The 52,957-nt window shown below is 65.7% G+C and carries 45 protein-coding genes; 22 read left to right on the top strand and 23 right to left on the bottom strand.

The window, feature by feature from the left end:
• A partial coding sequence (locus tag ACN0T5_RS12655) for an N-formylglutamate amidohydrolase (RefSeq protein WP_417768962.1) occupies positions 1-224 on the top strand: 224 nt, incomplete at its 5' end.
• 120 nt (positions 225-344) lie between these two features.
• Positions 345-1,589, top strand: coding sequence for a phosphoglycerate dehydrogenase (gene serA, locus ACN0T5_RS12650; RefSeq protein ID WP_417768961.1), 1,245 nt, complete (start codon positions 345-347; stop codon positions 1,587-1,589).
• Between the two features lie 17 nt (positions 1,590-1,606).
• On the opposite strand, the gene ACN0T5_RS12645 is transcribed toward serA, so the two are convergent.
• From ACN0T5_RS12645 to ACN0T5_RS12625, 5 genes are all read right to left on the bottom strand, one after another.
• A complete protein-coding gene (locus ACN0T5_RS12645) occupies positions 1,607-2,194 on the bottom strand; it encodes a YceI family protein (RefSeq protein ID WP_417768960.1) in 588 nt (195 codons plus the stop codon).
• An 84-nt stretch (positions 2,195-2,278) separates the two neighbouring features.
• The gene (locus ACN0T5_RS12640) at positions 2,279-3,187 is read right to left on the bottom strand and encodes an ROK family protein (protein WP_417768963.1); all 909 of its coding nucleotides are present in this window, start codon (positions 3,185-3,187) and stop codon (positions 2,279-2,281) included.
• Positions 3,188-3,211: 24 nt separating this feature from the next.
• Complete coding sequence (locus ACN0T5_RS12635) at positions 3,212-4,864, bottom strand: ABC transporter ATP-binding protein (protein WP_417768959.1); 1,653 nt, start codon at positions 4,862-4,864, stop codon at positions 3,212-3,214.
• On the bottom strand, positions 4,861-5,721 hold the full coding sequence (locus ACN0T5_RS12630; protein WP_417768958.1) for an ABC transporter permease: 861 nt from the start codon (positions 5,719-5,721) through the stop codon (positions 4,861-4,863). The genes ACN0T5_RS12635 and ACN0T5_RS12630 overlap by 4 nt, the downstream gene beginning before the upstream one ends.
• A 4-nt stretch (positions 5,722-5,725) precedes the next feature.
• A complete protein-coding gene (locus ACN0T5_RS12625) occupies positions 5,726-6,670 on the bottom strand; it encodes an ABC transporter permease (RefSeq protein ID WP_417768957.1) in 945 nt (314 codons plus the stop codon).
• 398 nt (positions 6,671-7,068) lie between these two features.
• Between ACN0T5_RS12625 and ACN0T5_RS12620 the strand changes: the two genes are divergently transcribed.
• The 4 genes from ACN0T5_RS12620 (at position 7,069) to ACN0T5_RS12605 (ending at position 10,764) form a co-directional block, all read left to right on the top strand.
• Complete coding sequence (locus ACN0T5_RS12620; protein WP_417768956.1) at positions 7,069-8,022, top strand: TAXI family TRAP transporter solute-binding subunit; 954 nt, start codon at positions 7,069-7,071, stop codon at positions 8,020-8,022.
• A gap of 157 nt (positions 8,023-8,179) precedes the next feature.
• Positions 8,180-9,937: a TRAP transporter permease gene (locus tag ACN0T5_RS12615; RefSeq protein WP_417768955.1), complete on the top strand. Its 1,758-nt coding sequence runs from the start codon at positions 8,180-8,182 to the stop codon at positions 9,935-9,937.
• Between the two features lie 313 nt (positions 9,938-10,250).
• The gene (locus ACN0T5_RS12610) at positions 10,251-10,526 is read left to right on the top strand and encodes a BrnT family toxin (protein ID WP_417768954.1); all 276 of its coding nucleotides are present in this window, start codon (positions 10,251-10,253) and stop codon (positions 10,524-10,526) included.
• The gene (locus ACN0T5_RS12605; protein WP_417768953.1) at positions 10,489-10,764 is read left to right on the top strand and encodes a BrnA antitoxin family protein; all 276 of its coding nucleotides are present in this window, start codon (positions 10,489-10,491) and stop codon (positions 10,762-10,764) included. The genes ACN0T5_RS12610 and ACN0T5_RS12605 overlap by 38 nt, the downstream gene beginning before the upstream one ends.
• Positions 10,765-10,851: 87 nt before the next feature.
• Here ACN0T5_RS12605 and ACN0T5_RS12600 read toward each other — a convergent pair whose 3' ends face one another.
• Positions 10,852-12,363, bottom strand: coding sequence for an ABC transporter substrate-binding protein (locus ACN0T5_RS12600; RefSeq protein ID WP_417768952.1), 1,512 nt, complete (start codon positions 12,361-12,363; stop codon positions 10,852-10,854).
• A gap of 36 nt (positions 12,364-12,399) precedes the next feature.
• Positions 12,400-13,671, bottom strand: a complete 1,272-nt coding sequence (locus ACN0T5_RS12595) for an acetylornithine deacetylase/succinyl-diaminopimelate desuccinylase family protein (protein WP_417768951.1) — start codon at positions 13,669-13,671, stop codon at positions 12,400-12,402.
• 134 nt (positions 13,672-13,805) lie between these two features.
• On the opposite strand from ACN0T5_RS12595, the gene ACN0T5_RS12590 reads away from it, so the two are divergent.
• Positions 13,806-14,801 carry a DUF6030 family protein gene (locus ACN0T5_RS12590; protein ID WP_417768950.1) on the top strand — a complete coding sequence of 332 codons (996 nt, stop codon included), beginning with the start codon at positions 13,806-13,808 and terminating at the stop codon, positions 14,799-14,801.
• Here the strand turns inward: ACN0T5_RS12590 and ACN0T5_RS12585 are convergent.
• Positions 14,779-15,705, bottom strand: coding sequence for a pirin family protein (locus ACN0T5_RS12585; protein WP_417768949.1), 927 nt, complete (start codon positions 15,703-15,705; stop codon positions 14,779-14,781). The genes ACN0T5_RS12590 and ACN0T5_RS12585 overlap by 23 nt on opposite strands.
• A 237-nt stretch (positions 15,706-15,942) precedes the next feature.
• On the opposite strand from ACN0T5_RS12585, the gene ACN0T5_RS12580 reads away from it, so the two are divergent.
• A complete protein-coding gene (locus tag ACN0T5_RS12580; RefSeq protein WP_417768948.1) occupies positions 15,943-17,493 on the top strand; it encodes an alkaline phosphatase family protein in 1,551 nt (516 codons plus the stop codon).
• Between the two features lie 125 nt (positions 17,494-17,618).
• Here the strand turns inward: ACN0T5_RS12580 and ACN0T5_RS12575 are convergent, their stop codons facing one another.
• The 3 genes from ACN0T5_RS12575 to ACN0T5_RS12565 all read right to left on the bottom strand — a co-directional run bounded on the left by ACN0T5_RS12575 (position 17,619) and on the right by ACN0T5_RS12565 (position 20,739).
• Positions 17,619-18,854 carry a type II toxin-antitoxin system HipA family toxin gene (locus ACN0T5_RS12575; RefSeq protein WP_417768947.1) on the bottom strand — a complete coding sequence of 412 codons (1,236 nt, stop codon included), beginning with the start codon at positions 18,852-18,854 and terminating at the stop codon, positions 17,619-17,621.
• Positions 18,847-19,485 (bottom strand): helix-turn-helix domain-containing protein, encoded by a 639-nt coding sequence (locus ACN0T5_RS12570; RefSeq protein ID WP_417768946.1) that lies wholly within the window; start codon positions 19,483-19,485, stop codon positions 18,847-18,849. Before ACN0T5_RS12570 ends, ACN0T5_RS12575 begins: the two co-directional genes overlap by 8 nt.
• 213 nt (positions 19,486-19,698) lie before the next feature.
• Positions 19,699-20,739: a LysR family transcriptional regulator gene (locus ACN0T5_RS12565; protein WP_417768945.1), complete on the bottom strand. Its 1,041-nt coding sequence runs from the start codon at positions 20,737-20,739 to the stop codon at positions 19,699-19,701.
• 173 nt (positions 20,740-20,912) lie between these two features.
• Here ACN0T5_RS12565 and ACN0T5_RS12560 point away from each other — a divergent pair, with 173 nt between their 5' ends.
• Together ACN0T5_RS12560 and ACN0T5_RS12555 are read left to right on the top strand one after the other, a co-directional pair.
• Positions 20,913-21,371 (top strand): (2Fe-2S)-binding protein, encoded by a 459-nt coding sequence (locus ACN0T5_RS12560; protein ID WP_417768944.1) that lies wholly within the window; start codon positions 20,913-20,915, stop codon positions 21,369-21,371.
• Between the two features lie 13 nt (positions 21,372-21,384).
• On the top strand, positions 21,385-23,595 hold the full coding sequence (locus ACN0T5_RS12555; RefSeq protein ID WP_417768943.1) for a molybdopterin cofactor-binding domain-containing protein: 2,211 nt from the start codon (positions 21,385-21,387) through the stop codon (positions 23,593-23,595).
• 51 nt (positions 23,596-23,646) lie between these two features.
• Here the strand turns inward: ACN0T5_RS12555 and ACN0T5_RS12550 are convergent, their stop codons facing one another.
• Positions 23,647-24,054, bottom strand: coding sequence for a hypothetical protein (locus tag ACN0T5_RS12550; protein ID WP_417768942.1), 408 nt, complete (start codon positions 24,052-24,054; stop codon positions 23,647-23,649).
• Between the two features lie 297 nt (positions 24,055-24,351).
• Here ACN0T5_RS12550 and ACN0T5_RS12545 point away from each other — a divergent pair, with 297 nt between their 5' ends.
• The 6 genes from ACN0T5_RS12545 (at position 24,352) to ACN0T5_RS12520 (ending at position 31,923) form a co-directional block, all read left to right on the top strand.
• A complete protein-coding gene (locus ACN0T5_RS12545) occupies positions 24,352-25,500 on the top strand; it encodes an iron-containing alcohol dehydrogenase (protein ID WP_417768941.1) in 1,149 nt (382 codons plus the stop codon).
• 102 nt (positions 25,501-25,602) lie between these two features.
• A complete protein-coding gene (locus ACN0T5_RS12540) occupies positions 25,603-26,550 on the top strand; it encodes a LysR substrate-binding domain-containing protein (protein ID WP_417768940.1) in 948 nt (315 codons plus the stop codon).
• Between the two features lie 123 nt (positions 26,551-26,673).
• Positions 26,674-27,933 carry a sarcosine oxidase subunit beta family protein gene (locus ACN0T5_RS12535; protein ID WP_417768939.1) on the top strand — a complete coding sequence of 420 codons (1,260 nt, stop codon included), beginning with the start codon at positions 26,674-26,676 and terminating at the stop codon, positions 27,931-27,933.
• A gap of 15 nt (positions 27,934-27,948) precedes the next feature.
• On the top strand, positions 27,949-28,242 hold the full coding sequence (locus ACN0T5_RS12530; protein ID WP_417768938.1) for a sarcosine oxidase subunit delta: 294 nt from the start codon (positions 27,949-27,951) through the stop codon (positions 28,240-28,242).
• Positions 28,239-31,223: a sarcosine oxidase subunit alpha family protein gene (locus tag ACN0T5_RS12525; RefSeq protein WP_417768937.1), complete on the top strand. Its 2,985-nt coding sequence runs from the start codon at positions 28,239-28,241 to the stop codon at positions 31,221-31,223. Before ACN0T5_RS12530 ends, ACN0T5_RS12525 begins: the two co-directional genes overlap by 4 nt.
• A complete protein-coding gene (locus ACN0T5_RS12520; protein WP_417768936.1) occupies positions 31,216-31,923 on the top strand; it encodes a sarcosine oxidase subunit gamma in 708 nt (235 codons plus the stop codon). Before ACN0T5_RS12525 ends, ACN0T5_RS12520 begins: the two co-directional genes overlap by 8 nt.
• A gap of 59 nt (positions 31,924-31,982) precedes the next feature.
• Here ACN0T5_RS12520 and ACN0T5_RS12515 read toward each other — a convergent pair whose 3' ends face one another.
• From ACN0T5_RS12515 to ACN0T5_RS12485, 7 genes are all read right to left on the bottom strand, one after another.
• The gene (locus ACN0T5_RS12515; RefSeq protein ID WP_417768935.1) at positions 31,983-33,203 is read right to left on the bottom strand and encodes a M24 family metallopeptidase; all 1,221 of its coding nucleotides are present in this window, start codon (positions 33,201-33,203) and stop codon (positions 31,983-31,985) included.
• A 357-nt stretch (positions 33,204-33,560) separates the two neighbouring features.
• Positions 33,561-34,415, bottom strand: coding sequence for an ABC transporter permease (locus ACN0T5_RS12510; protein ID WP_417768934.1), 855 nt, complete (start codon positions 34,413-34,415; stop codon positions 33,561-33,563).
• Between the two features lie 16 nt (positions 34,416-34,431).
• A complete protein-coding gene (locus ACN0T5_RS12505; RefSeq protein WP_417768933.1) occupies positions 34,432-35,727 on the bottom strand; it encodes an ABC transporter permease in 1,296 nt (431 codons plus the stop codon).
• Positions 35,728-35,947: 220 nt separating this feature from the next.
• Positions 35,948-37,048 carry an extracellular solute-binding protein gene (locus tag ACN0T5_RS12500; protein WP_417768932.1) on the bottom strand — a complete coding sequence of 367 codons (1,101 nt, stop codon included), beginning with the start codon at positions 37,046-37,048 and terminating at the stop codon, positions 35,948-35,950.
• Positions 37,049-37,146: 98 nt separating this feature from the next.
• Positions 37,147-38,241 (bottom strand): ABC transporter ATP-binding protein, encoded by a 1,095-nt coding sequence (locus tag ACN0T5_RS12495; protein WP_417768931.1) that lies wholly within the window; start codon positions 38,239-38,241, stop codon positions 37,147-37,149.
• A gap of 321 nt (positions 38,242-38,562) precedes the next feature.
• Complete coding sequence (locus ACN0T5_RS12490) at positions 38,563-40,104, bottom strand: trimethylamine methyltransferase family protein (RefSeq protein WP_417768930.1); 1,542 nt, start codon at positions 40,102-40,104, stop codon at positions 38,563-38,565.
• Positions 40,105-40,255: 151 nt separating this feature from the next.
• Positions 40,256-40,846, bottom strand: coding sequence for a hypothetical protein (locus tag ACN0T5_RS12485; protein WP_417768929.1), 591 nt, complete (start codon positions 40,844-40,846; stop codon positions 40,256-40,258).
• Positions 40,847-41,092: 246 nt separating this feature from the next.
• On the opposite strand from ACN0T5_RS12485, the gene ACN0T5_RS12480 reads away from it, so the two are divergent.
• Together ACN0T5_RS12480 and bmt are read left to right on the top strand one after the other, a co-directional pair.
• The gene (locus ACN0T5_RS12480; RefSeq protein WP_417768928.1) at positions 41,093-43,654 is read left to right on the top strand and encodes a GcvT family protein; all 2,562 of its coding nucleotides are present in this window, start codon (positions 41,093-41,095) and stop codon (positions 43,652-43,654) included.
• A gap of 18 nt (positions 43,655-43,672) precedes the next feature.
• On the top strand, positions 43,673-44,686 hold the full coding sequence (gene bmt / locus ACN0T5_RS12475; protein WP_417768927.1) for a betaine--homocysteine S-methyltransferase: 1,014 nt from the start codon (positions 43,673-43,675) through the stop codon (positions 44,684-44,686).
• Between the two features lie 132 nt (positions 44,687-44,818).
• Here the strand turns inward: bmt and ACN0T5_RS12470 are convergent, their stop codons facing one another.
• From ACN0T5_RS12470 to ACN0T5_RS12460, 3 genes are all read right to left on the bottom strand, one after another.
• Positions 44,819-46,855 carry a TRAP transporter permease gene (locus ACN0T5_RS12470; RefSeq protein WP_417768926.1) on the bottom strand — a complete coding sequence of 679 codons (2,037 nt, stop codon included), beginning with the start codon at positions 46,853-46,855 and terminating at the stop codon, positions 44,819-44,821.
• Positions 46,856-46,925: 70 nt separating this feature from the next.
• A complete protein-coding gene (locus ACN0T5_RS12465; RefSeq protein WP_417768925.1) occupies positions 46,926-47,930 on the bottom strand; it encodes a TAXI family TRAP transporter solute-binding subunit in 1,005 nt (334 codons plus the stop codon).
• Between the two features lie 37 nt (positions 47,931-47,967).
• The gene (locus tag ACN0T5_RS12460) at positions 47,968-48,696 is read right to left on the bottom strand and encodes a GntR family transcriptional regulator (protein ID WP_417768924.1); all 729 of its coding nucleotides are present in this window, start codon (positions 48,694-48,696) and stop codon (positions 47,968-47,970) included.
• A gap of 126 nt (positions 48,697-48,822) precedes the next feature.
• Between ACN0T5_RS12460 and ACN0T5_RS12455 the strand changes: the two genes are divergently transcribed.
• Complete coding sequence (locus tag ACN0T5_RS12455; protein ID WP_417768923.1) at positions 48,823-49,566, top strand: SDR family NAD(P)-dependent oxidoreductase; 744 nt, start codon at positions 48,823-48,825, stop codon at positions 49,564-49,566.
• An 84-nt stretch (positions 49,567-49,650) separates the two neighbouring features.
• Here ACN0T5_RS12455 and ACN0T5_RS12450 read toward each other — a convergent pair whose 3' ends face one another.
• Complete coding sequence (locus ACN0T5_RS12450; protein ID WP_417768922.1) at positions 49,651-50,553, bottom strand: helix-turn-helix domain-containing protein; 903 nt, start codon at positions 50,551-50,553, stop codon at positions 49,651-49,653.
• Between the two features lie 244 nt (positions 50,554-50,797).
• On the opposite strand from ACN0T5_RS12450, the gene ACN0T5_RS12445 reads away from it, so the two are divergent.
• The 3 genes from ACN0T5_RS12445 to ACN0T5_RS12435 all read left to right on the top strand — a co-directional run.
• Positions 50,798-51,835: a TRAP transporter substrate-binding protein gene (locus ACN0T5_RS12445; protein WP_417768921.1), complete on the top strand. Its 1,038-nt coding sequence runs from the start codon at positions 50,798-50,800 to the stop codon at positions 51,833-51,835.
• A gap of 114 nt (positions 51,836-51,949) precedes the next feature.
• Entirely contained in the window at positions 51,950-52,453 is a 504-nt protein-coding gene (locus ACN0T5_RS12440) for a TRAP transporter small permease (RefSeq protein WP_417768920.1), read from the top strand.
• Positions 52,450-52,957 (top strand): TRAP transporter large permease subunit (locus ACN0T5_RS12435; RefSeq protein ID WP_417768919.1); only part of this gene is annotated, 508 nt, incomplete at its 3' end. The genes ACN0T5_RS12440 and ACN0T5_RS12435, both read left to right, overlap by 4 nt.

Raw genomic sequence — 52,957 nt, 5'->3', positions numbered from 1 at the left:
CCGGGCTGGGTTTTTCGGTTGCCGTCAACGACCCCTTCAAGGGCGCGGAAATCCTGCGTCGCCCCGGCGACCCGGAAAACGGCGTCCACTCCCTCCAGGTGGAGGTCAACCGCGCGCTCTACATGGACGTCGAAGCCTATGGAAAGACGGCGCAATTCACCGACACGCGACAGCGCCTGGCGCGTTTTGTCACGTCCTTGCGCGACTGGTGCGCGACGGCCTGAGCGGACAGCGCCAGGGTGCATTGCAAAAAGCGGCGGTTGAAATTTTCCCGCAGACAGGGCACCAGAGCGACAACGCGGGCGAGACTCGCAGCTCCCTTCCTCTGTTTCCGGGATGACCGCATGAAGACCGGCCTGTCGCGCCCCAAGCATCAGATCCGCTGGCTGCTTCTGGAGGGTATCAGCCCGAGCGCGCCGGATGTGCTCGCCCAGGCGGGCTACACCAACGTCACCCAGCTGAAGACGGCGCTTGACCGCGCCGCGCTGATCGAGGCCCTGCAGGGCGTTCATATTCTGGGCATCCGCTCGCGCACCCAGGTCGACGAGGAAATCCTCAAGGCGGCCGGCACGCTGGTCGCCGTCGGCTGCTTCTCGGTCGGCACCAACCAGGTCGATCTTGTCGGCGCCAACCGGCGCGGCGTTCCGGTCTTCAATGCGCCGTTCTCCAACACCCGCAGCGTTGCCGAACTCACCATCGCCGAGATCGTCATGCTGATGCGCGGCACGTTCAGCAAGTCGATGGCCGCACATTCCGGGCGCTGGCTGAAGACGGCGGCGGGCAGCAACGAGGTGCGCGGCAAGACGCTCGGCATCATTGGCTACGGCAATATCGGCTCGCAGCTCGCCATGCTTGCCGAGGCGATGGGCATGCGGGTGATCTTCCACGACCACACCGACAAGCTGCGCCACGGCAATGTCGAGCCGGCCGGCTCCCTGACCGAGCTTCTCGCCGTTTCCGACGTCGTTTCGCTGCACCTGCCGCAGACGCCGGAAACGCGCGGCATGATCGGCCGCGACGAGATCGCCGCGATGAAGAAGGGCGCTTATCTCATCAACAACGCCCGCGGCACCGTGCTTGACATCGATGCGCTTGCCGATGCGCTGAAATCGGGCCATCTGGCGGGCGCGGCTGTCGACGTCTTCCCGAGCGAGCCGAAATCCAACGACGAGGAATTCGTCTCGCCGCTGCGCGGGCTCGACAACGTCATCCTCACCCCGCATGTCGGCGGCTCCACGGAGGAAGCGCAGGAGCGCATCGGCGAGGAAGTCGCCCGCCGCCTTGTGGAATATTCCGATGTCGGCTCCACCGTCGGCGCGGTCAATTTCCCGCAGGTGCAGCTTCCCAAGGGCACCAGCAACACCCGCTTCATCCAGGTGCAGCGCAATTCGCCGGGCGAGCTTGGCAAGCTCAACGATCTCTTTGCCGCCAAGAAGATCAACATTGCGGCCCAGCACTACCAGACCGACGGCGAGATCGGTTATGTCGTGCTCGACGCCGACGGCCCGGTGGAGAATTCCGTCGAGGTGCTGGAGGGGATTCGCGACCTGTCGGGCACGATCCGCGCCCGCCTGCTCAACCGCGTGTGAGCGAGCACTGAGGCCCGCTACTGCCGGATCGCCTCAAGGTCGATGCGGATCTCCACCTCGTCGCCGACAAGCCCGCCCTCAAGCGCGTAGGTCGAGCCGAAATCGGAGCGTTTCAGCACCGTCCTGGCGCTGACGCCGACAACATGGGTGTTGCCGAAAGGGTAGGGGCCGACCTTGTTGAGCGTGACGTCGAGCGTCACGGGCCTCGTCACGCCGCGCAGGGTCAGCTCGCCGGTCACCGTGCCGGTCGTCTTTGTTTCCGGCCGTGCCTCCGTCATGTCGAACGTGATCAGCGGGTGCGCGTCGGCCGCGAGAAAATCGTTGGAGCGCAGGTGCCCGCCGCGCCGCTCGTCGTTGGAGAAGACGCTGGCCGCCTCGATCTCGACGCTGAGCTCGGTGAGCGCACGCGTTTCCTCGTCGAAGGTGAAACCGCCCTTGCCCTTCAGGAACATGCCCCAGGTCGGCGCGTAGCCGATATGGACGGCATTGAAGACGATGGAGAAATGCGCCGGGTCGATGGCGTATTGGCGCGGTTCGGCGCGTGACGGGCCAGCGGTCGCGGCAAGCATCGCGAGCGCGGCGGCGGGGAGGGAAGTCAGGCGCATGCCGGTCGTCCTTTGAAGCGGTGCCGAACCTGCATATAGGCCGATAGTCCGCCGCAGCGAGGGCCTGTGTCCGCCGTTCGCGGGCTACATCGGCCCCGCGTCGTTCCACAGCCAGGCGGCGCCGCGCACGCCGGAACTGTCGCCATGCATCGCCTTGCGCACCGGCACGTCATACTGGTCGGAAAAGACATGCTTGCGCATCTCGTCCGGCAGCCGGTCGTACAGTTCGTCGATGTTGGACATGCCCCCGCCCAGCACGAAGACATCCGGGTCGAGGATATTGGCGACCATCGCCATCGCCCGCCCGAGCCGCGAGACGTAGCGCTCGAAAACCGCCGCCGCCGCCCTGTCGCCCGACCGCACCCGCTCCATGATCTCGGCGCCCGTCAGCGACAGCCCCGTTGCCTGACGGTAGTCCCACTGGAATCCGGTGCCGGAGCACAGCCGGTCGATGGTGCCGCGCTTGCCGGTCCAGCATTCGGGACCGGGAAACTCCTCCGCACGCATCCACGGCACCGGGATGTTGCCCCATTCGCCGCAGATGCCGTTGGCGCCGCGATGCGCCTGCCCGTTGATGGCGATGCCCGAACCGCAGCCGGTGCCGATGATGATCGCGTGGACCATGGCAGCGCCGGCGCCCGCCCCGTCGGTCGCCTCCGAGACGGCGAGGCAGTTGGCATCGTTCTGGATGCGCACGGCACGCGACAGCGCGGCTTCCAGGTCGCGGTCGAGCGGCTTGCCGTTCATCCAGGTGGAATTGGCGTTCTTGACGAGGCCGGCCGCCGGCGACAGCGAGCCGGGAATGCCGAGGCCGACCGTGCCGCGCGTGCCGGTCGCCTCTTCCGCCGCCGCGACAAGCCCGGCCACCGCCCTGATGCAGCCGTCATAGTCGTCGCGCGGCGTGGCGATGCGCTTGCGGAAGCGCTCGCAGCCGCCGGGCTCGAGAGCGATGATCTCCATCTTCGTGCCGCCCCAGTCGATGCCGAGGCGCAAGGGGCTTTCAGCGCTCATTGCCGTTCATGGTCCTGTCGTTCCGTTCTCGATGGCCGCCCGGACGGCGAGCGCATCGGAAAGCCGCGGGGCCGCGGCCACCAGCATCCGTGTGTAGGGATGGCGCGGATGGTCGAAGACGCGGGCCGTCTTGCCGCGTTCGACGATCTTGCCGCCATTCATCACCATCACGTCGTCGGTGATCGCCCGCACGACGCTGAGGTCGTGCGAGATGAACAGGTAGGCGAGCCCGTGCCGTGCCCTGAGGTCGGCGAAGAGATCGAGGATCTGCGCCCGGATCGACACGTCGAGCGCGGAAACCGGCTCGTCCGCGACGATCAGCTTCGGCCGCGTCACCAGTGCCCTTGCGATGGCCACACGCTGCCGCTGGCCGCCGGAGAACTCGTGCGGGTATTTCGTCATGTCCGCTTCAGAAAGACCCACCTCGACAAGCGCTGCGGTCACCCGTTCACGCATCTCGCGCGCAGTGATCTTGCCGCGCAGAAGATGCAGCGGTTCGGCCACCACCCGGCCGATCCGGTGACGCGGATTGAAGCTGCCATAGGGGTCCTGGAACACCACCTGCACCGCCCGGTGCACGGTCTCGCGCATTGCGCCGCGCGCCGCGTTCGGGTTCTGCCCCAGCACCTCTATCGATCCGCCGTCGGGTGCCTCGAGGCCAAGCAGCGCGCGCGCCAGGGTCGATTTCCCGCATCCCGATTCCCCGACAAGCCCGACGCTTTGTCCGGCGCGGATCTCGAAACTCACCTTGTCGACGGCCACGAATGGCTCGGCGGCGCGAAACAGGCTCGGACGCGGCTGCGGATAGCTGCGCACCAGCTCGCGGACGCTCAGGATCGGCCGGGTGCCGTGGCTGGCCGCGTTGCGCGGCGGTCCCTTCGGGCGCTTCGGCACGTGGTTCGACGCGGCCATCAGCGCCTTTGAATAGGGATGCCGGAGATTTGCGAAGAGTGCGGCCGTCCGGCCGCTCTCGACGATCTCGCCATTCTTCATGATCGCCACCCGGTCGGCCATCTCCGCGACCACCGCAAGGTCGTGGCTGATCAGGAGGCAGCCCATCTTCTCGCTGTCCGCGATCTCGCGGATCAGCGACAGGATCTGCGCCTGGATGGTCACGTCGAGCGCCGTCGTCGGTTCATCGGCGATCAACAGGTCCGGCTGGCAGGCGATGGCCATGGCGATGACGACACGCTGCCGCTGGCCGCCGGAAAGCTGGTGCGGAAAGCGCTCGGGCGCGACCTTCGCCCGCGTCAGCCCGACCCGGTCGAGCAGGTGCCGGGCACGTTCCATGGCGCGGGCCCGTGTCAGGCGCAGATGCAGCACCAGCCCCTCGGCGACCTGCTCGCCGATGGTCTTGACCGGGTTTAGCGCCGTCATCGGCTCTTGGAAGACCATGCCGATGCGCCGCCCGCGCAGCCGGCACATGGCCGGCTCCGACAGGCTCAGCACATCCGCCCCGTCGAGCAGGATGCGGCCGCGCGCTTCCGAGCCGTGCGGCAGCAGTTGCATTGCGGCGAGCGCCGTCATCGACTTGCCCGACCCGGATTCCCCGACAAGGCCGAACGTTTCCCCGCGCGCGATATCGAGGGAGATGCCCTTGAGGATCGGCGTGCCGTGGATCGCGACATTCAGCCCCTCGATGGCGAAGAGCCCGCTCATGCAACGCGCCTTTTCAGCCGCGGGTCGAGCAGGTCGCGCAAGCCGTCGCCCATGAGGTTGAGGCCGAGCACGGTGACGACGATGGCAAGACCCGGATAGAGCGCCAGGCTGGGTGCCAGCGCCATCATCGTCTGTGCCTCGTTCAGCATCCGCCCCCAGGAGGCGAGCGGCGGCTGGGCCCCGAGCCCGACATAGGAAAGGCCCGCTTCCGCGAGGATGCCGAGCGAGAACTGGATCGTTCCCTGGACGATCAGGAGGTTGGCGATATTGGGCAGGATGTGTTCGGCGATGATGCGGATCTCGCCCTTGCCGGCGACCTGGGCGGCGAGCACGAATTCCCGCGACTTCAACGACAGCGCCCCGCCGCGCGCCACCCGCGCGAAAACCGGAATGTTGAAGATGCCGATGGCGAGAATGGCGTTGACCGCCCCGGGGCCGAGGATCGCGGTGATCATCACCGCCGACAGCAGCGCCGGGAAAGCGAAGACGAGGTCGTTCGCCCGCATCACCCCCTCGTCCAGCCAGCCGCCGCGCGCCGCCGCCACCAGTCCGAGCGGCACGCCGACAAGGATGCCGATGCCCACGGCAAGGAGCGCCACGGCGATGGAGGTGCGCGCCCCCACCATCAGCATCGACAGCATGTCGCGGCCGAACTGGTCGGTGCCGAGGGGATGGGCGAGCGAGGATCCCTTCAGCCGGTCGGGCACGCTGAGCACGTCGATCGGGTAGGGCGTCCAGACCAGCGAGACAAGCGCGGCGACAAGCACCACCGCGACGACGGCGCTGCCAAGCACCAGCGCCTTGTGCGTCTTCAGGAGACCGGTTGCGCCCGCGCGCGCGGCGTTTCGCTCCGTCATCGCCTCATCGCCTCCGCAGCCTGGGGTCGACCACCGCATAGGCGAGATCGACAAGGAAGGTCACGAGAATGACGCTGGCGACCAGCAGCACGACGACGCTCTTGACCACGATCAGGTCGCGCTGGGTGATCGCCTGGAAGATCAGCCGCCCCAGGCCCGGCAGGTAGAACACGTTCTCGATGATGATCGTGCCGGCGATCAGGAAGGAGAATTGCAGGCCGAGGATGGTCAGCACCGGGATCAGCGCGTTGCGCACCGCGTGCCGCCACAGGACGGACGTGCGCGTCAGTCCCTTGGCGCGGGCGGTGCGCACATAGTCCTCGTGCAGCGCGTCGATGAGCGATGACCGCATGACCCGGGCAAGGATCGCCGCCTGCGGCAGGGCGAGCGCCACCGCCGGCAGCATCAATGCCTTCAGCGCCGGCCAGATGCCGGCGTCCCAGCCGGGGAAGCCGCCGGAGGGCACGAGGCGCAGCGTCACCGCGAAGACGAAGACGAGCAGCATGGCGAACCAGAAATTGGGTATGGCGATCCCCACCTGCGTCAGCGCCATGATGCCGCCGTCCTGCCAGCGGCCGCGCTTCGAGGCGGCATAGACGCCCACGGGAATGGCGATGAGTGTGGACAGCGCCAGCGCCAGCAGGGCGAGCGGCAGCGACACGGTGATCCGCGCCGCGACGAGATCGGCGACCGGCACGGAATAGGTATGGCTGGTGCCAAGGTTGCCGCTAGCAAAGCCTGCGATCCAGTCGAGGTAGCGCTGCCAGGCGGGCCGGTCGAGGCCCATCTGGGCGCGCAAGGCGGCGAGCGTGTCCTCCTGCGCGTTGAGCCCCAGCATCACCTCGGCCGGATCGCCCGGAATGACCTCCAGCACCACGAACACCAGCACCGTCGCCACGAGCAGCGTCGCGGCAAGGCTGGCGAAACGTTTGGCGGCATAAACGAGCATCGGGCGCTGGCTTCTCCGGACGGGATTCTGTCGACACGCCAACGCTATCGGGGAAGGGCGATGCGGGAAAGGGGGAGAACGCGAGGTGTGCCTCTCGTCCCCGCCTCGCTTTCGTTGCCGGTCACGCCGCTTTCGGGAAATCCACGAGCTGGATCAGGTTGCCGCAGGTGTCGTCGAAGACCGCCATGCGAACCGGGCCGGCATCCATCGGCGCCAGCAGGAATGCCGCGCGCGCCACCCCATCCCCAGCCTCGTCATTTTCCCCGATCTTTGGCCGTGCATGGCGGACGCTGTCGGATTAATCTGCCCCTCCCTGACCGGGCGCAGGCCCTTGCTGCCGCGCGTCGCGGTGACTGCCCGAACCAGAAGATTTCAACGACATTCCCCTGGGAGGATACATGACGATCTGGAGCAAACTCGCCATCGCCGGGCTCGCCGCCCTCGTGCCGCTCGCCGCATCTGCCGAAACCCGCGTGACCTACAAGTCCGCCTCGGCCGGCTCCTCCTATTACCAGATGGGCGTGCAGCTCGCCGAAGGCATCAAGGCCGGCACCGATGGCGGCATCATCGTCACGCTGGAAGAGAGCCAGGGCTCGGTGCAGAACGTGATGGAGGCGGCCGTCCGCCCGGGCAACTACGTCTTCACCACGCCGCCTTCGCTGGTCGGCCTGGCGCAGGCCGGCAAGGCCATGTTCGAGGGCAAGGGCAATCCGAAGTTCGACGAGATCCGCGCGCTCTTCCCGATTCCCTCGCTGACCATGCATTTCGTCATGTCGGCGGACAGCGGCGTCACCGATTTTGCCGGCATGGAAGGCAAGACCATTCTCATCGGCAAGGGGTCCTTCGGCGCCACCGAAGGCGCCAAGTATCTCGATCTCTTCGGCCTCACGGACAAGGTGACGCTCGCCGACGTGGAGCTCTCCAACGCTGGCGCCGCGCTCAAGAACGGCCAGATCGACGGCTTCGTCACCGCCGGTTCCTGGCCGGCGCCGAACGTTATCGAGGCCGCCGCCGGCACGGGCGTGACGCTGCTCTCGCTCACCGACGAGCAGATCGCCGAGACCAAGCGCACGAAGCTCGTCATTCCGGCCGGCACCTACGCGGGCCAGGATGCGGATGTCGCGACCACCTCGCTTGACGTCGTCGCCTACACGACGACGCAGATGGACGACGACACCGCCTACCAGCTCGCAAAGACCTTCTGGGAGCAGAAGGCAAAGATGGGCGCCGACGCGCCCTGGTGGAACGGCGTCTCCACCGACATGCTGGCCAGCATCAAGGGCAAGATCCATCCGGGCGCGCAGCGCTATTACGCGGAAATGGGCGTTGCCTTGAGCGACGCGCAGAAGTAACGGACGCGCAGAAGTAACGGGCGCGCGGATTGCCGGCGACGGTCGCTGACCGGATCCGGCTCCGCCCCGCAAAACGTGCCCGGCCCGGATGAATGCATCCGGGCCGCGGCATTTCCATCTTCCCGCAGGTTTCGACGGTTTCCCGAAGGCAGTATCCATGTCCCTCACGGCCCGGCTGGTCTGGGCGGCGCTCGGCGCCGTCTCCATCGCCTTCCATCTCTGGCTGGTCTTTTCCGGCCTGGTGCCCAATCTCGTCAGCCGGCCGCTGCACATGGCGCTGGCTCTGCCCTTCGTGCTGGTCCTTGCCGCGAGAACGCCGTTCCAGCGCTGGAGCGGGCCGCCGCTCGCCGCCCTTGGCATTGCCGCCTGTCTCTGGGTCGCCTGGAACCACGACATGCTCGGCGACCAGTACGGCTACCTTGCCGACGATTTCCAGATGGCGGTGGCCTTGCTGCTGCTTTTCGTGACGCTGGAAATGGCGCGCCGCGCCATCGGCTGGCCGTTGCCGCTGGTCGCCGGACTGGCGCTTGCCTATGCGGTGTGGGGCGAGGCGATCCCCGGCGAGTTCGGCCATCCGGGCCTGCCGATGGCGAGCCTGTTCGGCACGCTGACGATCGCCGAAGGCGGCCTTTGGGGAAAGCTCACGGAAGTTTCCGTCTCGGTCGTCGCGATCTTCGTCATCTTTGGCGCGGTGCTGAATGCCGGCGAGGCGGGGCAGGGCTTCATGAATGTCGCCGCCGCCGCCGCCGGCCGGCTGCGCGGGGGGGCTGCCAAGGTGTCGGTTCTCTCATCGGCGCTCTTCGGCTCGATTTCGGGCTCGGCCTCCGCCAATGTCGCCTCGACCGGGGCGATCACCCTGCCGGCGATGACGCGGCTCGGCTATCCGCGCGCGCTCGCCGGCGCGGTCGAGGCGGTCGCTTCCTCGGGCGGGCAGATCATGCCGCCCCTGATGGGGGCGGGCGCTTTCGTCATGGTCGAGCTCACCGGCACGCCCTATTCCGACATCATGATGGCGGCGATCCTGCCGGCCTTCCTCTATTTTCTCGCCGTCTGGGTCGGCATCGACGCCTTCTCGCTCCGCCATGTGTTGAGGGGGCTTGCGCCGGAGGACCGGCCCGCCGCGCGCGTTGTCATCATCACCTCCGCCTTCTTCCTGGTGCCGTTCGGCATCCTCCTCTGGGGCATGTTCGGACTTGGGGTGACGCCGCAATACGCGGCCTCGCTGGCGATCCTCGCCGGCGCATTGCTGCTCGCCCTCGATGCCCGCCTGACGCTCGACTGGCGGCGCACGGTCCTGCGCCTCGAGGAGGCCTGCACCGGCGCGGGCCGCCAGATCGCCACCATCGCGGCGATCATCCTGTGTGCCTCCATCGTCATCGGCGTGCTGGGGCTCACCGGGCTGGGCGTCAAGATCACCTCGCTGATCCTTTCCGGCTCGGGCGGTTATCTCTGGCCGGCGCTGTTGCTGACCGCCGTCGCCTGCCTGATCCTCGGCATGGAGGTGCCCACGACCGCCGCCTATGTCATCTGCATCTCGGTCGCCGGTCCCGCGCTCACCGCGCTCGGCCTGCCGATGCTGCAGGCGCATCTCTTCGTCTTCTGGTACGCGCTCCTGTCGACCATCACGCCGCCGGTCTGCGGCGCGGTCTTCATCGCCGCCGGCATGGTCGGCGAGAACTGGCTGAAGGTGGCGTTTTCAGCGATGGCGCTCGGCCTCGGGCTCTATCTCGTGCCGCTCGGCATGATCGCCAATCCGGACGTGATCGCGCTGGCCACCGAACCGGGGTTGGCGCTCGTCGCCGGCGCCAAGATCGCCGCGGCCCTTTCGGCGATCTCCTTCGGTGTCATCGCACCGCTCAACCCGCTCCTGCGCGCCGGCCTCGTCGCCGGCGGGGCGGTGTTGTTGTTCGTTTGAGGGGGAGGGGCGTTCCGCCCGGGGGGCGCCCGTGCAAGGCGCTCCCGAGCCGCCGCTGCATGTACCGTCGTCACCCCAGGTTTGACCGGGGAACGAATGGCACCCTCGGCCGGATGCGATGGGTCTGGCCGTTTTCGTTTGCACAGACTGTGCGGGCGACGGCAACCCGATGTCACCAATATCGGCAGACATTCGTGAAACATGGCACTTGATTTTGTGTACACAAATGTGTATATTATCGAATATTGATTTATCGTGACCATTTTTTGACGAGATGGATTTTTGACAAAATGACTTTCAGAAAGGGCATGAATTGCAAATCGAATGGGATGAAGACAAGCGGCAGAGAATTTTAAAGGAACGCGGTATTGATATTCTCGATGCCGCTCTGATTTTTGAGAATGCAGTTATAACGAAAATAGACAATCGCCAGGACTATGGCGAAAAACGTTTTATTTCTTTGGGGAAGGTCGATGGTGAGTGCTATGTCGTCGTCCACGCCGAGAGAAACGGAAATGTCCGTCTCATAACTTCATGGAAAGGAGGTCGGGATGACAGGAAAGAATATAAAAACCGCTTCCCTGACTGAATTGAGAGCGATGAAAGAACGGGGGGAGATCTCTTCCCCTTCCAGGGACGCTCCGCAAATCGATCTGCCTGACAACTTTTGGGACAACGCGAAAGTCGTCGAGCCCAAGGGCAAGAAGTCTGTACATCTGCGGCTTGATGCCGATGTGTTCGATTTTTTCAACCGTCAGGGCAAGGGACATATCAGCCGCATGCAGGCTGTCTTGCGTTCCTACGTTGACGCGCACTCGTCGAAATAGAACGAGGCTCCAGGTGGAGCCTCGTTCCGCTTTGTGAACTGATGACCGGACGCCGACTGCGGCCGGCCTGCCCAGTCGCTCCCGAACCTACTCCCAGTAGACCCCGGTCAGGTCGTTCGCCTGGATCGGCGAGTTGACCCACATGCCCTTCAGGCCGGACGCCCAGACGCCCGCCTTGGCGAGCTGGAACAGGTACACGTTGACCGCGTCTTCGGTGATGATGCGCTGCGCCTCGCCGAGGAGTTCATAGCGCGCCTTCTGGTCGGCGGTGGTGTCGAGCCTGGCCATCACCTCGTCGAAGGCGGCGCTGTCATACTGGAAATAATAGTCCTTGCGGCCGTAGATGTTGATGTCCATCGGCTCGGTATGGGAGACGATGGTGAAGTCGAAATCCTTGCCCTTGAAGACTTCCGAGAGCCACTGCGCCCATTCCAGCGGCACGATCTCCAGCTCGACGCCGATCTTCTTCAGGTCCGAAGCGATCAGCTCGCCGCCGCGCCGCGCATAGGTCGGCGGCGGCAGCTTGATCGTCGCCTTGAAACCGTCCGGATAGCCGGCCTCGGCCAGCAGTGCCTTCGCCTTGTCGAGGTCGAGCGGATAGGTCCCGGTCAGGTCCACATAGGCCGGGTGATGCGGGGCGAAATGGGTGCCGATCGGCGTGCCGTTGCCGAACATCGCCCCGTCGATGATCGCCTGCCGGTCGACGGCATGCGAGATCGCCTGGCGCACCCGCTTGTCGGCGAGCGGGCCCTTCTTGTTGTTCATGGCGAGGATCGTCTCGCCCTCGGTCGAGCCCACCGCCACGGTGAAGCGCGGATCCGCCGCGATCATCGGCAGGTTCTCGGTCGACTGGAAATTCGGGAAGGCGTCGATGTCGCCGGCCATCAGCGCGGCGAGCTCGGCCGCCGGATCGCCGATGATCTTGAAGGTCGCCTTGTCGAGCGTCGCCGGCTCGCCCCAGTATTCGGCGTTCTTGGACAGTTCGATACGGTCGCCCTGTACCCACTGGACGAACTTGAACGGACCGGTGCCGATCGGCTTGGAGGTGTTGGAAACGGCCGTTTCCTCGGCCACCATCGCCGCATCGCCCCAGCCCAGGTTGAACAGGAAGGCGCCGTTCGGCTTGGTCAGCGTCACCTTGAGCGTGGTCGGGTCGACGGCCTCGACCGTGTCGATGCCGGCAAAGAGCTGCTTCTGCGCGTTGGTGCTGAACTCGCCGCGGGCGCGGTCGAGGGCGAATTTGGCATCCGCTGAATCGAACGCCGTACCGTCATGGAACGTGACGCCGGATCGCAAGCGGAACGTGTAGGTGAGCCCGTCCTCCGAGACCTCCCAGCTCTCCGCCAGCCAGGGACCAACTTCGCCGTTCCGGTCGATCCGCGTCAGCCCCTCGAAGATGTTGGCATAGGTGATCTCGTCGATCGCTGCTGCAGCACCGCCCGTCGGGTCGAGATGCGGCGGCTCCAGCCGGACGCCGATATTGACGTCGGTACGCACCAGTTGCGCCTGCGCGGGCGTCGTCAGGGTGAGGGTTGCCCCCGCGAGCACCGCCGCCAGGGCGGTGCCCAGCACCATGCGCCGGTCGAAACGTTCGTTCATGCCATTGCCTCCATTTGGCAGCGTCTGCGCCGCAGCCTAACGCGTCCCGGTGAGCAGCGCCATTGTCGCCTGTGCCATGACCTTGGCGCTGTCGACCATGTCGTCGATGCCGACGAACTCGTCCGGCCGGTGCGCCATGTCGAGAATGCCGGGACCATAGGCGATGCAGTCGTGCAGGTGGCCGATCCGGGCAATGTGCTTCTGGTCGTAGGTGCCCGGCGAGATCACATAGTCCGGACTTTTCGACAGGACATCGCGGATGCCGTCGGCGACGGCGCGCACCACCGGCGCGTCCCGGTCGGTCATCGTCGGGATGACTTCCATCAGGTCGCGGATGCGGTAATCGAAGTTCGGCCGCGTGCTGGCAAGGTGGTCGAGGATCGACATCACCTCTTCCTTCACCTCCGCAAGATCCTCCTCGATCAGGTAACGCCGGTCGATGACCATGCGGCAGCTGTCGGGCACGCAAGGCGAGGGCAAGCCGTCGAACCCTTCCGGCTGGCCGCCATGGACGGAGTTGATGTTCAGCGTCGAGGAGCGCGCGCCCTCCGGCACCACCGGCATGTCCGTGTGCTTGGCGGCAAGCTTTGGATAGAGCTCGCTCTCGAACCGGTCGAGAACGGCGCCCATGTGGCGGACGGCACAGTCGCCCAGGAACGGCATCGAGCCATGCGCGATGGAGCCCTTGGTCTCGATCTCCGCCCACCACACGCCGCGATGGCCGAGACAGATGCGGTCCTTGTTGAGCGGTTCGGGAATGATCACGTGGTCGACGCGCGGCTTGGAGAAGAGGCCAAGGCTCGCCAGATAGGCGACACCGCCGAAGCCGCCGGACTCCTCGTCCACCGTGCCGGAAATCTCGATTGCGCCGGGAAAGTCCGGAAAGGCTTCGATCAGGGCCTCGACCGCGATGACCGAGGCGGCGAGCCCGCCCTTCATGTCGCAGGCGCCGCGCCCGAAGACCTTGCCGTCCTTCACCTCGCCGCCGAAGGGATCGACCGTCCAGCCTTGTCCGGCCTCGACCACGTCGATATGCGAGTTGAAATGGACGCAAGGACCTGGCCGTCTGCCCTCGATGCGGGCCACCACATTGGTGCGGGGGTAGCGGGCGCTGTCGCCCGGCGTGTCCTCGCCGCGCAGGTAGCGCACATGGAAGCCGCGCCGCGCGAGCCGGTTGCCGATCAGTTCGGCGCAGGGCGTGTATGCTTCACCCGGTGGATTGACCGTGGGGATGCGGATCAGGTCCCGAGTGAACTCGACGACATCTGCCCGCTTGTCCTCGACGCGCCGAAAAAGCGCCTCCAGCATGTGGCCTCCCGTGATAGGACTGACCGGACAACCGGCCTTTGCAGTCATCGTGCCCCAGCAGGGCCCCGGTTTCCAGCGTATAAGAGACGGATTCCAGTGAGTTTTCGGTCTTTCACCGGCTTCCGGGAGCAGTGATGGCGAAAGACGCAGCGTCACCAGGGCAAAACAATGCGGCACCGCGCGCGGGCGCATCCGGGCCTGCCGCCGCGTCCGGCCCCGGGGCCCTTGCGCTTGCCGTCCTCAACCGCCGCCGCACGCGCCGCCGGCTGTCGGCTCTGGCGTGGGCGGGGCTTGCCGTTGCTCTCGCCGCTGCGCTGGCCTGGACGATCTCCGCGCCGCAACCACCCGTCGAAACCGTTCCGCCAGAGGCCACGCTGCCGGCGGATCCGCTCGCCGGCCTTGGAGAGGATGCCGTGAGCCGGCTGCTGGTCGACGACCTCGACCGGCCGGCCACCTTCAAGCGGGTCTTCGGCGGACATCCACGCGATCTCTGCGCGTCGATCGACCGGCTCGGAGTGCCGATGGCCGACTGGAAGCCCGATCCGTTCGTCGCCGGCTTCTGGTACTGCGCCAGCGATCTCGTCACCATCGGCCGTACGGCGGAGGACGGCCGACGCTCCTCGCTTTTCGTCAACCTGCGCGGTCAGGGCGAGGCCGCGCTCAACACCGTGCGGATCAAGCTCAACGGCGACAATCCGCGCAGCGCGCCAGCCGCCCGTGCCGCACTCCTGCGCGTCCTCGATGCCGTTGGCGAGCGCTACGGCTGGCCGTGGCCGGGCGAGATCCGCAGCGCGATCGAGGACAACAGGCCGGCGGAGGTCGTCCAGTACGGCATGGTCTCGCGGGTCGTGCCGGAAGACCCGCAGCTGACGGGTGACGCGGCGGATGTCGTCCGCCTCAACGTGATCGTCGATTTCCCCGTCGTCGATCTGGTCGCACCGGCGGAGCTTTTCGCGCCCTTCGCCTGGGAGGAGGAGGGGGCGTCCCGGCGCCGCCGCAACCGGCCGGTCGGGGGCGACACGTTGCGCGCCCCGGTCTCCGGCGACATCATCTTCAGCACGCCCGACGAGGCCCCCGGCGAGCCCCCCGCGACAACGGGTCAGGGGCTCAGCGCTCCGGCAGCGGAATGAACTCCTCCGCGTCGCCCGGCACCGTGTCGAAGCGCATGCGCTTCCAGTCGTCCTTGGCCTGCTCGATCCGCTCCTTGGAGGAGGAAACGAAGTTCCACCAGATATGCCTCGGCCCGTCCATCGGCTCGCCGCCAAGCACGAGAAAGCGCGCCGGGATCTCGCCCACCGCCTTGACGGTGATGTTGTCGCCCGGCTTGAACACCAGCAACTGTCCGGCCTCGAAGCTTTCGCCGGCGATCTCCACCGTGCCGCCGACCGTGTAGATGGCGCGGTCCTCGTGGCTCGCATCCACCGGCATCGCGCGGCCCGGCTCCAGCGACACGTCCGCATAGATCGTCTCGGACGCCGTCTCCACGGGCGAACGCGCGCCGAACATCTCGCCGGCGATGACCCGCACGTTGACGCCGTGATCTTCGAGCACCGGCAGCCCTTCGCGGCCGACATGCGCGAAGGCGGGCGCGTTTTCCTCGGCGTGTTTCGGCAAGGCGACCCAGCTCTGGATGCCGAACAGCTTGCGCTTGTGTCCCTTCACTTCCGGGTCCTCGCGCTCGGAATGGACGATGCCGCGCCCGGCGGTCATCCAGTTCAGCTCGCCAGGGCGGATCGCAAGATCCGAGCCGAGGCTGTCGCGGTGGTGGATCTCGCCGTCGAACAGATAGGTGACGGTGGCCAGCCCGATATGGGGATGCGGGCGCACGTCGATGCCGCCTTCATGCAGGAATTCGGCCGGGCCCATCTGGTCGAAAAAGATGAAGGGCCCCACCATCTGCCGCTTGGCCGAGGGCAGGGCGCGGCGCACCTCGAAACCGCCAAGGTCGCGCGCCCGGGGCACGATCACCGTTTCGATGAGGTCGCAGGCGCCGGCATCGCCGGGGGCGGGGTCGAGATCTGGCATCCAGGTCATGGCGGGTCTCCCTCTCGGCCCTTCGCGGGCCGTGTTGCGGACGGGGCCGGCGATCATGCCGGGCTTGCGTCTCGCGTCTGTCATCCGCTACCAACATAATGCGCGCAGGGGAGGCTTTCAGCAAACCTTCGGTCGACGCACTGTTTCCCTTTTTGTCTACAATCCGGCGAGTATTCTTGCGATCGTTCGCCCGGCTGTCCCGTTTTTCCTCCCGCCGTTCATCAGGTCCCGTCCGCCATGCTCAACGTTCTCCTCATCACCGCCGACCAGTGGCGCGGCGACTGTCTCGGCCTTGCCGGCCATCCGCTCGTCAGGACGCCGAACATCGACGCGCTGGCCCGCGAGGCGGTGTATTTCTCCCGCCATTACTGCCAGGCGGCGCCCTGCGCCCCGGCGCGGGCCTGCCTCTATACCGGCCTCTACCAGATGACCAACCGGGTGGTGCGCAACGGCACGCCGCTCGATGCCCGCCACGACACGATCGCGCTCGCCGCCCGCCGCGCCGGCTACGATCCGACGCTGTTCGGCTACACCGACCAGGCGGTCGACCCGCGCACAGTCTCCGGCGACGATCCCTGGCTGCGCACCTATGAGGGCATCCTGCCGGGCATGAGCGTGCGGGTGCGCGTGCCCGAGGATCACGGGCCGTGGCTCTCCTGGCTCGCCGCGCGCGGCCATGACCTGCCCGACCCGCCGCGCGACATGTGGCTGCCCTCGGAGGGCCCGGCCGATCCGCCGTCGTGCAAGCCCGCCCGTTACGGGGCGGAGGAGACCGAGACCGCCTTCCTCGTCGAAGAGTTCCTGCGCTGGCTCGGCGAGGTCGAGACCGCCCCGCGCGCAAGCGCCAAGGCCGGCGGCCGGCCCTGGTTCGCGCATCTGAGCTTCATCCGCCCGCACCCGCCCTTCATCGTGCCGGAGCCCTACGCCTCCATGTACGACCCGGACGAGGGGCCGGACTTCCTCGGCGCCGCCTCTCCGGAAGAGGCCGCCCGCCTGCATCCCTTCCTGGACTATGCGATCGATGCCCAGGACAAGGCGGATTTCGTCTGGGGCGCCAGGGGCAAGGCGCGCGACTGGGACGAGGCGACCCGCCGCCGCATTCGCGCCACCTATTGGGGCATGGTGTCGGAGGTCGACGCCCAGATCGGCCGCATCATCGAGGGGCTGAAGGCGCGCGGCCAGTGGGAGAACACGCTGATCGTGCTCACCGCCGACCACGGCGAGATGATGGGCGACCACCAGCTCTTCTCCAAGCTCGGCTTCTACGACCAGGCCTATCACATCCCGCTGATCGTCCGCGATCCGCGCAAGCCGCAGGCGCACGGGCGCAAGGTCGAGGCCTTCACCGAATCCGTCGACGTCATGCCCACCGTGCTCGACGCCATCGGGACGGCGGGCCCCGGCTGGCTCGACGGTGCGGCGCTCACCCCCTTCCTTGATGGCGAGACGCCGGCCGACTGGCGCGACGCCGCCCATTGGGAGTTCGATTTCCGCGAGGTCGCGACGAAGGAGGCGCAGGACCGGTTCGGCCTGCCGCTCGACGCCTGTTCGATGAGCGTCATCCGCGACGCGGACGTGAAATACGTCCATTTCGCCGGCCTGCCGCCGCTGCTTTTCGACCTTGCCGCCGATCCGCACGAGACCCGCAACGTCGCCGACGACCCGGCCTATGCCTCGCTGCGCCTGCACTATGCGGAAAAGATGCTGGCCTGGCGCGCCCGCCATCTCGACCGGCGGCTGACCGGCATCGAACTCACCGAGGACGGCCCCGTCGACGCGCGGACCTAGCATTGACGGGATGTCCCGGGACACTTCAATCCGGCAGCCAAGGCAAGCGTCCCCGGCAATGCCTCCAACTCAATGCGATCAATGGTTTTTGGTCCTGGACACTCGCCAGACCAGTTGCCGGGACCTCAGCACTCCAACGGCAGGGGCAGCGTCACAAGATGGGCGTCGACGGCCGTGATCACGTCTTCGCTCAAGGCCAGGTTCGTTTTCTCCTGTGACCAGACCGCCTGAAACGCAGCAACCGTTTCCTTGGCAGTGTCGAGGACAAGCTTTTCGGGCAGCTTGGCCCGTGATGCCAATACGGCAAGCTCTTTCAGCGTGAATTCTGCCATCGCGTTTGTGGTGGCATATTTCAGCGCCGCTGTTCTGCTCGGGAGATATGGGATCGTTGCAAGCAAATCATAGGCTGGTGCGATACTCGGCGTTTTCCGGTCATAATAGATCAGCGCCCAGTTTTTCAGGTGCATGTCGTCATTGCCAATGAGCGTCGAATACACCAGGCGCCGGATAAATTCCGCGACATCTTCCTGGGTGGTTTCGATGCCCAGCACGGTTGCGATGTTCCTGTAACTCGCCCTTTCGTATTTCTGATGCGGATGGCGCCCGAAAACCTGCGCGAAGTCCTCGACATGCACGGGGCCATCATCGCTTCGGTCAAAGCGCCTGATGGCGAAGGCTTTCTCTCCCCGCAATCTTCCAAGCCCGTCAGGCAGACCGTCGATGCTTTTGAGATCGACCAGCTCGATTTCCGGGACATCGATTCCGATCTGCTTTGCGATGGTCATGAACGAGAATTCGTTCTCGGGAACGCTTTCGAACCTCTCTGAGGGGAGCTTCACGATCCACTCTCCGCCGATACCTTTGGCGGGTATCGTCAAGCCACCATTCTTGGCTGAATTCCGCAGGGCTGAAAACTTCAGTTGAATGCCTGCCAGAGAGAACCGGAGAGCGTGTTTTTTGCGCGCTTCTTTCTCCTCGGGCGTTGTCTCGTCGCCATCATCTGGTAGCCCCTCCCAGCCATCGGGCATCACGGTGACTGCGCCAGGTAAATCCTGGCCGAGTGCCCACAGGAGATAAAGCTCTCTGGCAGATTTCACACCCGCTTGCTGCGCCAGATAGTCACGAAGGGTGCCTTCCGGCAGCAAGTTCGAGAAGAACGGGAGAAGGTTGGGACCCGTCGAGCCGAACCTGGCCAGCAGTTCCCCAAGAGGATTTTTGAAAGACAGGCTCAACGTGTCGCGCTTTTTGTCGGCGATATAAGCCTCGTCGAATGAGAAGATCGAACGGTCTCCCGGCAACAGGTTTAGCGTGCCGATCTTATTGCCGTGAAGAAGGATGTTGAGTGCGGATATATCACTCATCGTCATCCTCCAGCGAATAGGCCGGACGCTCCAGAAAGTCGGCCTGTTCATGGCGGTGAACCAAGCTGTTGCGGAGTTCCCGTAAGTTTTTGGCGATATGCTCCAGCCCTCTGATCAGTTTGGCTGTCTCGGAAGAGTTGTCATTGAGGCCTTTGGGTGGATTTGGCTGCTTTGATGGAAGGGTTATTTTCCAAATGGGCGAGGTGGCTTTTTCCAGGCGAACATAGGCGTCGGTATCGTAGTTGAGCGCCTGCAGCCCCTTCAAGGCGCGGTCAACTTGCTCACATACCGCGATGAAATTGTCGGGTACGTCAGCGGCACCGCGGATGTGATCGAGCGCCTTCTGCGTATTGCGAATATTACTCAAGGCGGGCGCAGTACGGTCTCGCGGAAATCCTGCAACAATGCTCTCGACGGCCGGAAGGGCCCTTTTGGGAACCAGCTTGACCTCCAGATCAAGAGCACGAGCGATCTGTATCAAGCTGGAGAGCTTGATATCCACTCCGCCCTTTTCGATTTTGGAGATATGACTTTGCGGCACGCCAATAAGTTGACCAAAACTGGTTTGGCTTAGGCCTTTGATTTTGCGGGCATTCTTGATTGCCTCAATGATCTCTGGATTCCTAGTCATTATATATTCTCGCATATATTTTATGTTAATAATATGCTTGGGCATATTTTATAGTCAAGAAGACTGTTTCGATATATATGCCACAACATATAATTTATTTTAAATTATATGTTGTGGAATATTTTCTTGAGTGTATGCAGGGTGTTCACCTGAAGGTGCCGATATCAACGCCCGTTGACGGTTTTGGACTTCTTTCCGCCTTCCGCCGTCCTGTCATTCCCCGGCGGGGACGGGTGCGCGCCGTTTCTGCGTCGGGACCGGCGGTGTCGGCTCCGGCAACGGCTCCGGCGCGCCATCGCCGCCGTCCGTCGTGGCTTTGCAGATCGACCACTGGCCGGCATCGCCGAGTTCCGTCACCTCGCGCACCACGTCGCCCACCGTCTCGCGTAGCCAGCGATGGGCGGGTTCCGCATCGTCGCGCCCGTGCCAGATCAGCGACACGGTGAAATCCGGCACCTCGACCGGCGGGTCGAAGATTTCCAGGTCGAGCACCTGCGCCTTGGCCAGCGCGATGCGCGCCGGCAGGCAGGCGACGAGGTCGGCCTTGGCCACCGCATAGGGCGCCATGATGAATTGCGGCAATGTCAGGAACACCCGGCGGGTCAGGCCCAGGTTGGCCAGTTCCCGGTCGACCACGCCTTCCGGTCCGCTGCGCGGGGTGACCAGGACGTGCTCGGCGGCGACGAAGTTCTCAAGGCTCGGGCCGGCGGGGCCGAAACGGCCGCGTTTCGCGATTCCCACGATGCGGTCGGAGTAAAGCGGCAGCGCCCGGTGCCGCGCTTCCAGTTCGCCGGCCACCCCGATCGCCATGTCGATCTCGCCGTCGTCGAGCATCGGCGTCATGCCGGCCGCGCGGGCGTTCTTGATATGCAGGTCGAGCTTCGGCGCCGCCTGGCGGAAGCGCCCGATCAGCGCCTCCAGCAGCACCGCCATGGAATTGTCGGTCATCGCGATGCGCATTTCGCGGTCGAGATTGGCCGGGTCGAAGGCCAGCGCCGGGGCAAGCGTCTCCTCGATCCGCCGCAGCGCCTCGGAAACCGGGACGGCCAGCGACTGGGCCCGCGCCGTCGGCTCCATGCCGCGTCCCGAGCGCACGAAAAGCTCGTCGTCGAACAGGGCGCGCAGCCGCGACAGGGCGTTGGACATGGCCGGTTGCGAAAGGCCGATGCGGCGCGCGGCGCGCGTGACGTTGCGCTCGCTCATCAACGCATCGAGGGCCACCAGCAGGTTCAGGTCGACGGACGATATATTCATCGGATCAATTTTCCCGGATATCCAAAATCAATTGGACGATTGTCTGAGCCTGCCCCACCTAAGGCGTCGTGGCAATCTTTCAAGACCGCCCGCGTCTTGCCCTCTCCGGAAGACGCGGCGTCCTGACGGGTCGCCACGCAAGGTTTTGCACCCCGTTTTTTCAGGAGGGACGGATGGTTCGTCTGAACATCAATGGCGAGGACCGCGAGATCGATGTCGATCCCGATACCCCGCTGCTCTGGGTCCTGCGGGACGAATTGCAGATGACCGGCACGAAGTTCGGTTGCGGCATTGCGGCCTGCGGTGCCTGCACCGTGCATCTGGACGGCACGCCGATACGCTCCTGCCAGACCATGGCCTCCGATGTCGAGGGCATGGCGATCGTCACCATCGAGGGCGTCGACGGCAAGGCGGCAAAGGCCGTGCAGGCCGCCTGGCGCGATCTCGACGTGCCGCAATGCGGCTACTGCCAGTCCGGCCAGATCCTCGCCGCGACCGCGCTTCTCGCCGAGACGCCGAAGCCGAGCGACGAGGACATCGACATGGCGATGAGCGGCAATGTCTGTCGCTGCGCCACCTACACCCGCATTCGCGCCGCGATCCATCGCGCCGCCGAGACGATGGAGGGCTGAGCGCATGCTTCACATGATGCAGAGACTTCACCAGCAGGCGGTGCGTCCGACGCGCCGGTCCTTCCTGAAAATGTCGGCGGTTGCCGCGGCCGGCCTCGTCATCGCCCCGCACCTGCCGTCCTCCCCCGCCCGGGCCGCGGCCGGAGCGGGCGACGACATGTTCACCCCCTTCGTGCGCATCTCGGCCGACGGCATCGTCACGGTGCTCAACAAGCATCTCGACATGGGCCAGGGCAACGCCACCGGCCTTGCGACGCTGGTCGCCGAGGAGCTCGACGCGGCGCACGGGCAGATGCGGGCCGAATTCGCGCCCGCCGACAACGAGCACTACAAGAACCTCGCCTTCGGCTTGCAGGGCACCGGCGGCTCCACCGCGATCGCCAATTCCTTCGAGCAGTATCGCAAGGCCGGTGCCACGGCGCGCGCCATGCTGGTCGCGGCGGCAGCCGAGGCCTGGGGCGTGCCGGCCGCCGGGATCACCGTGTCCGATGGCCGCATCTCGCATCCCTCCGGCAAGTCCGCCGGCTTTGGTGAGTTCGCCGAAGCGGCGGCGAAGCTGGAGGTTCCGGCCGAGGTGACGCTCAAGACGCCGGACCAGTGGGTTTATATCGGCAAGTCCTTCCCGCGCCTCGATGTGCCGAACAAGACGGTCGGTGCGCCGCGCACCTATGGCATGGATGTCCAGCGCGAGAACATGCTGGTCGCGGTGCTCACCCGTCCGCTCGCCTTCGGGGCGAAGGTGAAATCCTTCGACGCTTCGGCGGCAAAGGCGGTGAAGGGTGTCGTCGACGTCATCGACGTGCCGGGTCACGGCGTCGCCGTGCTTGCCACCTCCACATGGCCGGCGATCAAGGCCCGCGATCTTCTGCAGATCGAGTGGGACGAGACCGGCGCCGAGACCCGTTCCTCGGACGCCCTTTATGCCGAGTATCGCCAGCTTGCCGAGACCGACGGCCCGGTCTTCCGCGACGACGGCGATGTCGCTGCCGCGCTCGAGGGAGCGGCCACGGTTGTGGAGGAGACCTTCCAGTTTCCCTATCTCGCCCATGGCATGATGGAGCCGATGGTCCTCACCATCCATGCGGAAGGGGACAGGGCGACGCTCTGGTATCCGTCCCAGTTCCAGACCGTCGACCAGGGAACGGCGGCAACCGTTCTTGGCATCCCGCAGGAAAACGTCACCATCCACACGCTCTATGGCGGCGGCTCCTTCGGCCGGCGCACCTCGCCGGACGCCCGCCACATCGTCGAGCTTGCGACCATCGCGAAGCTCTGGGGCAAGTCGCAGCCGATCAAGCTCGTCTACACCCGGGAGGACGACACCCGTGCCGGCTATTACCGGCCGATGGGCGTCCACAAGGTGCGTGCGGGGCTGGATGCCGACGGCAACCTCGTCGGCTGGCATCACCGCATTGTCCAGCAATCGCTGATGACCGGCACGCTGTTCGAGCAGTTCATGGTTCATGACGGCATCGACGAGACCTCTGTCGAGGGCGTCAAGGATGCCAGCTACGCCATTCCCGCCTTCAAGGGGGAGCTGCACTCGCCGAAGGTCGGCGTGCCGGTGCTGTGGTGGCGCTCGGTCGGCCACACCCAGACCGGCTATGTGGTCGAGGCGATGATCGACAAGGCGGCCCGTGCCGCCGGTGCCGATCCGCTGGCCTTCCGCCGCAGGCATCTGGAAAAGCCGTCGGGCGATGCCGCGCGTGACAAGGACAAGGCCCGCAAGCTCGGCGTGCTGAACAAGGTGGCGGAGATGGCCGGCTGGTCGGGCCCTGTCAATGGCGACCGTTTCCGTGGCATCGCCGTGCACAAGTCGTTCAACACCTATGTGGCGGAGATCGCCGAGGTCAGCCGCCGCGAGGATGGCACCTTCAAGGTGGAGAACGTGTGGTGCGCGGTCGATTGCGGCATCGCGGTCAACCCGGACAACGTCAAGGCGCAGATGGAGGGCGGCATCGGCTACGGCCTTGCGGCCATCCTGTTCAGCGAGATCACGCTGACGGACGGCCATGTCGACCAGCAGAACTTCGACACCTACCGGCCCATGCGCATCGAGGAGATGCCACGGGTCGAGGTCGAGGTTGTCGCCTCCGCCGAAGCCCCGTCCGGGGCCGGCGAGCCCGGCACGCCGCCGATCGGCCCGGCGGTGGCGAACGCCATCCTCGCCGCCACCGGCGAACTCCCGGCGACCCTGCCGCTGACGAACCTCGGCCTCGCCTGACGAAACAATCCCCGGCCCGCTCCGCGTTCGGAGCGGGCCGGACATCGCGTCTCAGCCGGGTATCTCGACCCGGATGGACGTTATCTGCCCGCCGCGCGCGAAGATCGACACATAGACGAGGGCGTCCTGCCGCTCGATGATCCTGGCCTCGCCCGGGGAGACGACGATCAGCTCTTCCATCGCCTGTCGGTGACCCGGGTTGCCGAACCACCGGTCGTTCTCGTCCTCGGCGTGGCGTATCCCGAAACGGTGGAAGTTTGCCCGGTCCTGCCTGACGATGGCCGCGGCACTTGTGAGCCGCGCTCCCCTGGAATTGACCCTGTCCTCGGGACCCAGATAGGTCATGTAGCCGCCAATCATCCTGTCCTGCGCCTCTGCGATCGCCGGCAGGAGCAGGGCGCCTGCCATCAGCACAAGGGTGGCGGCGCGGCGCGCGGATGATCCGGTGAAAATCGTCATTCAAAATCCTCCTGTTGAAAGCACCTGATCCCGGTCTCTTGAACCATGATCCCCTGTTTCGGTGTCATACTGAAGAGTGTCCACCGTTTGCGACACGGGGATTGCCGGCCGGCCAGCTCTGCCCCGGCCCGGGTTCGCCCGTATCCCGGCGGCCCGCCCGCCGACGCGCCTCCCGACATAATCTCATCGGCCGATGGATTTTTTGCATTTCCGCCCGGACCCGTCCCCGCCCTAGCATTGCGACGGGCGTCCGCCCGCCGCCCGTGCGGACCGGGGCAGGACCATCGCGGAGGGAGAATGCAGTCTTTCACCACCAATCAGGTGCCGCGCATCGTGTCGGGTCCCGGGCGCAGCACCGAACTCGGCGCGCTGGTCACCGGCCTTGCCGGCGAGGGGGCCTGCGTGCTGCTGGTCGCCGACAACGGCCTCGGTGCGCTGGGCCTCACGTCCCGTATCGCCGAGGCGCTGAAGTCGGGGGGGCATCGTGTCGTCACCCATGACGCGATCCTGAGCGACCCGAAGGAGCCCTGCATCATCGCTGCGGTCGAGCAGGCGCGCAGCGAGGGCGTCGAGGCGGTCGTGTGCCTGGGTGGCGGCTCGGCGCTCGATGCCGGCAAGCTGATCGCCGCCATGATCGGGGCGAAGGGACGCCTTGAGGACTACCGCCTTGCGGCCAATGCGCTTCCCGTTGCCCGCGTGCCGCTCGTCTGCGTGCCGACCACCGCCGGCACCGGCTCCGAGGCAACCGCCGTATCCGTGATCTCCGATGCCGCCGGCACCAAATACTGGTACTGGGCGCCGGCGCTGAAGCCCGATGTCGCCCTGCTCGACGCGCGCCTGACGACGGGCCTGCCGCCGCAGCTGACCGCCGCCTGCGGCGTGGATGCCATCGTCCATGCGATGGAGGCAGCGCCCGGGCGCGCCGCCTTTGCCGAGAACTCCCGCATCTGCCACGAGGCGATCCGCCTGGCCGTCACCCATATCGACCGCGCGGTTGCCGAGCCGGACGATCTGGAGGCCCGCGGCGCCATGCTGCTCGCGGCCACCTGGGCGGGCGTCGGCATCGACAATGCCGGCACGGGCATGGCCCACAACATCGCCCACGCTTTGGCAAGCCTCGTGCCGATCCATCACGGCCGCGCCGTTGCCATCGGCATGTCCGCATCGCTCGGCTGGTCCATGGAGGGTCATGAAAAGGCCTGGAGCGAGGTCGCCCGCGCCTTTGGCTGCGCCCATTACGGCGAGTTGCCGATGGCCTTTGCCGGGCTGGTTCGCCGCCTCGGCATCCGCCTGTCGCTCGCCGCCGATACCAACCGCATCCCGCCCGAACGCCTCGCCGCGCAGATGGCGGCCGCGCAGAACGCCCCGATGCGCGCGGCCAGCCGCCGTGAGGTCACCGACGAGGATCTGCTGCTGCTCGCCGGGCGCACGCTCGGCTTTTCCTGAAATGCGGCCGCAATGGAGATCAACGCCCCTTTCCAGCCGCCGCCCGCCGACGTAGCCTTGCACCCTTCGACAAGGAACCGCGAGGCCGGCCGGGACGGACGCATGACCACCAATCCGATCGACCGCAGGCGTCTGCCGCTGAACTCGCTGCGTGCCTTCGAGGCGGCGGCGCGGCAGATGAGCTTCACCCGCGCGGCCGAAACCCTCGGCGTCACCCAGAGTGCCGTCAGCCGCCACGTCCTCAACCTGGAGGAGGTCGTCGGCGCACAGCTGTTCGAGCGGCGCGGCTCCTCGCTGGCGCTGACCAAGGCCGGCCAGGACCTGATCGGCAACGTGGTGCCGGCGCTCGACCGGCTGCAGGCCGGCCTCAACGCGATCTGCGAGATCGACCGGGGCGGCACGCTGCGCCTTGCCCTGCCGCCCTCCTTTGCCATCCGCATGGCCGCGCCGATCATCGAGACCTGCCGGGCCGAGGGCGGCGTCGCCATCGAGATCGACACGCCCTATGTGCTGGAGAGCCTCGACAGCACGGCGCACGATGCGGCAGTCGTCTTCTCCCGCCCGCGCGTCACCGACCAGGTGATGGACCTCCTGTGGATGGAGGAACTGACCCTTCTGTGCCGTCCCGACATGGCCGCGCGCCTGCGCGAGGAGGGGATCGCCGCCGCCCTTGCCCGCGAGACCGTCATCCATTGCCGCAACGAGGCCGGCCGCCACACCGCATGGACCGAACTTCTGCGCGCCGCCGGCATTGCCGCCACCCTGCCACAGGGCATCGTCTTCGACACCGCCCACATGGCGCTCGACTTCGCCGCCCGCGAGGGCGGGCTCGTCGTTGCCGACCGGCGGCTTGCCGCGCGCGACATCGCCGAAGGGCGCCTGGCCGCGCCGCTGGACACGAGTGCCGCCTCCGGCTTCGGCTACTTCATGCTCTTCCGTCCGGACGACCTGCAGCGCGAGGCAGTGCAGATCTTCCGCCGCCGCATGCTGACGGAATTCGCGCCCTCGCTGGAACCGGCGAGGGTGACGGCAGGGCTGGGCGTGGCCTGACGCGGCGGGCGGGGCCGCATCCGCAACAGGGCGGCGCCGCTTTTCCGTGCTTGGGAACGGCAATCGCGCAGGCTAGGCTTTGCGGCGCCGGCCCGGCTAAAATTCGGTTGGAGTATCAGCAACGTGCAGAAATATTCGGCCCTTTCGCTCCTGAAGAACGCCTTGACCGGCCACCGCCACTGGCAGCCGGCCTGGCGCAAGGCGGAGCCGAAGCCGGCCTATGACGCCATCATCGTCGGCGGCGGCGGTCACGGGCTCTCCACCGCCTATTATCTGGCCAGGGAGCACGGCCTGACCAACATCGCCGTGCTGGAGAAGGGGTGGCTTGGTTCCGGCAATATCGGCCGCAACACCACCATCGTGCGCTCGAACTACATGCTGCCGGACAACAACCGTTTCTACGAATGGTCGATGAAGCTGTGGGAGGGCTTGTCGCTCGACCTCAACTACAATGTGATGTTCTCCCAGCGCGGCGTGCTCAACCTTGCCCATACGCCCGCCCAGCTGGACGAATATGCCCGGCGCGGCAATTCCATGCGGCTGGAGGGGATCGATGCCGAACTGCTCGGCCCGTCGGAGGTTGCATCGCTCGTGCCGGGGCTGGACCTGTCCGGCAGCGCCCGCTTCCCCGTCGTCGGCGGGCTGCTGCAGCCGCGCGCCGGCACCGCCCGCCACGATGCGGTCGCCTGGGGCTATGCCCGCGCGGCCGATGCGCGCGGCGTCGACATCGTCGAGAATTGCGAGGTCACCGGCTTCCTGCGCGAGGGGGACCGCATCGTCGGCGTCACCACCACGCGCGGCGAGATCCGGGCACCCAAGGTGGGCGTCGCGGTTGCCGGCAGCACCTCGCAGGTGCTGGCGCTTGCCGGCATCACCCGCCTGCCGATCGAAAGCCACGTGCTGCAGGCCTTCGTCTCCGAGCCGGTCAAGCCGATCCTCGACGGCGTCGTCACCTTCGGCGCCGGCCATCTCTACATCTCCCAGTCGGACAAGGGCGGCCTCGTCTTCGGCGGCGACATAGACAAGTACAATTCCTATGCGCAGCGCGGAAACCTGCCGGTGGTTGAGCATGTCATGTCCGAGGTGACCGCCATGCTGCCCTTCGTCTCGCGGCTGCGGCTGCTCCGGAACTGGGGCGGCATCATGGACATGAGCATGGATGGCAGTCCGATCATCGCGCCCGGCCCGCTGCCCGGCCTCTATCTCAATGCCGGCTGGTGCTATGGCGGCTTCAAGGCAACGCCCGCATCCGGCTGGTGTTTCGCCTGGACAATGGCGAAGGACGAGCCGCACCCCCTCAACGCCCCCTTCACGCTGGACCGCTTCCGCAACGGCGCCTCGATAGACGAGCGCGGCGCCGGTCCCTATCCCAAGATGCACTGACGAGGACGCCCGCCCATGCGCATCGACTGTCCCTGCTGCGGACCGCGCGGCGTTGCCGAGTTCTCCTATGGCGGCGACGGGACCCTTCGCCGGCCGGATCTTGCGACCCGCGAGACCGAGCCCTTCGCCGCTTATGTCTATGACCGGGAGAACCCGCGCGGGTCCCATGTCGAGCTCTGGCACCACATTGCCGGCTGCCGTCACTGGCTGCGCGTCACCCGCAACACGCTCACCCACGAGATCACCGGCGTGGAGATGGCCGGCCGTTTCGCAGGCGATGCGGCCCGTCTCGGAGGGCAGGGCACATGAGCGGCTACCGGCTGCCCCGTGGCGGCGCCCATGTCGAGCGCGACCGTCCGTTCTCATTCCGCTTCGACGGTGAGCCGATGCACGGCCTTGCCGGCGACACGCTCGCCTCGGCGCTGCTTGCCTCCGGGCGCGTCCTGGTCGGCCGTTCCTTCAAGTATCACCGGCCGCGCGGCGTCATGAGCGCCGGTCCGGAGGAGGCCAATGCGCTGGTCGCGATGCGCACCGGCGCCCGCCACGAACCCAACACCCGCGCCACCATGACCGAGCTATACGAGGGACTGGAGGCGTCGAGCCAGAACCGCTGGCCCTCGCTCGCCTTCGACATGATGGCGGTGAATGACCGGCTGTCGCCGCTGTTCTCGGCCGGCTTCTACTACAAGACCTTCATGGGGACCGGTCAGGCTTCCTGGCATTTCTGCGAGCACTTCATCCGCAAGGCGGCGGGTCTCGGGCGCGGCACCCATCTTGCCGATCCCGACCGCTACGAGAAGCGCAACGCCTTCTGCGACGTGCTCGTCGTCGGCGCGGGTCCCGCCGGGCTGATGGCCGCGCGTGTCGCCGCCGCGCAGGGCCTCAGGGTCATCCTCGCCGACGAGAATGCGCGCCCCGGCGGACGGCTCCACGAGGACGGGGCGACCCTTGACGGTCGCTCCGCCGCCGACTGGATCGCGCATGAACTGCACGAGCTGGAGCGTCACGGTGTCCGTGTCATGCCCCGCACCACCGTCTACGGCTATTTCGACGGCAACGTGCTGGGCGCCGTCGAGCGGGTCGCGGATCACAAGCCGGCGCCCGAGCCGCACGAGCCGCGCCAGCGTCACTGGACCATACACGCCCGCCATGTGGTGCTCGCCACCGGCGCCATCGAGCGGCCGCTGGTCTTTTCCGGCAACGACGCGCCCGGCGTCATGCTTGCCTCCGCCGGCCTGGCCTATGCGCAGCGTCATGGCGTCGCCGTCGGTCGGTCGGTCGTCATCTTCGCCAACAATGACGGGGGCGCGCGCACGGCCCTTGCGCTCGACCGGCTCGGCGTTTCGATCAAGGCGGTGGTCGACATCCGGCGGGAAATTCCCTCGGCTCTCGCGGCCGACCTCGGCGCGCGCGGCATCCGGCTGGAAACCGGCGCCGTCGTCGCCGCGACACGCGGGCGCAAGGCGCTTGCCGGTGTCGACATTCGCGGCTTCGACCCGGTCTCCGGGGCGCTCGGCGCCAATATCATGCAGCCCTCATGCGATGCGCTGCTGGTCGCCGGCGGCTGGACCCCGAGCGTGCATCTGGCGAGCCAGGCGGGCAGCCCGCCGGTTTTCGACGAGCAGCTGCAGTCATTCGTTCCCGGCACCCCGCGTGAGGCCTGGACCGCCTGCGGCGCCGCCGCCGGCGCGCTCGACCTTGCCGCATGCCTGGAAGGCGGCCGCGACGCCGGCCTTGCAGCGGCTGCCGCCTGCGGCGCGGGCAAGGGGAGCCTGTCGCCATTGCCGGGCCTGGAGGGCGCTGCCGGGGCCGAGTATCCGCTTCCCGTCTTCGACGTGCCGGCGGGCGGGCGTGCCAAGCGTTTTGTCGACTTCCAGCACGATGTCACCGCCGACGATATCGAGCTGTCGAACCGCGAGGGCTTTCGTTCGGTAGAGCACCTGAAGCGCTACACGACGCTCGGCATGGCCGCCGACCAGGGCAAGACCTCGAATGTCAACGCCATCGCGCTGATGGCGAGGGCGCGTGGCTTGAGCGTTCCGCAGGTCGGCACCACCCGGTTCCGCATGCCCTATACGGCGGTGGCGATTGGCGCGCTTGCCGGGCGCGAGACCGGCCATCACTTCGCGCCCTTGCGCCGCACGCCCATGCATGACTGGCATCTTGCCCAGGGAGCGGAAATGATGTCGGCCGGCATCTGGATGCGCCCGCGCGCCTATTTCCGGGCGGGCGAGACCCTGCGCGAGGCCTATGTCCGCGAGGCGACCATGGTGCGCGAGGGCGTCGGCCTCGTCGACGTATCGACGCTTGGCAAGATCGACGTGCAAGGCCCGGACGCGGCGGAGTTTCTCAACCGGCTCTATGCCAACGGTTTTGCCAGGCTTCCCGTCGGCAAGGCGCGCTACGGCGTCATGCTGCGCGAGGATGGCATCATGTTCGACGACGGCACCGCCTGGCGGCTTGCCGAAAACCGCTTTCTCGTCACCACGACGACCGCCAATGCCGGGCCGGTGCTCGCCCATATGGAGCACTACCTTGAGGTCGTCTGGCCGGAGCTGCGCGTCCACGTCACCTCCGTCACCGACCGGTTCGCGGCCATGGCGATTGCCGGTCCCGCCGCGCGCAAGGTGTTGCAGGCCGCACTGACCGACGGGGATGTCTCGAACGAGGCCTGTCCGCATATGGGCATCGTGCGGGGCCGCATCGGCCCGCATGAGGTGAGGATCGCGCGGCTCTCCTTTTCCGGCGAACTTGCCTACGAGGTCTTCTGCGACTGGCCGGCCGGCCTTGCCGTGTGGGAAGCGCTGCTCGCCGCCGGCCGCCCCGAGCGAATCGCGCCCTATGGCCTGGAGGCGCTGGGCACGCTGCGCATCGAGAAGGGGCACATCACGGGGGCGGAAATGGACGGCCGCACCACCCTTGCCGATGTCGGACTTGGCGGCATGGCGTCGCAGCGCAAACCCTATATCGGTTCGGCGATGACCTTGCGTCCCGCACTCGTCGATCCGGCCCGCCCCGTGATGGTCGGACTGGTGTCGAGCGACGGGATCCCCATCCGTGCCGGCAGCCACTTGACCGCGCGCGGTGGAGGGGCGAGTCTGGGGCATGTCACCGCCGTGACTTGGTCGCCGGCCCTCAAGGCCCATATAGCGCTTGCCTTCCTCTCGGGCGGGCGCGAACGCCACGGCGAAGCGCTCGAGGCGGCCTTTCCGCTGAAGGACGAGCGGGTGGCGGTGACGGTCACTGTTCCTTGCTTCTACGACCCCGACGGGAGCCGAATGCATGTCTGACGTCGACAATGGCGCGCCGAACGCGCCGCAAGACGCCGATACCACCGCCGCACCGCAGACGGACGCGCCGTCCGGCGCGGCCGCGGACACCGACAAGGGGGCACACGCGGCGCGTCCCGTGGTCGGGCGGCTCGTGCCGGGCGAGACCGCCGGCGCCGCCGAACCCGCCATCCTCTTGCGCGAACTGCAGATCGCCGCCGTGCTCGAGGTCGGCGCCTGGCCGAACCGGCTGGAGCCGGTCGCCAACCGCTTGTCGGAGCTTGCCGGCACGATCCTGCCGGGCCGTCCGGGCCGCTTCAGCGAGAGCGATACGGCGTTGGTCGGGTGGGTTGCCTTCGGCCGCTTCATCTACGTTGCCGCCTCGCCCGAGGAGACCGCGCGTGTCGACGAGGCGCTCGACACCGACGATGCGGCGGTGGTCGATCTCGGCCCGGCGCGCCGCGCGCTGCATGTCGGCGGTTCCCAGGTGGCAGCGCTCCTCAACAAGGCGGTGGCGATCGACTTCGATCCGCGTGCCTTCCCGCCCGGCTCGCTCGCCCAGGCGGTCATCCACCAGATCCCCGTCATCATCCTGCGCCGCAACGAGGAAGGCTTCGACCTTCTGGTGCCGTCCAGCCTTGCCGATGCCCTGATCGAATGGCTGACAGATGCCGCCCTTGAATTCGGCTATCGCGTTGCCGAGCCGACGGCGATGATGTGAGGCGGGTGTGAGGCGGGGCAACGCCCCGCCGCACGTTCCGCCTGCGACCCTGTCGGGCTCTAGCTACCTTTGCCGACGACGTTGTGCTCCGGTCCAAAGGGGAATCCGGTGATGTTTTCCGCGCCGTCCTCCTGCACGATCAGGATGTCGTGCTCGCGATAGCCGCCGGCGCCAGGCATGCCTTCCGGGATCATGATCATCGGTTCCATCGACACCACCATGCCCGGTTCCAGCACCGTGTCGATGTCTTCCCTGAGTTCCACCGCCGCCTCGCGCCCGTAATAGTGGCTGAGCACCCCGAAGGAGTGGCCGTAGCCGAACGAGCGGTAGCGCAAGAGGTCGTGCGAGCGGTAGATCTCGTTGAGTTCGGCGGCAATGTCGCGGCAGCGCGCGCCGGGGCGGATCAGTTCCAGCCCGCGCCGGTGCACCTGGCAATTGACCTCCCAGAGCCGCAGATGCGCGTCCGGAACATGATCGCAGAACAGGGTGCGCTCCAGCGCCGTGTAGTAGCCGAAGATCATCGGAAAGCAGTTGAGCGACAGGATATCGCCCGATTGCACGATGCGGTTGGTCACCGGATTGTGGGCGCCGTCGGTATTGGGACCTGACTGGAACCAGGTCCAGCTGTCCATCAGTTCGGCGAAGGGAAAGCTTGCCGCGATCTCCCGCACCATCGCCTGCGTCCCGGCAAGCGCCACCTCGTGCTCCGGGACGCCTGCGGCGACCGCCTGCACCACCGCCGCCCCGCCAATGTCGCAGATCCGCGTGCCGTGCCGGATCAGCGCCTGTTCCTCCGCCGACTTGATCGTCCTCAGCCGCATCGCGTCGCTGGCGATATCGATCAGTTCGACACCCGGCAGGGCGGCTTCGAGCATGGCCAGCGTTTCCAGTGTCACATGATCGAACTCGATGCCGAGCCGGCGCACGCCCGGCGTCAGTTGCCGCACGGCGTGAAAGTAGTTGTCGCGCTGCCAGTCGGTATAGGTCAGCGCATCGCCATGGCTGCGCCGCCACGGCTGGCCGCCGTCGATCGCGGCGGCGACGGTCGTTGCCGTCGTCTGGTCGAGCACCAGCCCGTAGCGCCGCCCGAACTGGCAATAGAGGAAGCCGGAGAGGTAACAGATGTTGTGATAGGAGGTGAAAAGCGCCGCGTCGATGTCGCGCCTGGCCATCACCGCCCGCATCGCCGCCTGCCGTCCGTCCATCTCGGCCGGCGAAAAGGGTGACCACGCCTTCTCGCCATTGTGCCAGCGCATCGTTCTTGCCAGATCGTCGTTCATCGCAGTCTCCTGTTGTTGCCCCCGTTTCCCGGACCGCCAACAAAAACGGGCCGGTTCGCGAGGAACCGGCCCGCCAGGCCTTGCGTCTTCTGTCGGGGTGCGCCGCCGGACCCTGGAACCTGTTGGCTCGCGGGTCGCCCGGTGACTGGCGTTCCGTCACCGGCTCGGAAAGGAGAGGGGCGCATGACCCGTTTTCGGTTGGTCGGCGACTGTGCGGCCGGCCGTGATATTCCAAAGTGCAATTTCGAAAAATTCTGGTGCAAATTTTCGAAATTTTGCCGCTGAAATTGCAAAATCCGGCAGTGTTCTGTCGCGACTTTCCGGCTCCCCCCGGTCAGGACGGGAGCCGGATCGACATCACGACGGGGTGAGGCCGCGCAGCCGTTCGGAGCGCCGGCGCAGCAGTTCCAGCACCGTCAGCAGCGCGATGGAAATCGCCACCATCAGCGAGGCAACGGCCAGGATGGTCGGGGAGATCTGCTCGCGCAGGCCCGTAAACATCTGCCAGGGCAGGGTCTTCTGTCCGGCGGAGCCGAGGAAAAGCACCACCACCACTTCGTCGAAGGAGGTGATGAAGGCGAACAGCGCGCCCGAGACGACGCCCGGCACGATCAACGGCATCTGCACCTTGAAGAAGGTGGTCACCGGGTTGGCGCCAAGGCTCGCCGCCGCCCGCACCAGGCTCCGGTCGAAGCCGACCAGCGTCGCCGTCACCGTGATGATGACGAAGGGCGTGCCGAGTGCCGCGTGGGCAAGCACCACGCCCACATAGGTTCCCTGCAGTCCGATGCGGGAATAGAAGAAATACATGCCCGCGGCAGAGATGATGAGCGGCACGATCATCGGCGAGATCAGCACCGCCATGATCGCCGAACGATAGGGCACGTGGCTCTGCGACAGGCCGATCGCGGCGAGCGTCCCGAAAGAGGTCGCAAGCAGCGTTGCCACCGGGGCGATGGTGAAGGAATTCCGCATCGCCTGCTGCCAGTCGGGATTGGTGAAGAAGTCTTCGTAATGCTTCAGCGAGTAGCCGGCCGGGTCGAAGGCCAGCATTTCCTTGGTGAAGGTGAAGAAGTCCTGCGCGTTGAACGACAGGGGCAGGATCACCAGGATCGGGAAGATCAGGAAAAAGAAGATCAACCCGCAGATGGTGCGGAACGTATAGTGCCAGGCGCGCTGGCCGGTGGATGCATAGGCTGGAAGAGCGGACATGTTTTTCTTGGTCTCCTCAACCGAGCTTGACGTTATCGATGCCCACGATCTTGTCGTAGACGTAGAACAGCAGCATCACCGCACCAAGCAGGATCACGCCGAGCGCGGCCGCCAGTCCCCAGTTGAGCGACGACGAGATGTGGTAGGCGATGCGGTTGGAGATGAAGATGCCGCTGGTGCCACCGACCAGTTCCGGCGTGATGTAGTAACCGATCGCCAGAATGAAGACGAGGATCGAACCGGCGCCGATGCCGGGCACCGTTTGCGGGAAGTAGACCCGCCAGAAGGCGGTCCAGTCGGTCGCGCCGAGGCTCTTGGCGGCCCGCACATAGGTCGGCGACACGGTCTTCATCACGGAATAGAGCGGCAGGATCATGAAAGGCAGCAGGATATGCGTCATGGCGATGACCGTGCCTGTCTGGTTGTTGATCATCACCAGCCGGTTGGCGTCGCCGACGATGCCGATCGCGACAAGGAAGTCGTTGATCACGCCCTGCTGCTGCAGCAGCACCTTCCACGCCGAGGTGCGCACCAGAAGCGATGTCCAGAACGGCAGAAGCACGAGGATCATCAAAAGGTTGGCCGAGCGCGCCGGCAGTGCCGCCAGCAGGAAGGCGACCGGATATCCGAGCAAAAGGCAGGAGAAGGTGATGGTCAGCGACAAAAGCAGCGTGCGCCAGAACAGGTAGAGATAGATCCGCTCGTTCTCCGGCTTCATCGAGACGCCGTCCGCGGTCAGCTCCATGTCCGCCGCGTTGAGGAAGTAGCCGGACGTGATGGTCGGGGAATAGCGCTTCAGCACCTGCCAGGTTTCAAGCTCGCCCCATCCGTCGGCGGCGGCGATGAACTGCTCCTTGAACGGTCCGGCCTCGTCCATCCTGCTGACGCGCCGTCCGGTCCTGCGGAACAGGCTCGACATGCCGGATGCTTCGTAGTTGAGCCGCGAGCCGAGCCGCGTATGGGTCTTCTGCTCGGTGGCGACCAGAAGGTCCTCGTAAAGGGCCTTGAACACAGGCTCGCCGGGCGTCTGGGGCGAATCCGCCTCCCATGACGACAGCGCCTTCACGGTTTTCGGCAGCGTGTCCGAAACGATGCCGTTTTCCACGGAGCGGAACAGCATGTCGGCGATCGGCGCGGCGAAGGTGATCAGGATGAAGACCAGCAGCGGCGCGATAAGCGCCAGCGAACGCAGCTTCTCCCGCCTCAAGGCCTTGGCAAGGCTGACCTTGAGCGGGATTCCGTCCCGCGTGGTCAGCACTTCCGTCTGCGTGCCGTTGCCGGCGTCGGTGTTCGCTGTGGTGTCGCTCGTCATCATCCGTGTCCGTTTCGGCCGCGGTCGGCGCCTCGTCAGAACGCGCCGGTGGAAGGCGGGAGCGGGCCCGTCAGGTCCGCTGGTGCCTGGTCCCGGAAGAGCTTGCGCAGGATCTGGCGCGCAGGCTTGTCGGGGAACAGGGGATTGAGGGGCCGCGGCGGACCGGATCCGCCGCGGCAGGTTGCAGGATGAAGGGGATCAGGCCCCTTTCATCAAGAGCTTAGCCAGCGAGCCAGGCCTGGAACTTGGCGTCCAGGTCGTCGCGATAGTCCGCCCACCACTCGTAATTGTAGAGGAACGTGTTGGTGGCATTGGCCGGATCGGTCGGCATATGCGGACCCATCTCGATGCCGAGTTCCGCGTGCTTGCCGACGAGCGGAGCCGAGGACTTGCGGGCCGGGCCATAGGAGATGTACTTGGCCTGGTCGGCGAGGCGCTGCGTGTCGGTGGCGAAGTGGAGATACTTCAACACCGCGTCGAGGCGCTCCTTCGGCAGGCCGGCCGGGACGATCCAGCCGTCAAGGTCGAACACCTGCGCGTCCCACAGCATCTTCACCGGCTGCTTCTGCTCTTCGATCAGCGAGAACAGGCGGCCATTGTAGGTCGAGCCGATCACCACTTCGCCATCGGCGAGAAGCTGCGGCGTCTCGGCGCCGGCCGACCACCAGACCGTCTGGTCCTTGATGGTGCCGAGCTTGGCAAGGGCGCGGTTCACGCCTTCCTCGGTCTCCAGCATGCTGTAGACTTCGTCCTTGGCGACGCCGTCGCACAGGAGAGCCCATTCCATGTTGTTGATCGGACGCTTCTCGAGCGAACGCTTGCCCGGGAAGTTCTCCAGGTCGAACACGTCGCAGATGTCGTCCGGCTCCTTGCCGTTCCACTCGGCGACGTCCGTGCGGTAACCGAAGGTCGTCGAATAGACGATCTGCGGAATGTAGCAATCGGACACGATCAGGTCGCCGAAGTCCTCGGAGGCCGGCGTGCCGTCCGGCGCCTTGGCCAGCATCTCGTCGTGGTTGATCTCCATGGCGAGGCCTTCGTCGCACAGGCGGATGGCGTCGGAAGCCACCACGTCGACGAGATCCCAGGTGACGTTGCCGGCCTCGTTCATGGCGCGCAGCTTGGCCACCGCCTCGTTCGAGCTTTCGTCATTGATGATCGTGACGTCCGGGTTCGCAGCCATGTAGGGCTTGTGATAGGCCTCGTTCTGCGAATTCGAGTAGGCGCCGCCCCACGAGACGATGGTGAGATCGACGGCGCTGGCGCCCGTCGTCATCATCGCGGTTGCAGCACCTGCAAGCAGGAGTGTCTTGAAGGTCATATTGATCCCCTGGTTTCTTGAGTTCGTCCGGGGCCGTGCCCCGAAAAATGAGCGGCAGCCCTTGCCGGGCGCCGCAGTCTTTCGATCCGGGTCGCGCATCAGGCGACGGCGTCAAGCGCCTTGCAGTCGCTCGCGGCCCAGCCGATCTCCACTGTCTGACCGGTCCGCAGGTCGCGCTTTTCACCGCGATTGCGAACCTTGACAATGAATTCCTTGTTGTCGGCGACGTTCATCCGCACGCGGATGTGGTCGCCGAGATAGATCATTTCCTCGATGCGGCCCTTGACCAGATTGTCCATCTGCTCGTGCGTGTCGAACTCGACACGTTCGGGGCGCAGCGAGATTGTCGTGCGCGATCCCACACCTTCGATATTGACGGCATCGGCCTTCAGCACCGTGCCGTCATCGAGTTTCACCGCGCAGGTGTCCCCGGTAACCTCTGTCACCGTCCCGGAGAGCTTGTTGTTCTCGCCGATGAACTGGGCAACGAAAGAGTTCTGCGGGTTCTCGTAAAGCGCATCCGGGCTCGACAGCTGCTGGATGATGCCGTCGTTGAACACCGCGACCCGGTCCGACATCGTCAGGGCCTCGGTCTGGTCATGCGTCACATAGACGATCGACACGCCGATGTTCTCGTGGATGTGCTTGATCTCGTACTGCATCTGCTCGCGCAACTGCTTGTCGAGCGCGCCCAGAGGCTCGTCCATCAACACGAGTTCCGGCTCGAAGACCAGCGCGCGGGCAACGGCCACACGCTGTTGCTGTCCGCCGGACAGCTGCGCCGGACGACGCGATCCGAACTCGCCCAGCTCGACCATTTCCAGCGCCCGCTGCACCTTCTTTTCCTGATCCGCCCTGTTCATGCCGCGTACCTGCAGCGGGAACGCGAGATTCTCCGCAACGCTCATGTGCGGGAAGAGGGCGTAGTTCTGGAACACCATCCCGATGCCGCGCTTGTGCGGGGGCACATTGTTGATCGGGCTGTCGTTCAGGAAAATTTCGCCGTGGGTGGCGGGCTCGAAACCTGCCAGCATCATCAGGCAGGTCGTTTTGCCGGAGCCGGACGGGCCGAGCATGGTGAGAAATTCGCCCGGCGGAATGTCAAGGTTCAGATTTTTGACGACGAGTGTTTCCCCGTCATAGCTTTTTTGCACGTTCTCGTAACGGACTGAAGCGCCGCGTGTCTCTGTCATCGTTGCCCCTAAGCAAAAGTCGAAAAGGGACAGGCATTCGCGCCGAATTGACGGCACGTTCTCTCCTGTTCCCCTCTTGCGAACTCTTTTCGGCTCGCTTGGCTACCCTGTCGATGGGCTTACATAAGCAAATAATGACAGGAATTGAAAGGGGGTGTGTAAAAAAATATTTGAAATGTATTGAAAAAACAAAGCCCTCTTGCAGCGCAGCGAAAAATGCCGTGCTGAAGAGAGCTTTTTTGGTGTTAGTGCCCTGTATATTTGATGTTATCTTTGATCTCTAAGGGCGTCATTGTAAATGAGATATTTTTTCTTCTTTTCCTAGACGTTACTGTCCGGGAACTCAGCTTTCCGCGCGGCCATGAAAGAGATCAGGGCTTCGTCGATATCAGGGGCCAGCGGCGGCGCCTCGTAGGAGGCGAGCATCTGCTTCCATTTGCGGTTCGCCCGCCATGCGGCGTCCAGGCCGCCATCGGCGCTCCACTGCTCGAAGGAGTTGTTGTCGGCGATCTCCGAGCGGTAGAAAGCGGTCTCGAAGTTGCGTTGCGTGTGCGCCGCGCCGAGGAAATGACCGCCCGGACCGACCTCCGCGAGTGCATCCATCGCCTGCGCCTCGTCGGACAGGTCGATGCCCTTGGCCAGCACGTGCATCATGCCGAGCTGGTCGGCGTCCATGACGAATTTCTCGTAGGACGAGCAAAGCCCTCCCTCCAGCCAGCCGGCGGCGTGCAGGGCGAAGTTCACTCCCGACAGCAGCGTCGCCAGGATGGTCTGCGCCGATTCCTGTGCCGACTGGGCATCCGGCGTCTTGGACGCCGTGAACGAGCCTCCTGACCGGAACGGCAGGCCGGCGCGGCGCGCCAGCTTGGCCGCGCCGTTGAGCAACAGGCTGCCTTCCGGCGAGCCGAAGGTCGGGGCGCCCGACTGCATCGAGATCGAGGACACGAAGGCGCCGAAAACCACCGGCGCGCCGGGACGCACCAACTGGGTCAGCGCGCAGCCGGCCAGCGCCTCGGCGAGCACCTGAGATAGCGTGCCGGCTACTGTCACCGGGCTCATGGCGCCGGCCAGGATGAAAGGCGAGACGATGCAGGCCTGGTTGGCCGCTGCATAGACCTTCAGCGCGCCGAGCATGGTGGCGTCGTAGACGAGCGGAGAGTTGGCGTTGATCAGCTGGATCATCACGCAATTGTTGTCGACGAACTCCTCGCCGAAGACGATCTGCGCCATGCGGACCGAATCGCTGGCGCGTTCCGGCGCGGTCACCGATCCCATGAACGGCTTGTCCGAATACTTGAGGTGTGCATAGACCATGTCGAAATGCCGCTTGTTGACCGGCAGGTCGACGGGTTCGCACACGGTGCCGCCCGAATGATGCAGCCAGGGCGAGGCATAGGTCAGCTTCACGAAATTGCGGAAGTCCTCGATGGTGCCGTAGCGCCGGCCGGAATCGAGATCGGTCACGAAAGGCGGGCCGTAAACCGGCGCAAAGACCGTGTTGTTGCCGCCGATGACGACGTTGCGCTCCGGGTTGCGGGCGTGCTGGACGAACTGCGCCGGCGCGGTCTTCACCAGTTCGCGCAGCATGCCCTTGGGAAAGCGCACACGTTCGCCGGAAACCTCGGCTCCGGCCGCCTTCCAGATGGCGATGGTTTCGGGATCGTCGCGGAACTCGAGGCCGATCTCGGCCAGCAGCCGGTCGGCATTCGCCTCGATCAGTTCCGCGCCCTCGTCACTGAGAATGTCGTAGACGGGCAGGTTGCGCGAGATGTAGGGCAGGGCGCCTGCCGCTTGCGATCCGCGCCGTTTTTCCGTCCGGGCTGCCCGTCCGCGCCGTGCCGCGCGTGCTTCCTGTTCACTCATCCGCTGCAAGCCCTTCGTTGTCGCTGCGAGGCGTCGGCGCCCGTTCGCGTCACTTTGCGCCGGGGCGAGAGGGGGCTGCGGCGCGAATGCGTCGTCCGATTCTCTAAAAGCGTCATGGCAAGGGGAGCAGCTGCTCCTGAGGCTGCCCGGATTACTGGGCGCGGCAGCCGAGCCGGGAGCTGTCGCAATCTTCCCGGTTCATCGTCACGGAGATCAGCGGATACTTGAAGTCGTCGTTGTCTTCGGAGTTGGCGGCATCGATGATGGCCGCCGTCATCAAACCAATCAGGCCGGCACCGGAGCCGCTCTGGTAGATCTTCTTGCGCGTCTCGTTCTCGGCCTTCGCATTGGCGAAGCCTGTCTTGTAGCCGGGCGCGTCACAGCGCACCGAGACCGGACGGGAGGCATAGCCGTAATTGGGCACCTTGACCTGGGCCGGTGTGCGAAAGCTTGCGGTGTAGCCGTCGCTCTCCAGCTTGCACTCGGCGCCGGTCATCTCTTCCTTGATGCCCGTGCCGCTCTCCTTGTGCAGCGTATAGTGATAGCTGCGGACCGTGATGAACTCCGTGCCCCTGAGCTGCGGAATGTTCTGCCCCTGAGCCCGGGCCTCCGCCAGCACGTCGCCATGCGTCGCGGTCGGGCTGGTCGGTTGGTAGCTGACGCTCATCGCGATCGGCTTGGTCGTCTGGCATGCGGCAAGGCCGATGGCGGACACGATCAGTACGGCATGGCGAAAAATCATCGGTTCGGCCCCCCTCAACCAGCAATTGCCGATAGGTCAGCCCGGGTTGCCTGTCAACAGCTCTCTCTGTGTCCGGGCCGCGCCCGGCATCTTCCCGGCGCCGTCATTTTGGCGGGCGCGTGTCGTCGCGGCGATGCCTGCATGACGCAATCAGGCCACCGGGCGTCGCGCTCCATGGCGATACTTCGTGGCGAGGGAGCGCGTCGGCAGGCCTGCCGCGCCGCGTCCATGCAAGAGGGATGAAGGATGTCAGCGTTTCCTGACAAGGCACAAATCGTCATCGTCGGTCTGGGGGGCATCGTCGGCGCGTCGATCGCGCACCATCTCATCGGGCGCGGCTGGACCGACATTGTCGGCATCGACAAGTCCGGCATTCCGACCGATATCGGCTCGACGGCGCACGCCTCCGACTTCTGCTACACGACCAGCCACGATTTCCTGTCGACCTGGACGTCGCTCTACTCGGTCGATTTCTTCGAGCGCATGGGCCATTACGAGCGGATCGGCGGTCTTGAGGTGGCGCGAACCGGCGACGACACCTGGATGGAGGAGATCCGTCGCAAGGTGACTTCAGGCAAGGCTTTCGGCACCCGGGCGCGTCTCGTCACCCCGGCGGAGATCAAGGCGCTGTTCCCGCTGATCGAGGAGGACCAGGTCCAGGGCGGCCTGTTCGATCCCGATGCCGGCCTCGTCATCCCGCGCTCGCAGACGGTTGCCGGCAAGCTCGTCGACGAGGGCGAGAAGACCGGCAAGCTGAAGGCCTTCGCCAACACGCCGGCGACGTCGCTCGTGGTGGAGGGCGGCCGCATCGCGGGCGTCGTCACCCATCGCGGGACCATCCATGCCGATCACGTGATCGTCTGCGCCGGCCTGTGGGGACGTCTCATCGCCGAAATGGTCGGCGAGGACCTGCCGGTCATGCCGGTCGACCATCCGCTCACCTTCTTCGGTCCCTTCAACGCGTTCGAGGGGACCGGCAAGGACATCGGCCATCCGCTGCTGCGCGACCAGGGCAACTCCGCCTATATGCGCGACACCGGTGATCCGAAGACGGCCGATGGCGGCCAGATCGAGTGGGGCTATTACGAGACCACCCATCCGCGCATGTGCCATCCGCGCGACCTGCTGGAGAAGAACGAGGCGCGCCTGTCGCCCTCGCAGCGCGATCTGGAGATGGAACAGGTCATCGAGCCGCTGGAGCGCGCCATGGAACTGACGCCGATCCTCGGCGAACTCGGCTACAACGAGGGGCATTCCTTCAACGGGCTCCTGCAGGTCTCCGCCGCCGGCGGCCCGTCCTGCGGCGAAAGCCAGAAGGTGCGGGGCCTCTGGTATTGCGTCGCCATCTGGGTCAAGGACGCGCCCGGCTACGGCAAGCTGATCGCCGACTGGATCACCGACGGGCGCACCGGCATCGACCACGCGGCCATCGACTATGCGCGCTTCTATCCGCATCAGCTCACGGAAGAGTTCATCGAGGGACGCTGCTACGAGGCGGCGCAGAAGATCTACTATCCCGCGATCCATCCGCGCGAACCCTATGCGAGCGGGCGCGGCGTCAAGCGCTCACCCTTCCACGAGCGCGAGGTCGAACTCGGCGGGTATTTCATGGAGCTCGGCGGCTGGGAGCGTGCCCATGGATATGCCGCCAACCAGCACCTTCTGGAAACGTACGGCGACCGGGTGCCGGTTCGGGAAAACGAGTGGGACAACAGACACTTCTGGCGGGTGTCGAATGCCGAACACCTGGCCCTGAGCGAGGATTGCGGGATCATCAACCTCTCGCATTTCTACATGTTCGAGGTCGAGGGCCCGGATCATGTCGAACTTCTGGAATGGCTCTGCGCCGCGAAGATCGGCGGCGACGGCAATGTCGGCAAGGGCATCTACACCCATTTCCTCGACGACGAGGGGATGGTGCGCGCCGATCTCACCGTGTTCCGCATGGCCGACCGCTGCCGCATCGTCGACGGTGCCGATGCCGGCCCGCGCGACTTCCACTATGTGAAGCGGGTGGCGCAGGACAAGGGCTTCGACGTCACCGTCACCGATGTCAGCGAGCGCTACACGACCATCGGCATCTGGGGCCCGAACGCGCGCGAGAACCTGAAGAAGGCCGTCGCCGATCCGGCCGGCCTCGATCCGGAAAACTTCCCCTTCGCCGCCATCCGCCAGATCGGGATTGCGGGATGCGATGTGATGGCGCTCAGGCTCTCCTATGTCGGCGAGCAGGGCTGGGAGCTGCACATGAAATACGAGGACGGCCTTGCCGTCTGGGATGCGTTGCGCTCGCTCGGGGTCATCGCCGTCGGGGTCGAGACCTATGCCAATTCGCGCCGTCTGGAAAAGTCGCTGCGCCTGCAGAATGCCGACCTCCTGACCCAGTACAACCTCTATGAGGCGGATCTCGCCCGGCCGAAGGTCAAGGAGGCCGACTTCCGGGGCAAGGCGAAGCATCTGGAATACCGGGCGCGGGACCATCAGCCGGCCATGCTCTGTACGCTGGTCATGACCGACAATGTGGATGCGAGCGGCGTCGCGCGCTTCCCCGTCGGCAACCTGCCGGTGATGGACCCCGAAACCGGAAAGACGCTGGTCGACGAACTGGGGCGGATTTCCTACACGACCTCCATCGCCTATGGCCCGACCGTGGGCAGGAACATCGCGCTCGCCTACCTGCCCAGGGAGTACTGTCAGGTCGGCCGCAAGCTGAACGTGGAGTATTTCGCCGAAACCTTCCCGGTCGAGGTCGCAGGCGTCGGCTACGCACCGCTCTACGATCCGCAGAACCTGAAGCCGCGCAGCTGAAGCTGGAAAGGAATGACGATGAACGCGCTTGAGGCGTTGCTTGCGGAAAAGGGCACGCTGCTCGCCGACGGGGCGACCGGCACCAACCTCTTCGACATGGGTCTGACCTCCGGCGATCCGCCGGAGGAGTGGAACGTCACCCAGCCGGAGAAGATCCGCACCCTGCACCGCAATTTCGTCGAGGCGGGCGCCGACATCATCCTGACCAACACGTTCGGCGCCAACCGCCACCGCCTCAAGCTGCACAGGCTCGAGGGCCGCGTGCACGAGCTCAACAAGGCGGCGGCCGAGCTTGCCCGCGAAGTGGCGGAGGCATCCGGGCGCGACGTCATCGTCGGCGGCTCGGTGGGTCCGACCGGCGAGTTGTTCGTGCCGCTCGGTGCCTTGACGCATGAGGACGCGGTCAAGGCCTTTGCCGAACAGATCGAGGGGCTGAAGGCGGGCGGCGCCGATGTCGCCTGGATCGAGACCATGTCGGCAGGCGAGGAGATGCGCGCCGCTGCGGAAGCCGCCGCGAAGGTCGGCATGCCTTTCGTCGTCACTGCCAGTTTCGACACGGCCGGGCGCACCATGATGGGCCTGCCGCCGGCCGGTCTCGGACAACTTGCCGGCGAGTTCGCCTGCACGCCCGTCGCCTATGGCTCCAATTGCGGCGTCGGCGCCTCCGACCTGCTCGCGGCGGTGCTGGAAATCACCGCCGCCTATCCCGGCGCCGTCGTCATCGCCAAGGCCAATTGCGGCATTCCGGTCATTCGCGGCGACGAGGTGGTCTATACCGGCACGCCGGAGCTGATGGCCGACTATGCGCGGCTCGCGATGGATGCCGGCGCCCGCATCATCGGCGGCTGCTGCGGCACCTCCTATGCGCACCTTGCGGCGATGCGCGGGGCCATCGACACGCACGAGGCCGGCACAAGGCCAGGCGTTGCCGACGTCATCGCGCGCATCGGCCCGCTTGTGTCACCGCCAGCCGCCGCTCCCGCTGGTGGTGAAGACGGCGAGGGCGGCCGGCGACGCAGACGACGGGGGTAGGCCTCGGCTTCTTCAGTGCGAAGGCTCTCGATTCTCCGATTCCGCTTCGACGACACTGGAGATGAAAGCGCCTGGAGCGGCTGGAAAAAACGCCTGCGGCAGGGTCTCCCGCAGGCGCAATGTGCCGATTGGTCAGGTGATGGCGGCCGCCTGTGCCCGTTTTTCCTTCACCTGCAGGAGGATGACCGGGGCGAGCAGGGCGAGCCCCACGGCCATGGTCGCAAGGCCGGGAGCGATGAACAGGAAGGCCACGGCGCCGGTCCACCAGCGCTCCCATTTGCCCATCGGCGCCAGCAGGTAGCCGGAGAAGGCGACGCCGAGACAGCCGATGCCGAGCATCGCCCCTGTCAGGGTGACGGCGAAGGCCGACCAGCTGAAGTCGGCGGCCACAAGCAGGAGCGAGGGCGAATAGACGAAGACGAAGGGCACCAGCGCCTTGGCGATGCCAAGGCGAAAGGCGGTGTTGCCGGTCTGGAACGGATTTGAGCCGGAAATTCCGGCGGCCGCATAGGCGGCCAGCGCCACCGGCGGCGTGATGTCCGCCAGGACGCCGTAGTAGAACACGAAGAAATGCGCCACCAGCGGCTCCACCTGCTGCACCGCAAGCGCGGGCGCGGCGACAGCGACCAGGATGATGTAGGTCGCGGTGGTGGGGATGCCGGCGCCCATGATGATGCAGGCAATGGCGATCATGATCAGCGAGACGAACAGCGTCCACTGGGCGACGGTGAAGGCCGACAGGGGCCAGAGGCCGCCGAAGACCGCGCCGATATCGTTGGCGGTCTGGACAATCATGTAGCCGAGGCGGAAGCCGACGCCGGTCAGCGTCACCACCCCGACGACGATGCCGACTGTCGCGGCCGCCGCGCCCACGGCCAGCGTGTTCTTTGCACCTGCCGCGAGCGCGTTCCAAAGATCGAGCGGCGTCAGCCGGTTGACCGGATTGAGCACGCCGACAACGACGCAGGCGATGATCCCGTAGACGGCGGCATAGTCGGGTGTCCGGCCGGAGAGGATCAGGTAGACGAGGACGATCAGCGGAATGATCGAGAGCCAGTGCTGCTTGAGGACGACGCCGAACTTCGGCAGCTCCGCCGCGCTGAGACCGCGCAGGCCGAGGCGCTTGGCCTCCAGATGCACCATCGTCAGGATGCCGAAATAGTGCAGAAGCGCGGGAAACAGCGCCGCCGCCAGCACGTCGCGCAAGGGGATCTGCAGGTATTCCACCATGATGAAGGCGGCCGCGCCGAGGATCGGCGGCGTGATCTGTCCGCCCGTGGAGGCGGTTGCCTCGACCGCCGCGGCGAAGCGCGGCGGATAGCCGACGCGCATCATCGCCGGGATGGTGAGGGCGCCGGTGGTCACCGTATTGGCGATCGACGAGCCGGAAATCGTGCCCATGAAGGCGGAGGAAAAGACAGCCACCTTGGCAGGTCCGCCGGAATAGCGGCCGGCCACGACCATGGCGACATCGATGAACAGCTGACCCAGGCCGATGCGGGTGGCCAGCACGCCGAAGACGATGAACAGGAATACGTATTTGGCCATCACGCCGATGGCGATGCCGTAGATGCCCTGGTTGGTCATGTAGAGATGGTTGACGAGACCGAGCCAGGAGGTGCCGCCATGCTTCAGCGGGCCGGGCATCCAGGGGCCGAACAGGGCAAAGCCCATGAACAGCAGGGCGATGATCGGCAGGGTGATGCCGACCGAGCGCCGGGTTGCCTCCAGCGTCAGCAGGATCAGCGCGGAGCCGAAGAAGATGTCGACGGGAGCAGGGTTGCCGACGCGGATGGCCAGCGTCTGGGGTGATTGAAGCGGCAGGTACATCGCCGCGCCAACGGCGAGCACGGCCAGAAGCATGTCGACATAGGGAATGCCTTCCACCCGGTACCAGCGGTTGGGCAGCATCTCGCCCTGCGAGAACGTGCGCCAGGAAAACAGCAGGAAGACCAGGCCGAGGACAAAGGAAAGATGGATCGCCCGGTGCATCAGCTCGGGGATCAGTGCGAAGCCCGCAGCATAGAAATGGTAGATCGACATGATCGCCAGCAGGCCCGTGATCAGCGGCCCGATGCGTGGTCCGACCGGACGGAAGGCCGTCTCGGGATCGAACTTGCGCTCGATTTCGGCGAGCTCTTCGGCGGAAAGGGTGGGGGCGGAGACCATGGTCGATCCTTTGCATGGAAAACCCCGGAAACGCGGTGTGCGCTTCCGGGGGCATCCGATCTCGGGGAGATTACTTCAGCAGGCCGGCTTCGCGGTAGAACTTCTCGGCGCCCGGATGAAGCGGGATGCCGATGCCGTTCAGCGCCGTTTCCTTGGTGATCGCCTTGCCCTTGGCGTGGCCGGTATCGAGAAGCTTGCGGGTGTTGTCGTTCCACAGCGCCTTGGTGATCCCGTAGACCAGCTCCTCGGATTCGTCCGCGCTGGTGATCCACTGGGCGCCGACCGCGACGGTCGTGGTTGCCGGCACGCCCTCATAGGCACCTTCCGGAATGTCGGAGGACGAGAAGAAGCCGTACTTGCCGATGAGCGCGTCCGCGCCGTCGCCCTTGATCGGAACGAGCTTGATCTTGACGGCGGAGGCCAGCTCGACGATGGCGCCGGTCGGGTAGCCGCCGACAAAGAAGAACGCGTCGATCTGGCCGTTGCGAAGGGCATCGCCCGCCGCGTCCGGCTTCAGCGCCTCGGCATTGATGTCGCTGACGCCAAGGCCGGCCGACTCGAGGATCAGGTTTGCGTCCACATAGGTGCCCGAGCCCGGCTCGTCGAGCGAGACGCGCTTGCCCTTCAGGTCGGCGACGGAATCGATGCCGCTATCGGCCAGCGCCACCAGGTGGATATGTTCGGGAAACAGCGCGGCGATGGCCCGCAGCTTGTCGGCCGGCGCCTGGCCATCCATCGTGCCGGTGCCGGTGAAGGCCCAATAGGCGACGTCCGACTGGGCGAAGCCCGAGTTGCGCAGGCCGGAGGAGATGGCGTTGAGGTTGTCGACGGAGCCGCGCGAGGACACGGCCGAGGCGATCAGGCCGGGCACGCCGCAGCTGCCGCCTTCCTCGCAGGGGCGCGAGCCGGGCGGGTTGGAAATCGCGTTGGCGATGACGCCGCCGACCGGATAGTAGGTCGCCGCGGTGCCGCCCGTGCCGATGGTAAAGAACTTGAGATCCTGCGCATTGGCGGCACCCGCCGTTGCAACCACGGCTGCGAAAGCCGCGGTTTTCAGGAATTTCGAGATGTTCATGTTGATTTCCTCTCTTCAGGTTTGCGTCGACATGCTGTCATTCGACGTTTTTTGAGCTGCTCATCGAACGTATGAGTGCGGAGTATTTGTTCGCGCTCTTGGTGATATGGCTTCGCAACAGGGTCTGGCCTCTCGCGGTATCGCCCTCAAGCGCGGCATCCTTCAGTTCGGCATGCTCCTGCGCACTCGTTTCGACCCATGAGCGCCTCTCGTCTTCCGGGATGGCGAGCGCATGGGCAGCCAAACGATGGCGGCGTCCTAGCTCGTAATGCTGGGTCACAAGGTCCAGCAGGCGAGGCGAGCCGCAATTCTGTGTCAGTGCGATGTGGAAGTTGGCGTTGCGTTCGTCCCACTCCAGCGCGAAGCCGACGGGATCGAGAATCAGTTCCTGCTCCACCTCCTGCAATGCGTGATGCGCGGCAACAATCGCGGCCCGCCAGTTGCGATCGCTCTCCTTCACCGACCAGGCGAAGGCAAGGCATTCGAGTTCGGCCCGCACCCGTGCGATGTCGCTCTGTTCCTCGGGGGAGAAATCCTGGACGAAGAAGCCCTTGCCTTCGGCGGCGCCGACAATGCCCTCTCCGACGAGCATCGACAGCGCTTCGCGCACGGAAGGATGGGAAATCTTGTGCTCCCGTTTCAGCGCATCGATGTTCAAACGCGAGCCGGCCGGGATGATGCCAAGGGAGATGTCGCGGCGGATGCGGTCCGACAGCGCAGTGCTCACCGATTTGCGTTGCTCCCCCACCGAGCCTGCCCTCCCCACGATGCCTCCTTGTCTGGCATCGCGACATCCCGCCGTCTAACACCCTGAAACTATGACGGATATTATTGATTGTAAATATGATTTATGATCGTAATATGATTATGAAATCATAATCGGATAATAAGAATGCTAAGATCTGTCGTGTTCGGTGCAGCGGGCGAGTTGGGGGCGGCAATAGCTGCTTCGTTGCGAGAGCGCGGCGACAGGCTCGCCTTGCTGGACCTTGATGCGATGGCGCTACGCGGCCACGCGCAGGACTGGTCGGCACAGGTGGATCTGTCGTCCAGTGTCTCCGTCACCGCGGCACTCGCCGAAGCTTGCGAGCGTCTCGGGGGCGTGGATGTGGTCGTGAACGCCGCCGGCATCGTTTCCCGGTCCCGTATCGAGGATCTTGAAGCAGGGGAATTCGCCCGGGTTCTCGATATCAACCTTGTCGGCGCGTTCCGCATCACCAAGGCGGCGGGCGAGGTGATCGGAGCGGCAGGTGGAGCGATCGTGCACCTTTCGTCCTGCCACGGGCAACGAGGGGGGCCGTGTCGGGCCGCCTACGCCGCCTCCAAGGGCGGGCTCGAAGCGTTCATCCGGGCTGCGGCGACGGAACTGGGCCCGAGATCGATCACCATCAATGCCGTGGCTCCGGGGCCGACCGGCCGCGGGATGGGCAACGGGAATCCTGTTCGGGACGTCTTCGCGGCCGCTTCGCCGATGCGCCGGGTGGGTGAGGGCGGGGACGTCGCGGCGGCGGTCGCCTTCCTGACGGGATCCTCGGCGCGTTATATCACCGGGCATGTGCTGCCGCTTGACGGCGGTGCCTCGGCCACCAGCGATCTGACGATGTTTGCCGTGCGCTCCCAGGCCGGGTGTCCGTGAACCGTGTTTTCGTGAGCGCGGTACAGCTACCTTGCGCAGGTTTCGCCGGGCAGCCGGTCATGCCCGCAACGCCGGGTCCAAAGTTCAGGGCGCGATCGCGTATTTGTCGATCAGCGCCTCGAGATAGGCGGCCGCATCCGCCCCCTTCAGCGCGTTGCCCCACAGCCGCTCCGCAATGGTCTCGTGCAGCGTCATTGCCTCCGTCGCCGACGTGATCAGGGCGACACCGAGGCGCACATTGGGCTGCTCGCCCAGCCGGAACGGGCTGATCGCCAGCACCGAACGGCTTGTCTGGCGGAAGATCTGGAAACTTGTGGCCGGCACCGGTTCGCGCACGATGCCGATCTGGATGCCGATCGGCTGCTCGCGCAGCATGGCCAGGAGATATTCCGTCTCTCGCCGCGCCATCAGGCGGCGGCAGTCGACGGTCGCGGCCGGCAGGTCGTGACGGCCGATAAGCCCGTGCAGGAGGAAGCGTTCGAGGTCGGCGGAGGAGATCAGGCTGACGATCAGCGGCCGGCGCAGGCGGAAGGCCTCCTTGCGTGCCCGCAGGATGTTGACGAGTCTGCCGACCGCCTCGGCGGCCTCTCCGTCCGGGTCGGTGCCTTCGGGAATGGACTCGCTCAGCACTTCCTTGAGGATGTCGTCATAGGCGTCGGACGTGAGCAGGTAGGACATGGGGCCGAAAAGCCCGATGATCTGCTGGCACTCGTCCTCCATCTGTCGCATGCGTTCGAAGAAGCCGATGGCGGTGCTGACATATTCGACGCCGACGCCAAGCAGGCTCGGCAGCGAGACGCCCAGTTCGTCGGCGATCGAGTTCAGCATCTCGATCTTGCGGATCTCGCCCTTCTCGGCGCGGTAGAGCGCGGCGCGGGAAATGCCGAGCTTTTCCGCCAGGGCGTCGGGGGTCAGGCCCTTTCCGAGGCGATAGGCACGCAGCCGGGCGCCGATATCGCTGAACCGGATTGTGTCTTCCTGGGTCAATGCGTGTTCCCGTGGACTTCGAGATATCCCTTGCCGGGACGCATATTCCTGGCCGGGCCGCCGGAGATCAATTGCACGGCTCAATTAGTGCATGATAATCAGTTCTTGGATCAAATGTCCAATTGTCTCATTTTTGAGATGAATTATTGACATGGTCCGGACTGCTCAATACGCTGCTTCCTTCCGCGCGTGTTCCGCGCCAAGAAGCAAGAATGTTTCCCGTGCCAAAAAGAGGTGGAGCCCTATGACACATTCAATCGGAAAGCCGGCAATTCGCAAGCTGGCGACGACGGCGATCCTTGCCGTTGCCGGCGTTGCGTTTTCCTCCGGCGCCTTCGCGGCGGATTTCGTCGCCAAGATCGGCCATCTGGAGTCGACGCAGCAGTCCCGCCACGTGCACCTGGAGAAGGTCGCGGCGCTGGTCGCCGAACGGACCGGCGGTGCGGTCGAGTTCCAGATCTTCCCGCAAGGCCAGCTCGGCGGGCAGCGTGAGATGACCGAGGGCGTCCAGCTCGGCTCGCTCGAGGCGACGGTCGCTCCTGCCGCCTTCCTCGGCGGCTTCAATCCGGCAATCTCGATCCTCGACATCCCCTTCCTGCTTCCCGAGGACGACGAAAAGGCCCAGGCCCTGCGCTCCGGCCCGTTCGGCGAGGCGCTGTGCGAATCCTTCGACAGCCGCGGCGTCGAGTGCCTGATGCTGTGGCCGAACGGCAAGAAGAACTTCACCTCCAACAAGCCGCTGGCGTCGATGGAGGACTTCTCCGGCCAGAAGTTCCGCGTGATGGATTCCAACATCCTGATCGAGCAGTTCAAGGCGGTCGGCGCCTCGGCCATCGCGCTGCCCTTCGGCGAGCTCTACACCTCGCTGCAGACCGGCGTGGTCGATGCCCAGGAGAACCCGCTCGACACCATTCGCGCGATGAAGTTCTACGAGGTGCAGAAGCACCTGGTGGTCTCCAACCATGGCGCGATGGAGGACGTGATCCTCTTCAACCCGACCTTCTGGTCCAGCCTGCCGGAAGAGCATCGCACGGTCATCACCGAGGCTTTCGCCGAGGTGATCCCGGATCTCATCGCCCACAAGAAGGCTGCTGTCGCCGCCTCGCTTGAGGAGATCAAGGCCGCCGGCGTCGACGTCCGCGAGCTCTCGGCCGAGGAGAAGGTCGCGTTCCGCGAGGCGATGTATCCGCCCGCCCGCGACGCCTATGTGCAGGGCGCCGCCGAGGAAGGCCTGCAGCTCGTCCTTCTCTACGAGCAGGAATACGCCGCGCTCGGCAAGTAAGCGCCGGCACACCCGCATGCGGGCGCGGCCCGGACCGCGCCCGTCTCTGCCCGACCTGCCCGCCGCCTGGCGACGGGCAGGTCGGTCCCTCCAGCGGAATTCCGGAGAAGGTCAATGCGCAATGCCCTCTCGATCCTGCGCACCGTAGAGCGGTCGGCGCTGGTCCTGATATTCCTGACGATGGTGGGGCTCTACTTCGTCAATGTCGTCGTACGCACCTCGGGCAGTCCCCTTGCCACCAGCCTCGGCTGGATCGAGGAAGCGGTTCGGCTGATGAACCTCTACCTGGTCTTTCTCGCCATCGGCTATGCGCTGGAGATCGGCCGACATGTCGCCGTCGACACCTGGCGTGACCGCATCGCCGCCGCGAGCGGCCTGCCCATCCGCCGGATCATCGACGCCGTCGGGTTTCTCTTTGCGCTCTATGTCGTCTGGCTCAGCTGGAAGATGACCCTCTTCGTCTTCGGCTCGGGGCAGAAAAGCCCGACGCTCGGCCTGCAGATGGGCTGGATCTACGTCGCGCCCATGGTCGGCTTCGGGTTGCTCGCCCTGCGCTACCTGCTGAGTTTCCTCGGGTTGATCGAGCGCACACCGTCACGGGAGCCCGACGAGGCATGATCCTTCTTATCCTCATTGTTGCGCTGGCCGTTGCGCTGCTGGTCGCGGGCTTCGAGATGTTTCTCGTGCTCGGCGTGCCCGCGCTGCTGGTCAAGCAGATCTTCTATGGCACGCTGCCGGACCCCGTCGTTGTGCAGAAGATCGTCGGCGGCATCAATCACTCGACCCTGCTTGCCATTCCCTTCTTCATTCTCGCTGCCGAACTGATGGGCGAGGGGCAGATCGCGAAGCGTCTGACCGGTCTCGTCCAGTCGCTGCTCGGCCATCGCAAGGGCGGCATCGGCTACACGATCGTCGGCGGTTCGATGGCTTTCGGCTCGGTCTCGGGCTCGGCGCCGGCAACGGTCGCCGCCATGGGCCGTCTCGTCTATCCGGAGATGCGAAAGGCCGGTTTCAGCGAAAAGTTCTCGCTCGGCCTGATCGCCTCCAGCGCCGAGACGGCGCTGCTGATCCCGCCCTCCATCACCTTCATCATCTATGGCTGGATGACCGGGACCTCGGTCG

It is taken from the genome of Stappia sp. (assembly GCF_048261845.1).
Classification (GTDB): Bacteria; Pseudomonadota; Alphaproteobacteria; order Rhizobiales; family Stappiaceae; genus Stappia.
Note: the sequence above shows the minus strand (reverse complement) of the source record. Positions and strands in the feature narration are given on the sequence as shown.

Coding starts and splice junctions, on each gene's coding strand:
- serA (WP_417768961.1), top strand. CDS start 345: ATGAAGACCGGCCTGTCGCGCCCCAAGCATCAGATCCGCTGGCTGCTT.
- ACN0T5_RS12645 (WP_417768960.1), bottom strand. CDS start 2,194: ATGCGCCTGACTTCCCTCCCCGCCGCCGCGCTCGCGATGCTTGCCGCG.
- ACN0T5_RS12635 (WP_417768959.1), bottom strand. CDS start 4,864: ATGAGCGGGCTCTTCGCCATCGAGGGGCTGAATGTCGCGATCCACGGC.
- ACN0T5_RS12630 (WP_417768958.1), bottom strand. CDS start 5,721: ATGACGGAGCGAAACGCCGCGCGCGCGGGCGCAACCGGTCTCCTGAAG.
- ACN0T5_RS12625 (WP_417768957.1), bottom strand. CDS start 6,670: ATGCTCGTTTATGCCGCCAAACGTTTCGCCAGCCTTGCCGCGACGCTG.
- ACN0T5_RS12620 (WP_417768956.1), top strand. CDS start 7,069: ATGACGATCTGGAGCAAACTCGCCATCGCCGGGCTCGCCGCCCTCGTG.
- ACN0T5_RS12615 (WP_417768955.1), top strand. CDS start 8,180: ATGTCCCTCACGGCCCGGCTGGTCTGGGCGGCGCTCGGCGCCGTCTCC.
- ACN0T5_RS12605 (WP_417768953.1), top strand. CDS start 10,489: ATGACAGGAAAGAATATAAAAACCGCTTCCCTGACTGAATTGAGAGCG.
- ACN0T5_RS12600 (WP_417768952.1), bottom strand. CDS start 12,363: ATGAACGAACGTTTCGACCGGCGCATGGTGCTGGGCACCGCCCTGGCG.
- ACN0T5_RS12595 (WP_417768951.1), bottom strand. CDS start 13,671: ATGCTGGAGGCGCTTTTTCGGCGCGTCGAGGACAAGCGGGCAGATGTC.
- ACN0T5_RS12590 (WP_417768950.1), top strand. CDS start 13,806: ATGGCGAAAGACGCAGCGTCACCAGGGCAAAACAATGCGGCACCGCGC.
- ACN0T5_RS12585 (WP_417768949.1), bottom strand. CDS start 15,705: ATGACCTGGATGCCAGATCTCGACCCCGCCCCCGGCGATGCCGGCGCC.
- ACN0T5_RS12580 (WP_417768948.1), top strand. CDS start 15,943: ATGCTCAACGTTCTCCTCATCACCGCCGACCAGTGGCGCGGCGACTGT.
- ACN0T5_RS12575 (WP_417768947.1), bottom strand. CDS start 18,854: ATGAGTGATATATCCGCACTCAACATCCTTCTTCACGGCAATAAGATC.
- ACN0T5_RS12570 (WP_417768946.1), bottom strand. CDS start 19,485: ATGACTAGGAATCCAGAGATCATTGAGGCAATCAAGAATGCCCGCAAA.
- ACN0T5_RS12565 (WP_417768945.1), bottom strand. CDS start 20,739: ATGAATATATCGTCCGTCGACCTGAACCTGCTGGTGGCCCTCGATGCG.
- ACN0T5_RS12560 (WP_417768944.1), top strand. CDS start 20,913: ATGGTTCGTCTGAACATCAATGGCGAGGACCGCGAGATCGATGTCGAT.
- ACN0T5_RS12555 (WP_417768943.1), top strand. CDS start 21,385: ATGATGCAGAGACTTCACCAGCAGGCGGTGCGTCCGACGCGCCGGTCC.
- ACN0T5_RS12550 (WP_417768942.1), bottom strand. CDS start 24,054: ATGACGATTTTCACCGGATCATCCGCGCGCCGCGCCGCCACCCTTGTG.
- ACN0T5_RS12545 (WP_417768941.1), top strand. CDS start 24,352: ATGCAGTCTTTCACCACCAATCAGGTGCCGCGCATCGTGTCGGGTCCC.
- ACN0T5_RS12540 (WP_417768940.1), top strand. CDS start 25,603: ATGACCACCAATCCGATCGACCGCAGGCGTCTGCCGCTGAACTCGCTG.
- ACN0T5_RS12530 (WP_417768938.1), top strand. CDS start 27,949: ATGCGCATCGACTGTCCCTGCTGCGGACCGCGCGGCGTTGCCGAGTTC.
- ACN0T5_RS12525 (WP_417768937.1), top strand. CDS start 28,239: ATGAGCGGCTACCGGCTGCCCCGTGGCGGCGCCCATGTCGAGCGCGAC.
- ACN0T5_RS12520 (WP_417768936.1), top strand. CDS start 31,216: ATGTCTGACGTCGACAATGGCGCGCCGAACGCGCCGCAAGACGCCGAT.
- ACN0T5_RS12515 (WP_417768935.1), bottom strand. CDS start 33,203: ATGAACGACGATCTGGCAAGAACGATGCGCTGGCACAATGGCGAGAAG.
- ACN0T5_RS12510 (WP_417768934.1), bottom strand. CDS start 34,415: ATGTCCGCTCTTCCAGCCTATGCATCCACCGGCCAGCGCGCCTGGCAC.
- ACN0T5_RS12505 (WP_417768933.1), bottom strand. CDS start 35,727: ATGACGAGCGACACCACAGCGAACACCGACGCCGGCAACGGCACGCAG.
- ACN0T5_RS12500 (WP_417768932.1), bottom strand. CDS start 37,048: ATGACCTTCAAGACACTCCTGCTTGCAGGTGCTGCAACCGCGATGATG.
- ACN0T5_RS12495 (WP_417768931.1), bottom strand. CDS start 38,241: ATGACAGAGACACGCGGCGCTTCAGTCCGTTACGAGAACGTGCAAAAA.
- ACN0T5_RS12490 (WP_417768930.1), bottom strand. CDS start 40,104: ATGAGTGAACAGGAAGCACGCGCGGCACGGCGCGGACGGGCAGCCCGG.
- ACN0T5_RS12485 (WP_417768929.1), bottom strand. CDS start 40,846: ATGATTTTTCGCCATGCCGTACTGATCGTGTCCGCCATCGGCCTTGCC.
- ACN0T5_RS12480 (WP_417768928.1), top strand. CDS start 41,093: ATGTCAGCGTTTCCTGACAAGGCACAAATCGTCATCGTCGGTCTGGGG.
- bmt (WP_417768927.1), top strand. CDS start 43,673: ATGAACGCGCTTGAGGCGTTGCTTGCGGAAAAGGGCACGCTGCTCGCC.
- ACN0T5_RS12470 (WP_417768926.1), bottom strand. CDS start 46,855: ATGGTCTCCGCCCCCACCCTTTCCGCCGAAGAGCTCGCCGAAATCGAG.
- ACN0T5_RS12465 (WP_417768925.1), bottom strand. CDS start 47,930: ATGAACATCTCGAAATTCCTGAAAACCGCGGCTTTCGCAGCCGTGGTT.
- ACN0T5_RS12455 (WP_417768923.1), top strand. CDS start 48,823: ATGCTAAGATCTGTCGTGTTCGGTGCAGCGGGCGAGTTGGGGGCGGCA.
- ACN0T5_RS12445 (WP_417768921.1), top strand. CDS start 50,798: ATGACACATTCAATCGGAAAGCCGGCAATTCGCAAGCTGGCGACGACG.
- ACN0T5_RS12440 (WP_417768920.1), top strand. CDS start 51,950: ATGCGCAATGCCCTCTCGATCCTGCGCACCGTAGAGCGGTCGGCGCTG.